The sequence below is a fragment of the Stenotrophomonas sp. 3(2025) genome (assembly GCF_052665395.1).
Genome location: NZ_JBQOIF010000028.1, coordinates 1 through 56,713, shown reverse-complemented (window position 1 = coordinate 56,713; position 56,713 = coordinate 1). Strand labels below are relative to the sequence as shown.

Sequence of the window (56,713 nt, the reverse complement as noted above, 5' to 3'; positions counted from 1 at the left end):
CTTGATGAACGCTGTTGGATGCGTCGTGCTTGCATCGCAGGCACGACGCTTTGACCATGCGGGTCTATGCAGGCTAGAGCAGGTGAGCTGATGTCGAGTGTTGGGCCGGTGCCGATGCCGGTGGTGTTGATCCTGATCTTCCTGTTGCTGGCGATGGCCATTGCGCGCGTCTGGTCGCGTGCTGAGCCTGGCCAGGCTCGACCACCTGCAGCCGGGATGGTGCTGGACATGCTGCTGGTTGGCCTGCTGTGTGGCCGGCTCTCCTTTGTTGCCGCGCATTTCAGCCTTTATCGTGAAGCTCCCTGGAGCGTGCTGCAGATTGCTGATGGTGGGTATCACCTGCCCGTTGTGATTGGCGCTGGATTTGCCTGGGCGCTGTGGCGACTGCGCAGGCATCGCGCGTTGAGGGCACCGGTGCTGGCAGGTGCGCTGGCCGGGCTGCTGCTGTGGGGCGGTGCAAGCCAGGGGCTCGCGTACTGGCAGGCAAAGCAGATGCCGCTGCCGACACTGCAGGTGGTCGACCTGCAGGGCAGGGCGGTTGACCTGCAGCAGTTTCACGGCCGGCCGCTGGTCCTGAATCTGTGGGCAAGCTGGTGCGGCCCGTGTCGCCGGGAGATGCCGGTGCTGGCGACGGCCCAGCAGAAGCATGCCGATATCCAGTTCGTCTTCCTCAACCAGGGCGAGACCCTTGCCGAGGTCCAGACCTTTCTGGCCGCTGAACACATCTTGCTGGGCAACGTCCTGCTGGATGAGTCATCGGCTGCCTCTACCTCGCTGGACGTCCGGGCTTTCCCCTCCACGCTCTTCTTCGACGCGCAGGGGCGGTTGCAGGAACTGCATCTGGGCGAACTGACCCAGGCCGGTCTTGAACACAAACTGCGCCGGCTGCGGTAGCCTGCGCTGGCATCCCACTACGGAGTTTCCATGTTGTCGATTTCCCCGCGCATCGCGCATACGCTGATGCTGCCGGCCATGCTGGCGCTGGCTGCCTGCAGCCAGGCACAGACCCCACCGGGCAAGGGTGCCGCTGCACCGGCAACGGCTTCGGCAACGGCAGCCGCCAGGAAGGGTGAGTTGCCAGCTGTCCTGAAGGGCATCGAGAAGCATGGCTTCGAGGTGGTCTCCGAATTCGACGCGCCGGGCGGCCTGCGCGGCTTTGCCGGCATGGTTGGCGGCCAGCAGCCGGCAGCAGCTTACGTGACCGCCGATGGCAAGCATGTGCTGGTGGGTAGCCTGTTCGACGCCGAGGGCAACGAAGTTGCAGCCGGGACGCTGGAGAAGCTGGTTGCCGCGCCGATGTCGGCCAAGATGTGGAGCAAGCTGGAGGCCAGTGCCTGGGTACGCGATGGCAAGGCCGACGCGCCGCGCGTGGTGTACACCTTCAGCGATGCCAATTGCCCCTACTGCCACAAGTTCTGGGAGGCGGCGCGGCCCTGGGTGGACGCAGGAAAGGTGCAGTTGCGCCACATCATGGTCGGCGTGATCCGTGAAGACAGTCCGGCCAAGGCGGCGGCGATCATGGCCGCGCGCGATCCCAGTGCGGCACTGCTGGAGAACGAGCATCAGTTCGATCGCGGTGGCATCAAGCCGCTGTCCGGCATCAGCCGGGAGATCGCAGCGAAACTGGATGCCAACCAGGTGCTGATGGTGGAGATGGGCTTCCAGGGTACGCCGGGCATCCTGTTCCAGGATGCGCAGGGCCAGGTGCAGCGACGTGCCGGCCTTCCGCAGGGCAACGATCTGCAGGCGGTACTTGGCCCGCGCTGAGGCGCCGGGCTGCTGAGCCGAGTGACAGGCCCACATGGCGACATGTGGGCCTGTTGCTTTCTGCGACAGTCCCGGCGATGTGGGCTGCGCACGGCGCGAACAGATGTCACGTCTGAATCGTGACTGACATCAAGCATTTCGCCTTGATCCCAATCAAGGCCAAAAACGACAGTCGAACTAGCCTTGGCGCATGGATTACAGCGTCACTGCGCGATGGATGCCGCACACGTCATGCCCTCGAGAGAGCATGCGCGCAATGCCATTCACGACGTTCTCACCCCGCCCTTGCTACCCAGTCCGCTGCGGTCGCTACCCCTTCGGCAGCACTGCTGCAGTGGAAGCGACTCCGGCGCAGTCTGGGCAGGGAGAATGGTGTCATTCCCATGTCGCCTGCAAGGTGCAGGCTGGTGACGGTCGTCGACGCAGTACCCGCATTTCCAGCAACGGCTCGTTGAGGTCGTCGCGGCGCACGCGCGCTGCACGGCGGCACAGCGGGAGTTCCAGCCCGGGGAGAATGCAATGCGCTTGGCGGTACTGAGTATGGGGTGTCTGGCGGCGATGGCAGCGATGCCGTTGCACGCGCAGGATGATGCGCAGGCATTGCGTCGGGAGATCGATGCGATGCGGCAGACGCTGCAGGGCATGCAGCAGCGTCTGGACCAGTTGGAACGACGCGAAGAGCGCGCGGCTGCGGCGCCCGTTGTACTGCCGACGCCGACGCCCACTGCATCGCAGGCGACCACGACGGTGTCAACCGCCAGCGGCATCCTGCACCCGACCCAGGTTCCCGGCGTGTCGCCGACCGTGCTGCCACAGCGTGAGTCGGTGGCCGACCCGTCAACGGCGGCCTCGCGCCCGGACAGCGCCGCCGGCCCGACCGATCCGGACCTGAAAGGCTTCTTCGCCATTCCCGGCACCGACACCGTGATCCGCATCGGTGGCTATGCCAAGCTCGATGCGATCGCGGATTCGCGCGGCGCAGGGGACGAGGATCAGTTCATTCCCTCGTCGATGCCGGTGGGCGGCAGCCATCGCGATGTTTCGAACTTCAACATCCACGCCAAGCAGACGCGTTTCAGTTTCGAGGCGCGGCGGCCGACCACCCATGGCAACCTGCGCTTCTATCTGGAGAATGACTTCTTCGGCAGCAGCGATGGCTATCAGTTCCGCCTGCGCCATGCCTATGGCCAGCTTGGCAACACGTATGCGGGTTACGGGTATTCCAGCTTCATGGACCCGGACAGCCTGCCCGACACGCTGGATTTTGCCGGACCCGGCGGCGCCGGTTACCTGCTGGTGGCCGGCATCCATCACAGCTTTGCACTGGGCAAGGGCAACACCCTGACCCTGGCCGCCGAAGACCCGGACACTGAGCTGGCCGGTGCCAGCGATGCGATGGCGGCGGTCAATCGATTGCCGGATGTGAGTGCCATCGCGCGCATGGAGCGTGACTGGGGCCACCTGCAACTGGGCGTCGTGGCGCGCAATCTGGCCTACGACGGCGATGCCCGCCGTGACCGCGTCTTTGCCGGTGGCGCGCAGCTCAGTGGCTCGGCCTCGGTGGGGGAACGCGATCTGTTGCTGTTCGGTGCGCTGGGCGGCCGCGGCCTGAGCCGCTACACCGCCGATCTCACCGGTTCCGGTCTTGACGCCGTGGTAGGTGCCGATGGACGCATCGATGCGCTGGACCTGCACGGTGGCTTCGTTGGCTACACGCATTACTGGTCTGATCTGTGGCGCTCGAACCTGATCTACGGTCAGCTGGCACTCGAGCGCAATGCGGCGCTGCCGAGTGATGCATTCCGGCAAAGCCGCTACGGCGTGTTCAACCTGATCTGGAGCCCGGCCCCGTCGTGGACGATGGGCATGGAACTGCTGTACGGCCGCCTGCAGCAGCAGAGCGGCGCGCGCGGCGACACGGTCCGGGTGCAGGGCAGCCTGCAATACAACTTCATCAAGTAAGCGCCAGCGGCAGTACGCCAGCGTCACCATTCCCCACGCCCGGGTTCACCGGGCCCATGCCAGGTACAGGAGATTGTCATGGCAGAAGCAAAGAAAATCGGGGTGGTCGGAGCCACCTTCCTCGTCGCCGGCAACATGATGGGCTCAGGGGTGTTCCTGCTGCCCTCCAGCCTGGCCAAGATCGGTACCGCCTCGATATGGGGGTGGCTGATCACCACGGCCGGTGCGCTGCTGCTGGCCTTCGTGTTCGCCAAGCTCGGCAAGCTGGCGCCCAAAGCGGGCGGCCCGTATGCGTATGCACGCGATTGGTTCGGCCCGTACATGGGCTTCCAGACCAACACCATCTACTGGTTCGCCAACTGGATCGGCAACGTTGCCATTCCCATCGCGGCGGTGGGCTACTTCAGCTACTTCTTCCCGATCCTGTCCGAGCCGCTGGTGCGCTGCATCGCGGTGCTGATCCTGGTATGGGCGCTGAGCTTTGCCAACATGATCGGACCGGCGTTCGTCAGCCGCGTGCAGACGGTCACCACCAGCTTCGCGCTGGTGCCGATCCTGGGCATCGCCATCTTCGGCTGGTTCTTCTTCGATGCCGACATCTTCAAGGGGGCCTACAACGTCTCCGGTGAGTCGAACTTCGGTGCGATCTCCAGTGCTGCGGCACTGACCCTGTGGGCCTTCATCGGCGTCGAGTCGGCCTCGGTCACGGCCGGTGTGGTCGAAAACCCGGAGAAGAACGTGGCCCGCGCCACCCTGGCCGGTGTGTTCCTGGCCGCCATCGCCTACATCGCCAGCTCGTCGGTGATCATGGGCATGGTGCCCAACGGCGAGCTGCAGGTGTCTGACGCGCCGTTCGCACTGGCGGCGGCCAAGGCCGTCGGTGGCTGGGGTGGTGCGCTGGTCAGCCTGTGCGCCTTCATCGGCGCCGCAGGTTCGCTGGGCGGCTGGATCCTGCTGACCGCGCAGAGCGCCAAGGCGGCCTCCGACGATGGCCTGTTCCCGAGCATCTTCAGCAAGACCAACAAGGACGACGTGCCGGTCAAGGGCGTGCTGATCGTGGCCGTGCTGATGACCCTGGCGGTGCTGGTGACCTCCACCTCGAAGACCGCCTCGGCCCAGTTCGACGTGATCACTTCGGCGGCGGTCGTGCTGACGCTGCTGCCGTACATCTATTCATGCGTGGCCTGCTACTTCGTGGTGGAGCGGTCGCACACGCTGGTCCACACCGGTGCGTTCTGGACCCTGACCAGCCTGACGGTCGTGTACTGCCTGTGGGCGATCTACGGCTCGTCGGGAACGATCGTGCAGTACGCCTTCCTGTTCGTGCTGTTCATCACCGTGTTCTATCCCTTCTTCAGCGAGGAGCGTCGCCAGCAGCGGCAGCGTTCCCGCGAGGCGGCGGCGATCTCTGCCGGCGCCCAGCGTTCCTGAGTTAGACAAGGAGAATCAACGTGTATTTCAAGTCCCTGGATTATCCGGTCATCGTCATTGACGGTGACTACGATTCGCCGCGCATCGGCGGCATCCTCATCCGTGCGCTGGTGGAAGAACTGCGCAGCAATGACCAGCGCGTGCTGTGCGGCCTGAACCTGGACGATGCCCGTGCCGGCGCCCGTACCTATGTGGCCGCTTCGGCGGTGCTGATCTCGATCGACGGCAGCGAGGAGGTCGATGGCGAATTCCAGCGCCTGACCGCTTTCCTGCGCGAGCAGAGTGCGCGCCGCGCCAACCTGCCGGTGTTCCTTTACGGCGAGCGCCGTACCATCGAGAAGGTGCCGAGCAAGCTGCTCAAGTACATCCACGGTTTCATCTTCCTGTTCGAAGACACCAAGAGCTTCATCTCGCGTCAGGTGATGCGTGCGGCCGAAGACTACATGCAGAACCTGCTGCCGCCGTTCTTCAAGGCGCTGATCCACCACGCGGCCGAGTCGAACTATTCCTGGCATACGCCTGGGCATGCCGGTGGCGTGGCCTTCACCAAGTCACCGGTCGGGCGCGCCTTCCACCAGTTCTATGGTGAGAATACGCTGCGCAGCGATCTATCGATTTCGGTGCCGGAGCTGGGCTCGCTGCTGGACCACACCGGCCCGATCAAGGAGGCCGAGGACGAGGCCGCGCGCAACTTCGGCGCCGACCACACCTTCTTCGTCACCAACGGTACGTCAACGGCCAACAAGATCGTGTGGCATGGCACCGTGGCCCGCGGCGACGTGGTGTTCGTCGACCGTAACTGCCACAAGTCGCTGCTGCATTCGCTGATCATGACCGGCGCGGTGCCGGTGTACTTCACGCCCAGCCGCAATGCGCACGGCATCATCGGCCCGATCAGCCTGGACCAGTTCACCCCCGAAGCCCTGCAGCAGAGCATCGCGGCCAATCCGCTTGCCAGCCAGGCCTACCAGGCCGGTTCCAAGCCGCGTATCGCGGTGGTGACCAACTCGACCTACGACGGCCTGTGCTACAACGCCGAGAAAATCGCCGAGGAGATCGGCAGCGCGGTCGACTTCCTGCATTTCGATGAGGCCTGGTACGCCTATGCCGCGTTCCATCCGTTCTACGAGAACCACTACGGCATGGCCAAGGGCAAGCCGCGCGAGCAGGACGCGATCATCTTCACCACCCATTCCACGCACAAGCTGTTGGCCGCGTTCTCGCAGGCCTCGATGATCCACGTGCGCAATTCGGCCAGTCGCGACCTGGACGCCGAACGCTTCAACGAATCATTCATGATGCATACCTCGACCAGCCCGCATTACGGCGTGATCGCGGCGTGTGATGTTGCCTCGAAGATGATGGAAGGGGATGCGGGGCGTTCGCTGGTGCAGGAAATGCATGACGAGGCGATCGCCTTCCGCAGGGCGATGCTGCATGTACGCGACGATCTGGGCCGCGATGACTGGTGGTTCAGCGTGTGGCAACCGACCAAGGTCGAGCGCAGCCTGGACAAGGGCGATACACCGGCGCCGCTGGTCGCCAAGCGCGAGGAGTGGTACCTGCAGCCCGATGCGCATTGGCACGGGTTCGAGAACCTGGTGGATGACTATGTGCTGATCGATCCGATCAAGGTGACCCTGTTGACACCGGGGCTGTCGATGGACGGCAGCATGGGCAAGCTGGGCATCCCGGCTGCGGTGCTGAGCAAGTTCCTGTGGGGCCGCGGCATCACCGTGGAGAAGACCAACCTGTACTCGGTGCTGTTCCTGTTCTCGATGGGCATCACCAAGGGCAAGTGGAGCACCTTGGTTACCGAGCTGATGGCGTTCAAGGAGCTGTACGACCGCAACGCGCCGCTGACCCAGGCGCTGCCGTCGCTGGCTGCCGACTATCCCCATGCCTATGCCGGCTGGGGCCTGCGTGACCTGTGCGACGCACTGCATGCGTTCAACCAGGAGTTCGCGGTGGCCAAGGTGATGCGTGAGATGTACGTGGACCTGCCGACGCCGGTGATGACCCCGGCCGATGCCTACAACCACCTGGTGAAGGGCGAGATCGAGCGGGTCGACATCGAGCAGATCAGCGGCCGCATCGCTGCGACGATGCTGGTGCCGTATCCGCCGGGCATCCCGACGATCATGCCGGGCGAGCGCTTCGGCGACCGCGACGAACCGATCATCCAGTCGCTGCGCATCGCCCGCGAGCAGAACGCGCGCTTCCCGGGCTTCGAGTCGGACGTCCATGGCCTTATCATCGAGCGCGATGGCGACGTGCCGTCCTACAAGGTGGAGGTGCTGAAGGCCTGAGCCGGTACGGTCGGCCCTTCGGCGGACGATGGATACCGCGCGCGAGCAACGCATCCTGAAGTTCTCGATCGGGGTCACCGTGGCGGTCAGCGCGGTTGGCTTCATCGGTGGCCTGCTGGTGGGATCGCAGGCCATCCTGTTCGACGGCATCTACAGCCTGGTCGACGTAGCCCTGACCCTGGTGTCGTTGTCGGTGCTGCGGTTGGTGGCGCGGGAGCACAGCCCGCGCTTCCAGTACGGCTATTGGCACCTGGAGCCGATGGTCGAGGCGCTGGGCGGGGTGATCCTGTCTCTGGCCTGCGTGTATGCGCTGGCCAACGCGGTGATCGGCTTGACCACCGGCGGGCACGAAGTGAAGTTCGGACCGGCGCTGTGGTGGGCGGCGCTGCTGAGTGCCAGCAACCTGGGCATGGCCGCGTTCGTGGCCCAGCGGGCCCGCAGGCTGCAGTCGGCATTGCTGCGGCTGGATGTGCGCGGCTGGTTGCTGGGGGGCTTGATGAGCCTGGCGGTGGTGCTGGCCTTCGTATTGGCGCTGGTGCTGCATGGTGGCCAGTGGCACCACTGGGTGCCCTATCTGGATTCGATCGTACTGGCGTTGATCAGCCTGGCGGTGTTGCCGGTGCCGGCGCGCAGTGCGTGGAAGGCCATGCGTGAAGTGCTGCAGGTGGCGCCCGATGACCTGGACGAGCGCGTGCAGCAGGTGATGCAGGCATTCGTGGCCGAGCATGGCTATGCCGGCTTCACCAGCCATGTAGCGAAGATGGGGCGGATGCGCTTCATCGAGATCCACATCCTGACGTCGCCGTCGACGCCGCTGGGCACGGTGGGTGAGGTGGATGCGATGCGCGATGAGATTGCAGTGCGGTTGGACGCGCGAAGCAGCACGTTCTGGCTGACGATCGATTTCACTGCGGACCCGGCGTGGACCTGATCCTGCAGATCGTTGCGTGCGTTGGACCGCTCTGTTGCAGGTAATCGGTTTGACCTCAACAGCAGTTGAGGTCGCAGACTGCGTCGCATTCCCCACGAGGCATGCGGTATGAACCTGCTGACCACCCCGGACTTCAGCCATGGCCTGCTGGATCTGTTCGATCCGCCCGGCCTGCACGATCCCAGTGCCAACGGATATTCGCATGTGGCGGTGGTGCGACTGCCAGCGCGTGTGATCCATATCGCCGGACAGGGAGGCGAGGACGACCAGGGAAGCCTGTCGCCGAGCTTCGAGGAGCAGGTGTCGCAGGCACTGGACAATCTGCAGACCGCGCTGCGGTCGGCGCATGCGGATCTGGCCGATGTTGCACGGCTGCGGATCCTGGTGGTCGACCACGACGAGGATCGCCTGGGCATCATCGCCCGCCAGGTGCGGCGACGTTGGGCCAATCGCGCAGCGCCGACCTGCACGTTGATTCCGGTGCCGCGGCTGGCGTTGGAAGGAATGCTGTTCGAGATCGAGGCAGAGGCCTACAGCGCTTAGCGCAGGTAGTACTCCACCGGCACCACCAGTTCCTGCGGAGCTGGCAGTTCTTCTGGAATCCGGGGCAGGGGCTGCGCGCGGCGGAATGTCGGCAGCGCGCTTTCATCCAGCATCGGCTGTCCACTGGACTGTTCCATACGCAATGCCCGCAGGCGACCGTCGCGGTCGATGCTGGCCCTGACCCATGCGGTGCCCTGCTGGCGCCGCGACCTCGCTACGGCGGGGTAATAGCGGTAACGCTCCAGCCGCGCCATCAGGCGGGCTTCCCACTGGTCGCTGGCGGCGCCGGCCTGGAAGTCCGCCGGTGGTGCGTCCGGAGCGGGCGGTGCGGCCGTGATCGATGCCGGTGCGGAACGGGCATCGGTCGCGGCCGCAGGTGGGGCCACGGGCAAGGACTGGTGGCCGTCGCTATTCTTCTCGCTGGCGGCGAGGTTGCCCTCGGGTGCCGCCGTGGCCCGCGGTGGTGGGGGTGTTTTCCGCGCCTCGGCTGCCCGCGATTGCTGGGCCTGGCTGAAGCGTTCGGACTGCAGTTCTTCCACCGGCTGCGGCGGCGTGGCTGGCGCCAGCAGGCGCAGGCTGATGCGTACGTCCTGTTCCGGCGGCGGCTGCAGCGGCGGGGTGGACACCCAGTGGACGAACAGCAGCAACGGCAGCAGGTGCAGCCCGATGCTGATCGTCACCGCTTGCCAGTGCTGCCGACGCTCACTCATCGCTGACTACCCCGGACGGGTCGGAGACGTCGGCAGCGTGCAGAGGGCCAGTGACCGCAGCAGCACCTGAGGCAAAGCTGTGTTGGATGAGTTTGCGACGGACGTGGGCGTGCAGCGGCCGGTAGCGGGCTGCGCACTGCTGCGCGACATCCGTCGATTCGACAGGCATGGGCACGGGGCAGGCGAGGGAAGGGAACAGCCCGCGGCGGCAAGGGCAGCGGCGTCACGTTACAGTAAAGAAGAAGCATTGGCATCCGAGCTTGTGCGCGCCCGTCCTGTGGTAGTGCCACGCGGGCGTGGCACGCGTAGAGCGGGCTATGGCGAGCGCGCGGCGCGTTCCATCTGCAGCAGCAGGCGATGCGCGGGGAACATACGCAGGCTGGGGTAGCGGGCGCGGTAGTAGGCATTCCAGTAACTGGCAGCGCGCTGTCGGCAGAGGTCGAAGAATGCGCGGTTCTCGCCAATGAGCGCGGCATAGCGCTGCAGGCCGGTCTGTTGCGCCGGGATCGCCACGGCCGACGCGACCTCGTCCACGTACTCCCCCAGCAAGGCCAGCTGGAAGGCATGCACCCAGGGCATCGGCGAGGGACCCAGCGTCTCGATCGCACGTTGCCGTACATGTCCGTCACAATGGCGCGAGAGCAGGCAGAGGCAGAGGGCGCGCGCATCGTCCTGCAGATGGGATGCGAGCCGGAACAGGTTCGTAGCGTCCGCATAGATGCGATAGGGGAAGCGCAGCAGTTCTCCCTCGAGGACGAGGCGGTGTTCACCATTGCCCGACAGGTTGTCGATCCGTCCCAGGCGTTGCTGGAGCTCGGTGCAGGTTGCCTGCAGTGCGCTTGGAACGTCGATCAACGCGACCGTTCCGCCAGTGTCGTGCCGCGATGGTCGCAGTGGATCTGCAGGCTCTCGGTGGCGTTGGGGTGCAGATCGAAGCCGCACCGCTGCAGTGCATGCTTGGCCGCTGCAACGGCGTCTGCATGACGGCTGACGCGCTGCTGCTGCCAGCGCAATGGAGTGAACACGCCCAGCGGAAGCAGGCGTACGCGCCGGCCGTGCAGGACCAGCGAGACATCCACATGGCGACCGTCCAGATCATGGCTGTTGGCGCCGAAAATGGCGTCGATCTCATCGTGGCGATGCCGATAGCAGCAGCGGAACACGGCGATGCCGAGCCGCCGTACCAGACGCCGGAAGCCTCCCAGCTTTCCCTGGCTGCATTCGAAGCCGCGGGTGACCAGCAGGCGCAGCGTGGATGGCAGCAGTTCCTGCGCATCAAGCAGGCACTGCAGGACCTCGGCCTCGAGGATGACCTGTGACGCGGGCCAGCGCGGGGCAATGCGCAGGCCGTCGATGGAGCCGCGTGACAGGGACAGTCTGGAGGTTGGCGGAAGGTGGTCTGGCATGAGCGCGTTCCTGCGGCATCGAGCGGGTACGACTCTACAGGACGTTGCGCAGCATGCGTTGGGTCAATGCCGCATCACCTGGGGATCAGAGATCGCGGTATTGGATCTGCGCGGCCAGCACGCGCAGGCCATCGGCAGTGCTGGAGAGGATGCGCTCCTCGCCGATGCCCTTCTGCCGTTGCAGGCTGAAGCCTTCGGCGGCGGGCAGGCGTGCGGCGATGGCATCGATGCGTTGCAGCGCATTGGGACCGTCACAGTCGAAATGGCCCCAGTGGATGCCGTTGTGCTGGATGGTCAGGCGGTAGTGCATGGGCGGGTCTCCGGCAGGTCGTGCAGCCACTGTTGGAACATCGCGGTCGCCGCAGCGGCGAGAGGCCCGCCGTAGCGGCGGGCCTGCGCGCGCAGGTCGATGGGATCGATGCCGGCCGCGGCCAGTTCCAGCGCGTGGCCGATCAGCCAGCGCTCGAACTGGCGCGCATCCAGTTCCGGATGGCATTGCAGGGCGAGTGCATGGTGGGCGATGGCGAAGGCCTGGTGGCGACAGGCGGGCGTACTGGCGAGGCGGCGTGCGCCCTCCGGCAGTTCGAAGGCTTCACCATGCCAGTGCAGCACCGGGATGCCCTGTAATGCCTGCAAAGGCGAGCGCTGGCCTTCATCGGTGAGCAGCAGCGGTGCGAAACCAATTTCCTTGCCGCCGGTGGGGGCAACGACCGCATGCAGTGCGCGCGCCATCAACTGGGCGCCCAAGCAGATGCCCAGCGTCGGCCGCTGTTGCTGCAGGCGACGCTGCAGCAACGCGGTGCTGTCGGCGAGGAACGGGTAGGCCGATCCATCGTTGACGCTGATCGGGCCACCCAGCACCACCAGCAGATCGGCATCTTCGGCAGCATCGAGTGCATCCACGCCGGCTTGCAGTGTATGTACCTGCCATCCCTGCGCGAGCAGCAGCGGATGCAGGGTGCCAAGATCTTCAAAGGCCACGTGCTGCAGGGCAACGGCGCGCTTCATGCCGGTGCTCCCGGGGTGGGCCAGTAGAAGCTGTCGGGCGTGGAGCGTGCACCGAAGATCGCTTGGCCAACGCGGACGACGGTGGCACCTTCCTCGATGGCGACTTCAAAATCACCGGACATGCCCATCGACAGCTGCGACAGGTCCAGGCCTGCCGGCGCCGTCTGCTGCAGCTGGTCGCGCAGCTCGCGCAGGCGCACGAAGCAGGCGCGTACGCGTTCCACCTCGGGGGTGAAGATGGCGAGGGTCATCAGGCCACGCACGCGCAGGCGGTCGAAGGCGGGCAGCTGCTGCACGAAGTCGGCCACCGCAGCCGGCTCCAGGCCGTATTTGCTGGGCTCGGCCGAGGTGTTGACCTGTACGAACACATCCAGCGTACGGTCCTCCAGCAGCAGCCGCTGCTGCAGCGCCTCGGCCACGCGCAGGCTGTCCAGCGCCTGGAACTCGCTGGCGAAGCGTGCGACGTACCGGGCCTTGTTGGTCTGCAGGTGGCCAATGACCGACCAGTGCACGCCAAGGTCAGCCATGGCCTCGGCCTTGCGCTGCGCCTCCTGCACCTTGTTTTCCCCCAGTTGGTGGCAACCGGCGGCTACGGCCATGCGGATGCGTGCTTCATCGACGGTCTTGCTGACCGGTAGCAGGCGCACGCTGGCCGGATCACGACCGGCGCGGGCACAGGCGCTGGCGATGCGCTGGTGCACGGTGGCGAGATTGGCGGCGATCTGTTCGACGGACTGGGCGACGGGCCAGTCGGCGGCGGCGAGGGACATGGGGCACCTCCGGTGCGGGGTGGCCAGGGTGGGATACACTGGCACAGGACAAGATATAGTTTGGCATAGGACAAAATGAAAATCACCGGGAACAGCGCCGAAGCGATCTTCGACAGCATCCGCGAGGGCATCGGTAGCGGCCATCTGGCAGCCGGCAGCGTGCTGCCGCCGGTACGCGATCTGGCCGATCAGCTGGGGGTCAACCGCAACACCGTGGCGGCGGCCTACAAGCGGCTGGATGCAGCGGGGCTGGCCAGTACGGCGGGACGTCGCGGCACCGTGGTGCGCGGCCTACCGGCGACGATGGCACGCGAGGGCAGTGCGCCGGGGTTGGCCCTGCATGATCTGGCCGGCGGCAATCCGGATCCGCGCTGCCTGCCCAGCCTCCGCGTGGCTGCGACGGCTCCGCGCCTGTATGGGGTGGAGACGGTTGATCCACGCATGCAACGCCTGGCACGGGCCTCGCTGGATGCCGATTGCCCGCCGGACTATGCGCTGGAACTGAGCCACGGCGCGGTCGATGGCATCGAGCGCCTGCTGTCGGCGTGGCTGCTGCCGGGGGACCGCATCGCGGTGGAGGATCCCTGTTTCCTGGGCAGCCTCAATGTCCTCGGTGCGGCCGGACACGTGCCGTTGCCGGTGGCGGTGGATACGCACGGCATGCAGGTGGAATCACTGCGGCAGGCGTTGGATGCGGGTGCACGTGCGGTGCTGCTGACCCCACGCGCGCACAATCCCACCGGTGCCAGCCTGGATGCGAAGCGTGCGCGTGCGCTGCGCCAGTTGCTGGCCGGCTATCCGCAGGTGGCGGTGCTGGTCGACGATCACTACGCCCTGCTCTCGCAACAGGCCTATCACTCGGTGCTGCCGATGGACGGTCGGCGTTGGGCGCTGCTGCGTTCGTTGTCCAAGGCATTGGGCCCGGACCTGCGCGTGGCCTGGTTGGCCTGCGATGGGCAGACCGCGGTGCGCCTGCGCCTGCGCTTGGCGGCGGGCACCGGCTGGGTCAGCCATCTGCTGCAGGATGCAGCCAGTTCGGTATTGGAGTCGGCGCAGCAACGGGCGAAGGTGGCTGCCGCCGGTGAGCGCTACCAGCAGCGGCTGCAGGGTCTGCAGGCCCTGCTGCAGGCGCGCGGGCTGCCGACACCGATACCGATGGAAGGCTTGAATCTGTGGCTGCCACTGCCGGCCGACAGCACGCCGCAGGTGCTGGCACTGGCGGCACGTGGCTGGCATGTGCGTGGGGGTGAAGTCTTTGCGGTGTCTGCACCGGCGCATGGGTTGCGCATCACCTGTGCGGCACTCGGCCCGCCGCAGCAACGTCGGTTGGCCGATGACCTGGCGGCGGTGGTGCGCTGAGCGTGCGCGCTCAGGGCGCAGCGCTGGCGCCGGGGCGCACGTAGTAGGACTGGCCGCTGTCGTCGAGGAACACCAGCTCCGGCTTGCCCTGCCAGGAACTCAGCATGGCGCCGGTGTTGTTCTGGTGCTTGACCATCAGGCTGGCGCCGCGGTCCGGGTTGGCGACCACCTTGAAGACTTCGGTGGTGCCGGTGGCATCGTCAAGGGTCAGCAGGGCTTCGCCACCCCGGTCGCTGGTGCCGTAGCCGCCGCGCTCGGAGCCATCGGGGCCGAGCAGGATCAGGCCGGACAGGGCGGTGGCACGCGGCCCCTGCGGGCGGCCCCGGCTGAGGGGGTCGGGAACCGGGGCGCCAAGGATCACCCGCGGCTGGCCGCTGGCATCGTGGATGATCAGGCCGCGCGCTTCGATCACGCGGTGTGGTGACTGGCTGCGATGCAGGTTCCAGGCTGTCCAGCCGGAAACGAGCAACGCGAGCAGGGCGACCACCAGGGTGGTCAGGGTCAGGGCACGAGCCATTGTGTATTCCTTCCTTGGACGTGGCCGACGATAGCGGAATCCGGTTGGCCGTGGCCAGTTCGTTGTGTGACGGTGTGTATCGTCAATGGAAGTCGCGGCTGTGGCTGCGCAGTCCCTGTAGCAGTTCGTCCAGGCAGTGCATGCGCTGCACGATCACATGCTGCACGCCATCCACGCGTTCCAGCCGGCCGTCGATCTGCATCAGTTGCGTGTCTACCAGGACGTGGTGCTGGCGGTCGGCCAGATGTCGCCAGACTACGGCGTTGACCATGCCGGTTTCATCTTCCAGGGTAAGGAAGGTGACACCGCTGGCGGTCTGCGGGCGCTGGCGCATGCGTACCAGGCCGGCGATGCGTACGCGCCGGCCATGACCATGGTTGGCCAGCTGCGCGGCATCCAGGCAGCCACGGGTTCGCAGCTGCGCACGCAGGAACGACATCGGATGGCGGCCGAGGGTGGTGCCGGTGCTGCGGTAATCGGCCTGCATGTCTTCCCAGGCGCTGGGCAGGGGCAGGGCCACGCGCGCTTCGGCGGTGGCCCGGGCCTGGTCGAACAACGGCAGGCGGTTCTCCACGCCGGAGATATCCCAGCGTGCGCGGTGGCGATGGCCGCTGAGGCCGCGCAGGGCGCCGGCATCGGCGAGCAGGCCCTGCTGGCGGCGATCCAGTGCGGTGCGCTGGCAGAGATCGCCGACATCGTCGAAGGGGCGCCGTGCGCGTTCACGCATGATGATCTGCGCGGCCGGTTCGCTGCAGCCATCGACCAGGCGCAGGCCGAGCCGGATTGCCGCCGCGCCCTTGCTGAAGTCCAGTGTGCAATCCCAGTCGCTGTGACGCACGTCCACCGGCAGTACCGTGATGCCATGCCGGCGCGCATCCTGCAGCAGCTGGTCGGGGCTGTAGAAGCCCAGTGGCTGGCTGTTGATCAGGCTGGCGGTGAATGCAGCCGGGTGGTGGCACTTCAGCCAGCAGCTGGCATAGGTGAGCAGGGCGAAGCTGGCCGCGTGGCTTTCCGGAAAACCGTAGTCGCCGAAGCCCTTGATCTGCTCGAACAGGTGCTCGCCATATTCCAGACTGAAGCCGTTTTTCAACATGCCCGTCAGCAGCTTTTCGCGGTGCGGTTCCAGGCCGCCACGACGCTTCCAGGCGGCCATCGAACGGCGCAGTGCATCGGCTTCGCCTGCGGTGTAGTTGGCCGCGTCCACCGCCAACTGCATCACCTGCTCCTGGAACAGTGGCACGCCCAGAGTGCGCGCGAATACGCGGTCGAGCTGGGGGGGATAGAGTGGGTTGTCCGGATCGTTCAACGCATCCGGGCCTTGTTCGCGCAGGATCCGCCGCCGCTCCAGGTAGGGATGGACCATGTCGCCCTGGATCGGGCCAGGGCGCACGATCGCCACCTCGATCACCAGGTCATAGAAATTACGCGGCTGCATGCGTGGCAGCATCGCCATCTGCGCGCGCGACTCGATCTGGAACACGCCGATGGTGTCGGCGGCGCAGATCATGTCGTAGGTCGGCTTGTCATCGTCCTTGATTGCATCCATGCGTCCTTCGTGCAGGCCGTGCTGCTGCAGCATCGCCAGGCATTTGCGGATGGCGGTGAGCATGCCCAGTGCCAGGCAGTCGACCTTCATCAGGCCGGTGGCGTCCAGGTCGTCCTTGTCCCACTGGATGACGGTGCGGTCGGCCATCGCCGCGTTCTCCACCGGCACCAGCGTCGACAGCGGATGCTCGGAAATCACGAAGCCGCCCGGATGCTGCGACAGATGGCGCGGAAAATCGATCAGCTCGGCGGTCAATGCCAGCAGCCGGCGCATCAACGGTGTTTCCGGATCGAAACCGCGCTCGCGCAGGGTTTCCGGCAACGGAATGTTGCCGCCCCAATGGTCCATCGCCGCGCCCAGCTCGTTGACCTGGTCCATCGGCAGGCCCAGCGCACGGGCGACATCGCGGATCGCGCTGCGGCCACGGTAGCTGATCGCCACCGCCGTCAACGCGGCACGCTCGCGGCCATAGCGGTTGAATACATACTGCAGCACTTCCTCGCGGCGCTCGTGCTCGAAGTCGATGTCGATGTCCGGTGGTTCATCACGCTCGGCCGAGATGAAACGCTCGAACAGCAGGTTGCTGCGCGCCGGGTCGATCTCGGTTACACCCAGCACGAAGCACACCGCTGAATTGGCGGCCGAGCCACGGCCCTGGCAGAGGATGTCCTGGCTGCGGGCGAAGCGCACGATGTCCTGCACGGTGAGGAAATAGGAGGCGTACTGCTTCTGCTTGATCAGTGCCAGTTCGTGCTCGATCTGCTTGCGCTGGGCTGGCTCGATGCCCTTTTTCCAACGCCAGGGAATGCCGCGCTCGACCAGCACGCGCAGCCAGCTGTCCGGGTCGTGGCCTTCGGGCACCAGTTCGCGCGGGTAGGTGTATTTCAGCTGGTCCAGGGAGAAGTGGCAGCGTTCGGCGATGCGCAGGGTTTCTGCCAGCAGGCCGGGCGGATACAGCTGGGCCAGTGCAGTGCGCGGGCGCAGATGGCGCTCGCCGTTGGCAAACAGGCGCCAGCCAGCCTCGGCCACGCTGCAGCGGTGGCGGATCGCGGTCAGCGTGTCCTGCAAGGCCCGACGCCGGCGCACGTGCATGTGCACGTCGCCACTGGCGACCAGCGGCAACTGGTGGCGCTCGCCGAAGGCCTGCAGCTGCTGCAGCCGGCGCGTGTCGTCGTGTTCGTGGTGCAGCTCCACGGCCAGCCACAGGCGCTGCGGAAAACAACGGCGCAGCAGTTCCAGTTCGGTGGCCGCCGGTTGCCGGTCCAGCCACAGGCAGAGCAGGCCCTCGGGCAGTCCGTGCAGATCCTCGCGCAGGCAGCGGTATCCGCCCTTGGCTGCCCGCCGGCGACAGGTGGTGATCAGCTGGCACAGTCCGGCGTAAGCGGCCTGGTTGGTGCACAGCAGGGCCAGCTTGGGCCCGTCTTCAACCTGGAATTCGGCACCGACGATCAGCGCCACGCCGTGCGTCTTCGCCGCCTGCCATGCGCGCACGATGCCGGCCAACGAGCATTCGTCGGTGATGGCCAACGCGCGGTAACCCTGGCCGGCGGCGCGTGCGAACAGTTCCTCGGCGGTGGATGCGCCACGCTGGAAGCTGAAGGCCGACAGGCAGTGCAGTTCGGCGTATCCGGGCAGATCGGTGTGCATGGGGCTCAACCGAACCAGCCGTGCAGCATCCACGGCGCATGCGGATCATTGCGCGTGCGGAAGGCCCAGCCCCGCTGGCCCTGCGCGGTTTCCACCACGTAATAGTCGCGGCGTGCATCGGCCTGGTCCCACCAGCCCGATTCAATCCGTTCCGGCCCGGCGACGATACGCAGGCGCGGATCGCGCAGCGGCTGTGGCGTCTCCAGCAGCCAGCCGGGGCGCAGCGGCCACCAAGCGGGTGGCTTGGCCGGTGGCTGGGTGCCACTGGCGCGTTCGGGGCGGTGGTCGGCCTGCACGGCCAGTGGCTGCACGGCGTCATCGCCGAGGCGGGCACGCAGGCGCTCGCGCAGCTGGGTCCATGGCATCGCCTGCGCCGGGCGGGTATCGAACAGGTCACGTGCGGCCGGTACGAACGGCGGCAGCTGCTCGGCCTGCAGGCGCAGCGCACGGCTGCCGGCGGGCAGGGCGAAGGCTTCCATGCGGTTGCGTGCGATCTCGAACAGCAGCGCCGCATCGCGTTCGGGGGCCAGCAGGCCGATGGTCAGCACGCTGGCCGGCAGCAGGTCATGCTCGAAATGCAGATCGAAACGCTGCACTCCGCCATCGCGCGAACACAGGAATGCGGCCAGGTCCAGCAGCAGGCGGCGCAGCGGGAACAGCAGGGCCTGGCTGGATTCGATCTCGTATTCGAATTCGATGCGGGCATCGAACCGGTCCGGCGGCTGGTAATAGCGCAACGGCGCGTTGCCCAAACCGCGCACGGCATCCAGCTGCTGCAGTACCTCGGGGGCGAAGCGGCGGGCCAGGCTTTCGCGCGGCAGGTCGAAGGCCGCCCCCAGCGTGCGCAGGCCGGAGCGTGCCAGCACGGTCACTGCATCAACGGGCAGGCCACTACGCGCCAGCGGCAGCTGTGCCAGTGCGGCGGGCAGCTGCTGCGCATCGATGCCAAGGCCATCGTGCACATTGGCCAGCACGCGCGCGGCATGCGGGTTGGGAGCAGCGACCAGGCGATGGCGGAAGCCCAGGTCGTGCAGGCCGTTGCGCAGGCGTTGTTCGATCGTCAGCCAATCGCCGAACAGGGCACGGCTGGCACCGATCTCCAGCACCAGCGCATGCGGAAAATCAAGGCTGACCAGCGAACTGGTGGCATACAGCCAGCTGGCCAGCAACTGCCGGGTGTGCTGTTCGGCGCTGGGATCGTAGTCATGCAGCTGCAGGTCCTGCACCAGCACCTGCGCGGCCGACAGCAGCATGCCCGGGCGCAGCCCCGCTGCCCGCGCGGCAGGGCTGACCGCACGCAGCACACGACGCTGCGCCGGCCCCTGCAGCAGTACCAGTGGCCGCTGTGGATCGGGCTGCAGGCGCAGCACGCTGTCCAGCGCCAGCTGCGGCAACAACAGGCAGGCCCAGTGCATGGCGCGGCCTCAGTGGGCGATGGCCAGCGGCAACGGCTGCGCTGGTGGCAGCCCGCCGCGGCACTTCAGCACCCGCACCTGGCCATGGTCGAGCTGCAGGCGCAGGCTGGCCGGGGAGGGGTTGCGGGCGGCGCGGGCCTCGCGGAACACGAAACCCAGGCACTGGCCGCTGTCAGCGGCGACCTGCAGGCGGCGCAGGGCACGATCGTCGGCCTGCTGCGGCCAGCACAGCACGGCGGCGCAGGCGGCAGAGCGCAGGCACTGCTCGGCCGCCCACAGCGCCTGCTTCGGTGCGGCGTGGATGATCTGCAGCTGGGCCAGGTCGAGCCCGGCGGCGGCCCATGCCGGGGCGTGCGGGCGATGGGGTGGGGCGACCAGCACGATCGGCCGTGGGTGCTGGCTCAGCTTTGCCAGTGCCGGCCAGACCAGGGCCAGTTCACCGACCCCGGGTGCGGCCTGCAGTACTTCGCACAGCCCGCTGGCTGGCCAGCCACCGCCGGGCAGGCGCGCGTCCAGCGCCGGATGGCCACTGGCCAGATGGTCGCTGGCCTGCCCCTGGCGTGCCGGCCCGCGCCAGACCTGGCGGCCGTCCAGCAGGCGGTCGAGTGCGACGACGGCGCCCATCAGCCGGTCCTCCGGGGGAGGCGCCGGGCTGGCGGGAAGCGGCAGAAGTGGGCGGAAACGGCAAGCATGGAGCGAGTATCGACAGGCCGATATCAGGGGCTGAGACCGGACATGCTACTCGGCTTGTGAGTAATATTACTAATGAAATCGGAGGGCAGGGTTTCAGCTTGCTGAAGGAGGCAAAGCATCCACGCATGGCGTGGATCTACTGGGGAACGGGGGCCTGGATGCGGGAAAAGCGGTGCCGGCCAAGGTCGGCACCGCCCACCCTGGCCCGGCTATCGGGTCACGGGCGGACCGGCAGGGCCACCGGGCGCAGCGGCGCGGCGTCGCCGCCGCGGATCTTCAGCGGCCCACCGATGAAGGCGAACTCGTAGACCTTGTCGCGCGCCAGTTCATTCAGCGCCACCAGCTCGATGATCGGCGCGCCCTGCTGCGCCAGCAGGTAGGTGTGCAGGGGCACGTAGTCGTCGGGTACTTCGGAAGGGAAGGTCTCGAAGCTGAGGTTGTCGGCGCCGACGATCATCGCGCCGCTGTCCTCGACCAGGAAACGCGCCGCATCCAGGCCCAGGCCCGGCGGGTTGGCCATGTAGGCCTTGGGCTGTTCGAACAGGCGCATGCGACCGGTGCGGATCAGTACGATGTCGCCCTGCTGCAGCTTCACCTGCTGGCGTGCCAATGCATCCTTCAGGTCCTGGCGGGTGACGCGGTAGCTGTCCGGCAGCATGTCCACGCCCTTGGCACCGGCCACGTCGATCAGCACGCCACGCGCGATCAGCGGCGGGAATTTCTCGATGCCGGTGACATTCCAGCCGCGATCGCCGAGGTGCTTGTCGGCCTCGAAGCCGTTCCAGATCTTTCCGTGGATGCCGAAGTGGTTCAGCGCATCGATATGGGTGCCGGTGTGGCTGTACATCGAGAACGCGGTGCCGGTGTAGCTGCGGGTGAGGTTCATGGTCTCGCCCACGCCCATCGGGTCGTCCATCACCGTGCCGCGCGGGGTGTGGGTCATCCAGAACTGGTAGTGCGGGTCGCCGGCGTCCTGCCAGCTGGGCATGCCAACGTAGTACTCGGTAGCCAGGTCATAGGCCTTGCCGCCGCTGACCCGCGACAGGATCGCCGCGCGCGAGGCCTCGGTGATCAGGTTGAGGCGGCCGATCTCGTCCTTCGGCCCCCAGGGGCTGGTGCCGACCTGCTGGCCGGAGGGAGCGCGTTCGTGCGCGGACACGGTGGTGGAAGCCGCGGCGCCGGCCAGCAGCAGGGCCAGTGCGGTGCCCAGGGTACGTGGGGTCATGGGAATCTCCTTGAGGGTGGGGGAAACGGTGCGGCTCAGGCCGCGACCAGCGGCGCCAGGGCCTGGCGCAGTTGCGGCAGCGGCAGGGTCTGCAGGCGCAGGCCGTTGCCGGTGATGACGGTGGGGATGGAGCGGATGCCGAGTGCGGCAGCTTCGGCGCGGTCGGCCTGCACGCGCTGGCGCACCTCATCGCTGCGCATCCGGTCGGCGAAGACGCCACGTCGATGCCCCAGCTGTTCGGCGATGTCCAGCAGCACCTCGACGTCACCGACGTTTCGGTGCTGGTGCAGGTGCGCCCACTGCACGGCATCGAACATCGCGCCGTGTGCGGCGTTGCCGCCGAGCATGCCGGCGGCCTGGCAGGCCAGTGCACCCAGCCAACCGGAAGGGTATTCGAAGTCCTGTGCCCGCATGCCGTCGATATCGATGCGCGCGCTGTCGTCATGCGCGGCGCAGTCGGCCCAGTGGCGCAGGATGATGGCCTTGGCACGCGGCATCGAGCCGAATACCTCGATCATCTGTTCGCGCGAGTCCTGCAGCACGAAGCTGCGGTGGCGGACCTGGATGCCAAGTTCGACCGAGACCTGCTGCAGACGCGGGGCCAGCACGAAGCACCAGCCGCAGACCACGTCATGAAAGAAATCGACCACCGGTGCAGTGGTGGTCAGCGAAGGAGAGGCGATCATCGGCCTGCCGTCCGTGAGAGGGGAGGCGGCAGAGTAGGCAGTGGCGCCGGGCCGAAACAGCACGCGGCGGGCAGCTCAGTTTTCGCTGGCGGTTACGAATCCAACCCGGCGCAGGCGGGCAGTTCGGCGTGCAGGAAATCGATGAAGGCGCGTACCTTCGCTTGCAGGTGGCGCGCGGTGGGGTAGACCGCGTAGACGAACCGCGGCGGATAGCGATGGTCGGGCAGCACCTGCTGCAGTTCGCCGCTGGCCAGTGCCGGTGCGGCCAGGAACGAGGGCAGCGCACCGATACCGAGGCCGGCGACCAGCAGGTCACGCAGCAGCAGACTGTTGTTGGCGGTGACCCGTGTCGGCAGGGTCACCGTGACCTGGCCATCGGGGCCGAGCAGCGGCCAGCTGCCGGGTGAATCGGACAGGCTGTAGCCAAGCACGCTGTGCGCCTGCAGTTCTTCCACCACCTGCGGTGCCGGATGGTGCTGCAGATAGGACGGTGCCGCGCACAGCACCTGTTGCAGCGAAGCCAGGCGGCGTGCGACCAGCCGCGAATCTTCCAGTTCGGCGCGGATGCGCAGGGATACATCGAACCCTTCGCCAACCGCATCAAGCAGACGGTCTTCCATCACCAGGTCCAGTGCAAGCTGCGGATGCTGCTGCAGGAAGCGTGGCAGCAATGGCGACAGCGTGCTCAGCGCGAATGACTGCGGTGCATTGACGCGCAGACGTCCGCTCACTTCACCGCGCTGTTCGGCGATGCCGCGCTCCAGCGCGTCCAGTTCATCGAGCAGGCGGCAGCATTCGCGGTAATAGGCGTGGCCGGTTTCGGTCAGGCTCATGCGGCGGGTGGTCCGCTGCAGCAGCACTACGCCCAGGTGCGTTTCCAGCGTGCGCAGCTGCTTGCTCAGCCCGGCTGGCGACAGGCCCAGGTCTTCGGCGGCGCGGGCCAGGCTGCCGCGTTCGACGATGCGGCGGAAGGCGCGCATCAAGGTGAAGGAGTCCATGCCGGTCCCGGCCGCGATGAGGTCGTCATTGTAGATCCACGCCATGCGTGGATGGACGACGCGGGGTGTTGCGCCGTTTGTTCAAGCCGACAGTCTGTAAGCCCCGCCAACATGCAGGCCTCTCACTTCCCGGGTTGCCCATGAAGCATTGGATGCTCCGCCTGTATGCCCCGTTGTTCCTGCTGGGTTTTGTCACTGCCGCCATCGTATGGGTCGGTCACCATCACGGTGACCCATTGTGGCTGCTTGCCTTGCTGGCTGTCGCCATCGCGGTGTCGTTCGCTGCCGAACGGCTGTGGCCATACGATCCGGCGTTCAACCACGACCAGGGTGACCGCCTACGCGATGTCCTGCATGCGCTGGTCAATGAAAGCCTGAACCTGCTGTCGATCGCCACGGTGCCGCTGCTGGCGGCAATCATGCCCTGGCACGTATGGCCGACGCAGTGGCCATTCGCGCTGCAGGTGCTGGTGGCGATCATCGCCGCTGACCTTGGCATCACCCTGGTGCATTACGCCAGCCATCGCATCGGCTGGTTGTGGCGGTTGCATGCGGTGCATCACAGCGTGACCCGCATGTATGGCTTCAATGGTTTGATGAAACACCCACTGCACCAGGCCGCCGAAGCGGTGGGCGGCGTACTGCCGCTGCTGCTGTTGGGCATGCCGATGCCGGTGGCCGCGGTGCTGGCGTTCGCCATCGCGATCCAGCTGCTGCTGCAGCATTCCAACGTGGACATGCGCCCGGGAGTGTTGGGCCGGGTGATGGCATGGGCACCGCTGCACCGCTTCCACCACATCCGCTATGGCACCGCAGGTGATGTCAATTTCGGTTTGTTTTTCACCGTGTGGGACCACCTGCTGGGGACCGCGTTTGATGCGCCGGGCTATCGGTTGCGGCAGCGTGACCTGGGCATCGGCAGCCAGCCGGACTATCCGCAGGCGTATTCCGCACAACTGCTGGCGCCCTTCCGCGCGCTGCCCCATGGCGAGGTGCCGAAGCTTCCGGAAGGACTGCGCAGGCGCGGGTGATCGATGCGTCAGGCCGCGCGCAGCTGCAGGCCCTGCAGTTGCGCGGCACCGATGCCGAACATGCGGCGCAGGCTGCGCGAGAGGTGGGGAAGATCGGCGAAACCGGCGGCATGCGCGCTGTCGGTCAGGCTGTGCCCGCGCAGATGATGCGCCAGCGCACTGCGCAGCCGTTGCCACAGCACCCAACCGCGCAGGGTCACTGCCAGCTCGGACTGGAAGCGCCGATGCAGCTGGCTGGTCGACAGATGCGCGGCCTCGGCGATATCGGCGGCTGGCACCGGGCCGGGCAGGTGCTGGGTGATGCGGGCCAGCGCCGCCTGCACACGGCGGTCCAGGGGCTGTGGGCGGCTCAGTCGCGGCAGCCACTCGTGCAACTGCGCAGCATTGCCGGGCAACGACTGCAGATGCTGCTGGATCTGTTCGAGGTCGGCATGTGCCGGTTCGAGGAACACCGTGCAGCCGTCAGCGGGCGCCGACAGGATCGCGTGCGATTGGAAGGAGCGCAGCCACAGCCGTTGGCCCTGCTGCTGCACGCCATCGATCTCGACCTGCCAAGGGTCGCCCTCGCTCAGCAGCAGCTGATGGGCGTAGTGCGCGTGCGTGTCACTGTCACCGGCGTGGCCCTGCAGCACAGCCACGTGTGCATCCAGCAGCAGGGTGCCATTCCAGGGTAGAGCGGGGGAGGACATGGAGGAATTGTAGATCTACGCCATGCGTGGATGACGTATGCCGCAAAAGTTCATGGGAAAAACATCCACGCATGGCGTGGATCTACTGCGCGCCGGGAATCTGTCGAAGGCGGGGTGGGTCCGGTTGCGGGGGCGTGAGCGCCATGGGCCCGAGGCATGCCTCGGGCGGGTTGGGCAGGATGCCCAACCCCGGTCTTGCCGTGTGCGCAGGACAGCGCACACGAGCAAGCGGCGACCGAGGCTACATGGACGTACTTGCGCCGTCCCCCGCAACCGGACCTGCCCCGCCTACCAACAGGAGCCCAGCTTTTGCTTCGGCTATTGCTGTTGCAGTTGCCGTTGCCTCTGCGGGTGCCGGGCGCAGCCCGGCCGCCACCTCACCGCCCCTGCGGGTCCGGCCGGTGGTGCACGTACTCGACCACGGTGCCATCGGGATGCACCGCATTGAACGCCGCACCGGTCGGTACCACCTGCAGCGGAAAGATGATCTCGGCGCCGGCGGCCACCAGCTTGTCGTGATAAGGCCGAACGTCGTCGACCAGCAACGTGCCCGTGGTCGACGTGAACGGCGCCAGCGCCTCGTCGCAGCCTTCGATCAGCAGGAACGCACCGACCATCGCCAGCCGCAGGCCCGCATCGGGAAACGGAAAGCCGGCATCGGCGACCACGCCCTGCAGCTGCTCGTAGAAGGCCACGCTGCGTTCCAGTTCGCCGGGGGCGACGAACACCCGGATCAGCACGCGCGGGCTGCGCTGGCTGGAGGTGTCACAGCGGTCGCGCCAGAGATGGTCGAAGTCGCGATGTACGGTCATGGGCTCGAATCGTCGCCGGGGAGAACCATTATCGGCAGCGCCGTGCAGCCCGTTGATGACCGCCGGTGATGGGCTGATAACCAGTCCGCACATCGCGCCTGTGACTTAGGTCCTGTTGACAGCGATGAACGCCCTCGCACACTCTTCACATGATGGGTCGCCCTGCGCGGCCCGGACAGGCAGGTTGTCACGCACGGGAGGAGGGTCCCGCGCGCAGACCGGCCCGTCCTCTGGCCTGCAAGGCGTTGCCCGGCAACGCATGCGCGGCATGACGCTGCACCCTTCGGCGGCACTTTCCCTGGACCGATTGCCTTGGCAACGGAATTACGCCCGCCGATGAAAACGTTTACAAAGCCGCTCGCCCTGTCCCTGGCCCTGTCTGCCGCACTGGCCGCCCCGGCCTGGGCCGACTCCGCCGCCTTCACCGTGCTGACACTGGAACAGGCGCCGACCGCGGACGCGATGCCGGCCCTGGCTGCCCAGTTGAAGACCCTGCAGGTGGATGCGGTCAGCGTTCGCCAGGTACAGCGCGGCATCGGCCAGGTCGATCCGCTGCAGCTGCTGGCCGATGGCCTGGGCTACCAGTACCGCTTCATCGCCGCCAGCAAGGATGACGGCCAGACCCAGCACGGCCAGGCCGTGTTGACCCGGCTGCCGATCGCCGCCGAATCCGGCCCCGACCAGCCGGGCCTGAACTACCTGCGCCTGGATGACGGCCGCCATGCAGTGGCGGTGTACACCGACGCTGGCGCCGGTGCTTCGCAGTTGCCGGCACTGGTGTCGCGTTCGCGACTGGGCGCGCCGGCGGTGCTGCTCGGTGCGGTGGCCGGTGAGTCGGCCAAAGCGGCCGGCTTCGATCCGGCACGCGTGGCCCTGGAGGCCGATGCCAGCTATTTCAGCGATGGCTTCCAGGCCGCCAGCAGTGCGCCGTTCAAGGTTGAAGGCAGCGCGCTGCGTGCAACCCTGCTGACCCTGGCCTATGCGGCGGACAAGGGCGGCGAGCAGCCGTGGATGGATACCACGCTCACCGCCGATGCGCGCGCTGCGCTGCTGCTGAAGGCGATGACCGAGGACGAGAAGTTCCAGATGCTGCACAGCTACTTCGGGCTGGGCAAGGACGGTGGCAAGCTGCCGGAAGGTGCAGTGGGTTCGGCCGGTTTCGTGCCGGGCGTAGCGCGCTTGGGCATTCCGTCGCAGCAGTCGGCCGACGCCGGCGTGGGCGTGACCAATCCCGGTGGCATCCGCCCGGGTGATTTCGCCACCGCCATGCCGTCGGGCCCGTCCACGGCGTCCACCTGGAACCGCGGTGTTGCCTTTGCCGGTGGCGCGACGATGGGTCGCGAAGCCTGGCAGCAGCGCTTCAACATCCTGCTGTCCGGCAGCGTCAACCTGCAGCGTGACCCGCGTAACGGCCGCAACTTCGAATACGCCGGTGAAGACCCGCTGCTGGCCGGTTCGATGGTCGGCGCAGTGATCCAGGGCGTGCAGAGCCAGCACGTGATCTCCTCGATGAAGCACTTCGCGCTGAACGACATGGAGACCCGCCGCAACTTCCACGACGTGCGCATTGGCGAGCAGGCCATGCACGAGTCGGATCTGCTGGCGTTCGAGATCGCGCTGGAAGCTGGCCGCCCGGGCGTGGCGATGTGCTCGTACAACAAGATCAACGGTACCTACGGGTGCGAAAACGGCTACCTGATGAACCAGGTGCTGAAGCAGGAGTGGAAATTCCCCGGTTTCGTGATGTCCGACTGGGGCGGCGTGCACAGCGGTTCGAAGGCGGCGCTGGCCGGCCTGGACCAGCAGTCCGCCGGTGAAGTGTTCGATGCGGCGGTGTTCTTCGATGAGCCGCTGCGCCTGGCCGTGCACGGCGGCGTGGTACCGCAGGCGCGCCTGAACGACATGGTCGCGCGCATCCTGCGCACGATGTTCCTGCACGGCAACTTCGACAACCCGCCGCAGCACCAGAAGGTCGACGCCGAAGCCGGTTTCGCCGTGGCCCAGCGCACGGTGGAAGAAGGCAGCGTGCTGCTGCGCAATGAAGGCAGCCTGCTGCCGCTGGCCGACAGCGCCAAGCGCATCGTCATCATCGGTGGCCATGCCGACAAGGGCGTGATCGGTGGCGGTGGTTCGTCGATGGTGGGCGTCACGGCCAAGGGCACCAACGCGGTGCCGGGCGTGCTGCCGACCACCTGGCCGGGCCCGGTGATCTTCCATCCGTCCTCGCCGTTGGAATCGCTGCGTGCCGCGCGTCCGGACGCCACCATCACCTATGTGGACGGCACCAATGCCGCCGCTGCGGCCAAGGCTGCTGCACAGGCGGATGTGGCCATCGTGTTCGCCACCCAGTGGGCGGCCGAATCGGTGGACCTGCCGGACATGCAGCTGCCGGACAACCAGGATGCGTTGATTTCGGCGGTGGCCAAGGCCAACCCGAAGACCGTGCTGGTGCTGGAAACCAACGGCCCGGTGCGTACGCCGTGGCTGGCGCAGGTGCCGGCGGTGCTGCAGGCCTGGTACCCGGGTATCCGTGGCGGTGAAGGCATTGCCGCACTGCTGACCGGTCAGGCCAATCCGTCCGGCCGCCTGCCGGTGACCTGGGTGGTGGACGAATCGCAGTTGCCGCGCCCGCACATCGATGGCCTTGGCTTCAAGCCGGCCAAGCCGTTCGGCGATGTGTTCGATTTCGATATCGAAGGCGCCAACGTCGGCTACAAGTGGATGGCGGCCAAGGGCCTGACCCCGACCTTCGCCTTCGGCCACGGCCTGTCCTACACCTCGTTCGCCTATGAAAACCTGAAGGTGAGCGTGGAGGGTTCGCGCCTGGTTGCCAGCGTCGACATCCGCAACACCGGCAAGCGCGTCGGTGCCGACGTCGCCCAGCTGTACCTGAAGCTGCCGGCCGGCAGCACCACGCCGATCCGCCTGATCGGCTACGACAAGGTCGAGTTGCAGCCGGGCGAGCAGCGCCGCATCCGCATCGAAGCCGAGCCGAAGACCCTGGCCCATTACGATGCACAGGCCCGCCAGTGGAAGATCGATGGCGGCACCTACCAGGTGCAGCTGTCGCGCAACGCCGCCGAGCCGCTGCAGACGGTGGACGTGCAGCTGGTGGAGCAGGTGCTGCGCTGATCCGCTGCGGTACTGATGGTTGAAGACACGGCCCCGCAAGGGGCCGTGTCTGTTTACGGGGTGCCGCTGCGCTGGCCGGGCATGGCCCGGCGCTACCCGATTACGGGCATCCCGGTAGCGCCGGGCCGTGCCCGGCGGGCGAAGGATTCAGCTGGCGTCGTCACCAAACCACCCGCGCAGGAAATCGATCAGCTGCCGCACCTTCGGCGAGGGCTGGCTGCTGTGCGGGTACACCGCGTACACGCTCTGCTGCGGGAATCGATGCTGGCGCAGCACCGGCCGCAGGCGGTCGTGGGCGAGATCGTCCTCGATCAGCCAGCGTGGCAGCACGGTCACTCCTGCACCGGCCACGGCGAACGCGCGCAGGCTGCTGGCCCCATCCACGCGGATCACCGCGTTGCCCGGATTGGTGGCAAACAATGCATCGCTGCCATCCGGCGCGACCACTGGCACATCGGCCAGGCGCGGATAGCCGAGGCGGGGCAGGGTGCCCAGCAGCACCGGATCATCCACCGCCCTGCCGGACCCCAGGCGCGCCAGCAATGCCGGAGCGGCGACTGCGCACAGCGGGTGACGTTCCAGCTCGGTGGCATGCAGTTGCGAATCGGGCAGGCGGCCGAGGCGGATCGCCAGGTCGAAGCGCTCGGGAATCAGGTCGGCCGGGGCTGGCGAGGTCGATAGATGCAGCACCAGCGCTGGATGCTGCGCGCGGAAGGCTTCCAGAGCTGGAATCAGCCGCAGCTGCGCGTACTCCGGGGTGGTGGTCAGGCGCAGTACGCCCTGCAGTTGATGCTGGTCGCGGCGCGCGGCATCGATGGCGGCCTGCGCGGCATCCAGTGCCTGCACGCAGTGCTGCAGGAACTGTTCGCCGGCCTCGGTCAGCGCCAGGTGGCGGGTACTGCGCAGAAGCAGGGTTACCCCCAGCTCCTGCTCCAGCCGCTTCAGGTTGAAGCTGACCACGGCCCGGCTCAGGCCCAGGCGCTCGGCGGCGGCGGTCAGGCTGCCGGCCTCGACCACGGCACGGAAGATATCGAAGCGATCGAGGCTGACCATGGTGGCTGATTGTCAAAACAGGTTTGACAGTGTTGCAGCTGCCGTCGTGTTTTTCCAACAACGCTGGTCCGCGATGCTGTCGCCTTCGCTGCCGGAGCCTGCTGATGCCTTCCCCACGCCTGCGCCATGAGGCGATCTTCCTGCTGGTGTTCGCCCTGGACCTGGTCAACATGTTCATCGCCACCGTGGCCTACCCGGCGCTGGCGGCCGAGCTGCATGCGGACATCGGCACCCTGGCCTGGGTGGGCACGGCTTACATGCTGGGCCTGAGCGTGGTAATCCCGCTGGCCCCGTGGCTGGCCGCGCGCTGCGGCGAGCGTCGCCTGCTGCTGGCTGCCTTGGTGCTGTTCGCAGTGGCTGCGGGCCTGGCCGGCGCCGCGCCGTCCATCGGCTGGCTGCTGGGCTGGCGGCTGCTGCAGGGGTTGGCTGGCGGGCTGCTGATTCCGGTGGCGCAGGCGGCGGCGTACCGGCAGTGCACGCCTGAGCAACGCGGTGCGCTGACCCGGCGCATCCTGCTGGTGGCGTTGCTGGTGCCGGCACTGGCACCGGCTCTTGGCGGCCTGCTGGTGCAGTGGCTGTCCTGGCGCGGCGTGCTGTGGGCCAGCCTGCCGCTGGCGGTGCTGGCGATCGCCCTGGTGCTGGCGTGGATGCCGGCCGATGGCCTGCGCAGTGCGCCACGCCTGCAGGGCTATGCACTGGCCACCGCGATGTCTGCGCTGGGCGCGTTGCTGCTGGCATTGACCTGGCTGGGTGAGCCCGACCATCGCTTCGCCGGCGCAGGGTTGCTGCTGCTGGCAGCAGTGCTGGCCGCCGCCCACCTGCGTAATGCACGCCGGCAGCCGCAGCCGCTGCTGCGCTGGTCGCTGCTGTCCCATCGAGGCCTGCGCATGGCGATGCTGGTCTATCTGGCGGTGCCGGGTGTGTTCATCGGCAGCCAGCTGGCCAGTACCCTGCAGTTGAACCACGCCGGTTACAGCGCCGCGCAGATCGGCGCCTTGATGTTGCCGTGGGCGCTGGCCTCGGCACTGGCAATCACCGGCAGCCGGCGATTGCTGGCGCACTTCGGGCCGGGCGCGGTGCTGCGGCTGGGCATGGTCCTGCAGGCCAGCGGTCTGCTGCTGATGGCGCTGCAATCGCAGCCCCCCTTCGCGCTGGCCGCCATGCTGTTCGCCCTGATGGGCGCTGGCGGCAGCCTGTGCAGCAGCACCGCGCAGACGCTGGCGTTCCAGGGTGTGGACGCCGAGGCGCTGGGCGATGCCAGTGCACTGTGGAACCTCAACCGCCAGCTCAGCTTCTGCCTGGGTACCGCCGCCATTGCTCTGCTGCTGGCCTTGGCCATGCAGTGGTGGCCGGCGCATGCCACCGGCGTGGCGCTGGGCCTGGCGGCCGTACTCACCCTGTTGCCGCTGGCGCTGCTGCGCCGGTCGCAGCTACATTCCCTTTCCGCTCCGGAGACTGCTTGATGGACATGACCGCCGAACACGAAATCCACCTGCTGCACGACACGCTGCAGGCCTGGTTCCGCGCAGAGGTCGCGGCCGATGCACTGGCTGATCTGATGGAACATTTCTGCGCGGACTTCAGCATGGTCGGCATCTCCGGTCGCAGGTTGGACCGCGCCGCCGTGCAGGCGCTGTTCGTGGGCGGACACGGCGGCCGGCCGGGACTGCGGATCGCCATCGAGGCCGTGCAGGCGGTGGAAGCGCCGTCGCCCTTGGCGGTGCTGCGTTATCGCGAGGGACATGCCGTGGGTGGGGGAGAAACCGAATGGCGGGAATCGCTGGCAGTGCTGCGGCAGGAACGAGGGCGCTGGCGCTGGCTTGCCCTGCATGAAGTACCGGTGGCGTGATGGATCCGCCGGGCATGGCCCGGCGCTACCGTGGTTGGCCGTGAACGGGTAGCACCGGGCCATGCCCGGTGAGCGCAGCGGCAGCAGACCGCACATGTGCCATCAGTCCTGCCTGTAAACGCCGCAGAATGCAAAGCAGGCACACGCTTTGCCGGGGGCTACGGGAGTAGGCTGGGGCCTTTCCTGCCCGAGGGGTCGTCCATGCGTGTGCGTGCCGTTGCTGTTGCCGTAGCCCTGAGCCTGTCCAGCGCCGTGCTGGCCGCCGACACGCCGCCGATGACCCCGGACATCAGCGGAAAACCCTTCGTCGCCCCCGATGTGGGCCGCGACTACGACAAGCGCGTGGTGATGGTGCCGATGCGTGATGGCACCAAGCTGTACACGGTGATCGTGGTGCCCAAGGGTGCCCGCAATGCACCGATCCTGCTGACCCGCACACCGTACGACGCCGCCGGCCGCGCCAGCCGCAGCGATTCGCCGCGCATGCGCGATCTGCTGCCGCAGGGCGATGAAGTGTTCGTCGATGGCGGCTACATCCGCGTGTTCCAGGACATCCGTGGCAAGTACGGCTCCGAAGGCGATTACGTGATGACCCGGCCGCTGCGTGGGCCACTGAACGGTACCAAGGTCGATCATTCCACCGACGCGTGGGACACCATCGATTGGCTGGTCAAGCATGTGCCGGAGACCAACGGCAAGGTCGGCATGCTCGGCTCGTCGTACGAAGGCTTCACCGTGGTGATGGCGCTGACCGATCCGCACCCTGCACTGAAGGTGGCCGCGCCGCAGAGCCCGATGGTCGATGGCTGGATGGGTGACGACTGGCTCAACTACGGTGCCTTCCGCCAGGTCAATTTCAACTACTTCGCGATGCAGACCGAGAAGCGGGGCAAGGGCACGCCGCTGCCGTCGCTGGGCTACGACGATTACAGCACTTTCCTGCGCATCGGCTCGGCCGGTGACTACGCCCGCTTTACCGGCGTGGACCAGCTGACCTGGTGGAAAAAGCTGGTACAGCACCCCGCATACGATGCGTTCTGGCAGGGCCAGGCGCTGGATGCGGTGATGGCGAAGACGCCGCTGAAGGTGCCGACGATGTGGCTGCAGGGCCTGTGGGACCAGGAAGACATGTGGGGTGCCAACCACGCCTACCAGGCGATGGAAGGGCGCGACACCGGCAACACCCACAACTACCTGGTGATGGGCCCGTGGCGGCACAGCCAGGTGAACTATGACGGCAGCCAGCTTGGGGCGCTGAAATTCGATGGCGATACCGCGCTGCAGTTCCGCCGCGACGTGCTCAAGCCGTTCTTCGACCAGTACCTGGTGGATGGCGCGCCGAAGGCCGATACGCCACCAGTGCTGGTCTACAACACCGGTGAAAACCACTGGGACCGCCTGCAGGGCTGGCCGCGCAGCTGCGAGAAGGCGTGCGCGGCAAACAGCAAGCCGCTGTACCTGCGTGCCGGTGGCAAGCTGGCGTTCCAGGCGCCGGCGGCGGGCGAGGGCGACTTCGAGGAATACGTGTCCGATCCGTCCAAGCCGGTGCCGTTCGTACCGCGCCCGGTGCGCTTCGGCGACCGCGACATGTGGACCACCTGGCTGGTCAAGGATCAGCGCTTCGTCGATGGACGTCCCGACGTGCTGACCTTCATCACCGAGCCGTTGACCGCACCGCTGCGCATCGGAGGTACGCCGGTGGTGAACCTGCAGGCGTCCACCAGTGGCACCGACAGCGACTGGGTGGTGAAGCTGATCGACGTGTATCCCGACCAGCAAGCATCGACACCGGAGATGGGCGGCTATGAGCTGCCGGTGTCGCTGGCGATCTTCCGTGGCCGCTACCGCGAGAGCTTCAGCGACCCCAAGGCGCTGGCGGCGAACCAGGTGCTGCCGTACCGTTTCGACCTGCCCAATGCCAACCACACCTTCCAGAAGGGCCACCGGGTGATGGTGCAGGTGCAGTCCAGCCTGTTCCCGCTGTACGACCGCAACCCACAGACCTACGTGCCGAACATCTACCTGGCCAAGCCAGGTGACTACCAGAAGGCGACGCAGCGGGTATGGCACAGCGCCGCGCAGGCCAGTTACATCGAACTGCCGGTGTACTGAGACAGAGGGGATGACGCCGGGCACGGCCCGGCGCTACTCCGGTCGCGCGATGTCGGTAGTGCCGGGTGAGGTAGTGCCGGCCGCTGGCCGGCAACGCGATGGTGCGAAAGCGTGTCGACCAAGGTCGACACCTGCCCGGGCAGATGCGCTTCAACCAACCTTCGAAGGGCCGGTGCGCCAGCGGCTGGGCACCAGCCCGAAGCGCTTGCGGAATGCGGCAGCGAAGTTGCTGGGGTGCCGATAGCCGGTTTCCGCAGCCGCCTGTTCCACGCTCCAGCCGGATTCGCGAAGGCCCTGCTCGGCATGTCGCATGCGTTGTTCGTGCAGGTAGTCGAACACCGAGCAGCCATACGCCTGGACGAAGTGCCGGCGCAGTGCGCTGGGGCTCATGCAGGCCAGTTGGGCAAGTTCCAGCAGGCTGTGCGCATGGCCAGGATCGTCGTGCAGGAACGTCCGTACGCGTTCCAGCCGCGCCCGCTGGCCACTGCGCAGCGCACGCGCACCTTCGGCGTGCAGATCATCGGCCTGCAGGCCGGTGGACAGCAACTGCAGGGCAATGCCCTCGCGCCACAGCGCGTCCAGCCCGTCCTGCCAGGGGCTGTCGAACAGCTGCGCGAGAGGCGGCAGCATCGCGTGCGGAATCGCCCAGTGCCTGCATTCCATGTGTGAACCCAATGCCCGCTGCAATTGCGGTTGCCGCAGCAGGTCCGGGTCCAGATCGGCTGGCACCATCAGGCTGATGCCACGCAAGCGCATATTGCCGGGATGGACGCCGACCATTGCCACATGGTCGCGGTGGCTGGTGGTCACTGCGGTGCCTGCGCGCAGGCTGAAGTCACTGCGGTTGGGAACCTGCACGTCGACCTGGCCCTGCAGCATCACACGGATGACCAGGCCGGGCCGTTCGTGCGCTGTGGCGGTGTAGGCGATGCGGTTGTGCACATCCGAGGCGAGCAGGCTCATGCCGCCACGCAGGGTCTGTTCGTGCAGGTCGCCGTGACCGGCCCACTGTTCTTCGCGCAGGTGGCCTGGATCGGCACGGTAGTCATAGCCGTGTCGCTGGCCAAAACGGCGGTAATCGGCAAACGTGAAATATCGGGACATCGCTCGGCGCTCAACCATGGATGATGGGTGCCGGCGACGATGTGCCCGCACGTTCCATCGTGCACCTGCAGCGCGGATCGGTCCTGCGCTTTCAGAGTTGGAAATAGATTCCTGTCATTTTCTCCAATGCGAGCCCGAATGCGATATCCAACGGGTCAATCGATTGGCATTTACGGCCAAGTTGAAGATCGCGTAGCAATGCGCGTGCGTACTGTAACTGCTCGGGACGGGTGATCGATTCGTCTTCGTAGTGGTCAAAGAGCAGGCCGAACCGGGTATTGAGGGCAGTGAGGAAGCCGCTGTCGAACAGCAGATCGACCGTGGCATCGCTGAGCATCACTTCGTACAGGTCGCCAGGCAGGCAGGAATCGGTATCCAGCCGCCGTTCGGCATCGGCAGAAAGTGGAACGCAGGCTGTACGCATGGGAGCTCAGGTGGCGGGCATGCGCGCAAGTATCCCGCATGCAGCGCTTTCGTCACGAAGAAGGGCGTAGTGTCGGTGAGGTCGGACGGTTCTGTCCGCATCGATTTCCCAACAGATGGAGACCACAGATGATTGATTACCGACTCAACGGAAAAACCGCGATCGTCACCGGCGGTGTATCCGGTATCGGCCTGGCGGTAGCGGAAACGCTCGCTGCATCGGGTGCGCGCATTTCGGTGTGGGACCTGAAGCAGGATGCGGTGGATGCCACGGTGGCCACGCTGCGCAACCAGGGTGCCGAGGCCATCGGTGTCGCGTTGGATGTCACCGACGAGGCGGCGGTGGAAGCGGCGGTGCAGCGCACGGTGAAGGAACTGGGCGGCGTGCATGTTGCAGTGAATAACGCTGGCATCGGCGGGCCAGCGGCAAGCAGCGGCGACTATCCCATCGATGGCTGGAAGCGCGTGGTCGATGTGAACCTGACCAGCGTGTTCCTGTGCCAGCGGGCGCAGATCCAGGCGATGCGCACGGCGGGCAGCGGCGGCAGCATCATCAACATGGCCTCCATCCTGGGGCAGGTGGGCTATGCCGGTTCGACCGCCTACGCGGCCGCCAAGCACGGCGTGGTCGGCCTGACCCAGACGGCTGCATGGGAGCACGCTGCCGATGGCATCCGCATCAATGCGGTGGGCCCGGGCTTCATCAACACGCCGTTGCTGGAAAAGATGGACGCCAAAGTGCGTGCCACCCTGGAAGGCCGGCATGCACTCAAGCGGTTGGGAACGCCGCAGGAAGTGGCCGCGCTGGTCGCCTGGCTGGCCAGCGACGATGCCTCGTTCGCGACGGGTGCCTACTACGCCATCGACGGTGGTTATCTGGCGCAGTAGTGCCGGCCGCTGGCCGGCAACTCCCGTTGCATGGAACAAGGTGGCATCGCCCGGTGAAGAGGGCGTGCCATCTCCTTCACTCCCGTCCCACGGCCGCCGGGCAACGCTCCGGGAAACTTCCGGAGCCTCCCCATGGAACTTACCCAGGACATGTCCATTCTGCTGCGCGTGGCCGCCGCCATGGTCTTTGGCGGCGTGCTGGGCGTTGAACGTGAGATGGGCAAGCACGCTGCCGGCCTGCGCACGCACATGCTGATTGCCGGTGCCGCTGCGCTGATCGTCGGCCTCGGTGATTCGGTGGCCGAACACTTCCAGCAGGAACGCTACCGCGATCTGCTGCAGGTCGACCCGGTGCGATTGATCGAAGCGGTGGTGGCCTGCGTGGGCTTCGTTGCCGCCGGCACCATCCTGCGCGGCAATCGCGAAGACCAGGTCAGCGGGCTCACCACGGCCAGTTCGCTGGTGATGGCTGCGGCCATCGGTATTGCCGTGGGCATCGGCAAGTACGTGATCGCGCTCGGTGTCAGCGTACTGTGCGTGCTGGTGCTGGCGTTGATACGGCGGGTGGAAAAGAAGTTGTAACCGCTAAATGGTACTACCAATAATTCCGTATAGCCCTATGGTCTAATAGGCTGTCGGCAGGATTGGAGGTTCAATTCGCGCCTGCGGCCCGATTATTGGTCAATGTGGTACGACCAATATATGGCGGGCCCGACGCCCCCACCCGGTGGGGAACCTCCTGTTCCTGTCGAGAGCCCTATGCAGCCCTGGCAACACGTGTACGACCCCGCCGGCAACCTGTGGTTGTCGAGCCTGATCGCGCTGCTGCCGATCGCCTTCTTCTTCATCGCCCTGGCCGTGCTGCGCATGAAGGGCTGGATCGCCGGCACCCTCACGGTGGCCATCGCCCTTGCCGTGGCGCTGCTGTTCTATCGCATGCCGGTGGCGCAGGCGCTGGGCGCGGCCGGCTTCGGCTTCGTCTATGGCCTGTGGCCGATCGCCTGGATCATCATCGGCGCGGTGTTCCTGTACAAGGTTTCGGTCAAGACCGGCCAGTTCGACGTCATCCGTGCCTCGATCCTGTCGGTCACCGAGGACCAGCGATTGCAGATGCTGATGGTCGGCTTTGCCTTCGGTGCCTTCCTGGAAGGTGCAGCCGGGTTCGGTGCGCCGGTGGCGATCACCGCCGCGCTGCTGGTCGGGCTGGGCTTCAAGCCGCTGTATGCGGCCGGCCTGTGCCTGATCGTCAACACCGCGCCGGTGGCGTTCGGCGCGATGGGCATCCCGATCATCGTGGCGGGGCAGGTGACCGGCCTGGATGCCTTCGAGATCGGCCAGATGGCCGGCCGCCAGCTGCCGTTCCTGACTGTCATCGTGCTGTTCTGGATCATGGCGATCATGGACGGCTGGCGCGGCATCAAGGAAACCTGGCCGGCGGTGCTGGTGGCCGGCGGTTCGTTCGCCATCGCCCAGTACCTGACCTCCAACTTCATCGGCCCGGAACTGCCGGACATCACCGCCTCGCTGGCGTCGCTGGTCTGCCTGACCCTGTTCCTGCGCCGCTGGAAGCCGGCACGGATCTTCCGCTTCGATACCGAAACCAGCGCCGAGGCGGCCGCACAGGCAATGGAGGCGCCGCGCCACAGCGTCGGCCAGATCGCCAAGGCGTGGTCGCCGTTCCTGATCCTCACTGCGATGGTCACCGTGTGGAGCATCAAGCCGTTCAAGTCGCTGTTCGCAGCCGGTGGCCCGCTTGAAGGCTGGGTGCTGAAGATTCCGGTACCGGGCCTGGACCAGATGGTGCAGAAGATGCCGCCGATCGTCGATGCGCCGCTGAGCTATGAGGCGGGGTACAAGTTCGACTGGTTCTCGGCCACGGGTACCTCGATCATCCTTGCTGCAATCATTGCGATCATCGCCCTGCGCATGCCGGCGCGCTCGGCGCTGCAGACCTTCGCTGAAACCGTGCGCGAACTGCGCATGCCGATCTTTTCGATCGGCATGGTGCTGGCGTTCGCCTTCATCGCCAACTATTCGGGCCTGTCGGCAACGCTGGCCCTGGCACTGGCGCACACCGGCAAGGCGTTCCCGTTCTTCTCGCCGTTCCTGGGCTGGCTGGGCGTGTTCCTGACCGGTTCGGATACCTCGTCCAATGCACTGTTCTCGGCGCTGCAGGCGACCACCGCGCAGCAGATCGGCGTGTCCGACGTGCTGCTGGTAGCGGCCAACACCACCGGCGGTGTCACCGGCAAGATGATCTCGCCGCAGTCCATAGCCATTGCCTGCGCGGCGGTGGGCCTGGCCGGCAAGGAGTCGGACCTGTTCCGCTTCACCGTCAAGCACAGCCTGATCTTCACCACGATGGTCGGCCTGATCACCTTGGCCCAGGCCTACTGGTTGACCTGGATGATTCCCTGAGCCATGCAGTACAGGCCGACCAACAGCGGCGTGCTTCGGGCCACAATGGCGCCATGAGCACACAACGGGTTTCGGACAAGGTGGCCGCGCAGCTGCGTGCGCTGGTGCAGGAACAGCAGTTGCAGCCGGGCGACAGGCTGCCGGCCGAGCGCACGCTGGCCGTTCAGCTGGGGGTCTCGCGCACTGCGCTGCGCGAGGCCATCGCGCAGTTGTCCAGCCATGGTCTGCTGACCGCGCGGGTAGGCGGTGGCACTTACGTGAGCGAGCCCGCCGCACGTGCGCGGCAGGCGCTGGATGAACCGCTGGTGCCGTACCTGCCGCTGTTCCAGGGGGACCCGGAATACCGCTTCGATGTGCTGGAAATCCGCCACGCGCTGGAAGGCGCCACGGCCTGGCACGCCGCGCTGCGCGCCACCGACGAGGACCGCGCACGCATCGCCCAGGCGTTCCAGACCATGATGGATGCGCATGGCAAGGACGACCCCGCCGGTGAGGCGCAGGCCGATGCGGCCTTCCACCTGTCCATCGCCGAGGCCTCGCACAACCTGGTATTGCTGCAGGTGATGCGCGGCCTGTTCGAACTGCTGCAGACCAATATCTCGCAGAGCCGCGAAAAGCTCTACACCTCGGCCAGGACCTTCTCGCCGCTGTCCGACCAGCATCGCGAAATGATGGATGCGGTGCTGGCCGGCGACCCCGAACGTGCGCGCGCCGCCGCGCATGCCCACCTCGAGTTCGTGCACACCACGCTGCGCACCCTCGATGACAACGAAGCCCGGCGTGCGCGGGCTTCACGTCTACCTTCCCCACACGGTTGACCCCATGATCATCTCCGCCTCCACCGATTACCGTGCCGCAGCCGAACGCCGGCTGCCGCCGTTCCTGTTCCACTACATCGATGGTGGCGCGTATGCCGAGCACACGCTGAAGCGCAACGTGTCCGATCTGTCCGACATCGCGCTGCGCCAGCGCGTCCTGCGCAACATGTCCGACCTGAGCCTGGAAACAGAGCTGTTCGGCGAGAAACTGGCGATGCCGGTGGCACTGGCACCGGTCGGCCTGACCGGCATGTATGCCCGTCGCGGCGAAGTGCAGGCCGCGCGTGCAGCCGACAGCCGCGGCATTCCGTTCACGCTTTCCACGGTGTCGGTGTGCCCGATCGAAGAAGTCGCCCCGGCGATCCAGCGCCCGATGTGGTTCCAGCTGTACGTGCTGCGCGATCGCGGTTTCATGCGCAATGCGCTGGAGCGCGCGCAGGCGGCCGGTGTAACCACTCTGGTATTCACTGTCGACATGCCGGTGCCGGGCGCGCGCTATCGCGACGCACACTCGGGCATGAGTGGTCCGAACGCTGCAATGCGCCGCATCGGCCAGGCCATCACCCATCCGCGCTGGGCGTGGGACGTGGGCCTGCGCGGACGCCCGCATGACCTCGGCAACATCTCCACCTACCGTGGCAACCCAACGGGCCTGGAGGACTACATCGGCTGGCTGGGCAGCAACTTCGATCCGTCCATTTCGTGGAAGGACCTGGAGTGGATCCGTGAGTTCTGGAAAGGCCCGATGGTGATCAAGGGCATCCTCGACCCGGACGATGCGCGTGATGCGGTGGCGTTCGGCGCCGATGGCATCGTGGTCTCCAACCATGGCGGCCGCCAGCTCGATGGCGTGCTGTCCACCGCACGGGCGTTGCCGGCCATCGCCGACGCCGTACAGGGTGACCTGAAGATCCTCGCCGATTCGGGCATCCGCACCGGCCTGGACGTGGTGCGCATGCTGGCGCTGGGCGCCGACACCGTGCTGCTGGGCCGCGCGTTCGTCTACGCTCTTGCCGCGCAGGGCGAGGCCGGCGTGGCCAACCTGCTGGACCTGATCGCCAAGGAAATGCGCGTGGCGATGACCCTGACCGGCGCGCATCGCATTGCCGACATCGGCCGTGATTCGCTGGTGCGCCTGCCATGAGTGATCGCAATACGGTGCTGGAACAGTTGCGTGCCGCGGTGGGGGACCGCCACGTACTGACCGGCGACAAGGCCACCCGTCGCTTTCGTCGCGGCTATCGCTTCGGTGATGGCCCGGTACTGGCGGTGGTACGCCCGGGCACGCTGCTGCAATTGTGGAACGTGCTGCAGGCCACGGTGCAGGGCGGGGCCGCGATCATCCTGCAGGCGGCCAATACCGGCCTGACCGGCGGTTCCACCCCGGACGGCGACGACTACGGCCGGCCGATCGTGCTGGTCAGCACCCTGCGCCTGACCGGCATCCAGCTGTTGAATGAAGGCCGCCAGGTGCTGTGCCTGCCCGGCGCGACGCTGGACCGGCTGGAGCAGACGCTGGCGCCACTGGGCCGCGAGCCGCACTCGGTGATCGGCTCGTCGTGCATCGGCGCCTCGGTGCTGGGCGGCATCTGCAACAACTCCGGTGGCGCGCTGGTGCGCCGCGGCCCGGCCTATACCGAACTGGCGCTGTATGCGCAGGTCGACGCGCGGGGTGAACTGCAACTGGTCAACCATCTGGGCATCGCGCTGGGCGATACGCCCGAGCAGATCCTGCAACGCCTGCAGAGCGGTGACTACAGCGCTGCCGATGTCAGCGACGGTGATGGCCGTGCCGCCTCCGATCCGCGTTATGCCGAGGAAGTGCGCAAGGTCGATGCCGATACCCCGGCACGCTTCAACGCCGACCCCAGTCGCCATTTCGAGGCGGCCGGATCTGCCGGCAAGCTGGCGGTGTTCGCCGTGCGCCTGGATACCTTCGAGAAGGAGGCTGCCGAGGTCTTCTATATCGGCAGCAACCGCACCGACAGCCTGACCGCGATCCGCCGCCAGCTGCTGACCGGCTTCGAGCGCCTGCCCATCGCCGGCGAGTACATCCACCGGGATGCCTATGACATCGGCGAGCGCTACGGCAAGGACAGTTTCCTGCTGATCGACACGCTCGGTACCGCGCGCGTTCCGGCCGCATTCGCACTGAAGAGCCGGGTTGATGGCTGGTTTGAGCGGCTGGGCCTGCGCGGTGTCACCGACCGCATGATGCAGGCGCTGACCGGCCTGTTGCCCTCGCACCTGCCCAAGCGCATGGGCGAGTTCCGCCAGCGTTACGAGCATCACCTGCTCCTGAAGGTGTCCGCACAGGATGCGGCTGCCACCGAGGCCTGGCTGCGCGGCTTCTTCAACGACCATGAAGGCGGCTACTTCCATTGCACGGCGGACGAAGGGCGCAAGGCCTTCCTGCATCGTTTCGCGGTGGCCGGTGCGGCGGTACGCTACCGCGAAGTGCATCGCGACCAGGTGCAGGACATCGTCGCGCTGGACATTGCGCTGCGCCGCGATGACGCCGACTGGTTCGAGCAGCTGCCGGCCGATATTGATGGGCGCCTGCTGCACAAGCTGTACTACGGCCATTTCCTGTGCCATGTGTTCCACCAGGACTACATCGCGCGCAAGGGGGAAGATCCGATGGCCATCGAGCATGCGATGTGGGCGTTGCTGGACCAGCGCGGCGCGGAGTACCCGGCCGAGCACAACGTCGGCCACCTGTATCCGGCCAAGCCGGCGCTGGCCGGCTTCTACCGCACGCTGGACCCGAGCAATACCTTCAACCCCGGCATCGGCCAGACGTCGAAGGCGAGAGGGTGGGGCAGCTGCGACTGCGACGGGCATTGAGCCGCAACGTGGCGCCTGCGCTACCATCGGCCCCTCGCAAGGACGTGCCGGTGCGCACAGGATGATCATGGTTTCCACGCGCATGGCTTACGCGGTGCTGTCCGTACTGCTGCTGGCATCGTCGTTGCCTGCAGCGGCGGACGTTGCGCCCGTTCAACGGGACGCGGCAGGCAACCGGCTGGAGACGCTGCTGCTGCAGGGCGGGCAGGGACCGGACGGCCCGGAGCGCTACTGCACTGCTGATGGCCAGTGGTGCGTGCAGGCGCTGCCTTCAGCGGGCGAAGACCAGCCGGCCTCGCTGGAAGTTGCCGAGCGCGCGGATGCTGAAGGCGAGCCGCAGATGCGCTACGTGCCCATCGACGTGGTTGACGATGGCGACCTGCGGGTCTGGCCCTTCATCGTGCGCCTGGCTCCCGGCGCCGGGGCAGCCCAGGCCGTGGCCGATCCACAACAGGCCGCATTGCAGAACGTGCTTGTCGGCGGTCTGGTGGAGGCCCGTGCGATGTATTCCGGCGGCGGTGCCAGCGCATCGACCCTGCACCTGGCGCGCATCCGTCATCTCGACGATGGCATCCAGGTGGACGCCGACGTGCTGTCCGTTGCGTGGTCGGCCAACAAGATGATCCGGGCCTGTTTCAGCGAGCGCGATTTTGATCAGCGTGCCGGCGCCTGCCATGACGAGTACAGCTTCGATGCGGAACTTGCGCTGGCAGCCGAAGCGCAGGACATGCCCGTACTGCGCTACCAGGCCGGGGCCACCAACTATCCAGCCGGGGTATCACCGCAGCGGGACTCGCTGGCCAAGGGGCGGTTGACGAAGAAGGACCTGCGCACCGAACAGGATGCGCAATGCAGCTACACGCGCACCTTTCGCTTCACGTCAGGGGCGTACCAGCCGGACCAGCCGCTGCCGGAGTGCTCGGCCTACACCGAGCCCTGAACCATGGAGCCGGGCGCAAGCCCGGCTCTGCGCAACGGCCGTGACGCGCTTACTCGCAGCGGGTGGCGGTGATGATGTTGTCCTTGTCCACGAACACGCGCAGGCGGTCCTGGCGGATGTCCTTGGTGGTGATGGTGGCCGGGCCGATGGGGTTGACCATGCCGGCGCCGCTTTCGCTGGACAGGCGGCGGATGTTCGGCTCGTTGGCCGGCTGGCCGATGGCCCAGCCCAGCTGGCTGGCATCGCAGCGGCCACTGCCCTTGACCTCCGGGCCGGGAGTGCTGACACAGGCCGACAGCAACAAGGCCGAGGCGGACAGCAACAGAGTCAGGCGGATGGTCATGCGGGCGCTCCTGCGCAGGGGATTGGCGGCACGATAGCACTGACCGCGCGAAACCCGGCAGCGTTCGGGTCATTGCCCGCGCGGCCGCCGCACTGCATAGTGGCCGGCGTTGCCGGTAACGTGCCGGCGGGCAGGCCGGGCCCCTCCGGTGCAGGTGTTGGGTCCGGTATGAGGTCAGGCAGTTTCCGTGGCAGGCAGAACGCAGTGAAGGCGACGGCAGTGCTGTCGTTGCTCTGCATGGCAGTGGCAGCCATGGCTGCCGAACCGGCGCCAGCGCCGGCGGCCGAAGCGCCGGTATTTGGTGGCTGGCGCAACCTGCAGACCGAAGCCGGTTACCAGCCGGCGCAGCGCAACCTGGCGTTCGCGATGCTGCCGCAGGCCGCAACCCGTGGTGATCGCTTCGCGATCCTCGACCGTGAAGGCAAGCGCACGGTGTGCTGCCTGCAGGTGGCCAGTGAGTCGCTGGGTGTTGCCGCGCTGCGCGAGCAGTACCACCTGCCGCAGGCCGGGGTGACCGATCTGAGCAACGGCCGCAGCCCCGCGCGCCCGTATCTGCCGCATGTCTATGCGATGCAGCGGGTGGATGAACTGGCCGATTATGGTTTCGCCGATGTTGCCGGTGCCTACAGCGACCTGGGCGGGCTGCTGCTGCCCGACGCTGCCGCGCTGGCTGCCGACGGCACCGAGGTGCGCGTGGGCGAGGGCCATTATCGCCTGCAGTTCCACCGTCAGCCGCTGGCCGATGATGACGGCGCACTGGACCGGTACACCCTGCAGGTGCTGCCTGCCGGCGCCCCGGTCGTGGTTGAAGTGCCGTTCGGCACCTACTGATTGCCACATCCCACTGGCTAGAATGGCGCGCGGCGCTGCCTGCGCGCCTGATCCTGCGAGTTGTTGCCGTGCGATTTCTGTTGCTGCCCCTGCTGTTGCTGGCCGGTTGTGCCAGCGTGCCCCCTGTGCCGCCACCGGCCCATTCGGATGCGCTGTGGCGCCTGATCGAACGTGATTGCCAGGGCGGACCGTCGCCACGCGGCGATTGCCTGCAGGTGCGCCCGGCCGTTGATCACCGCGACGTGCTGGTCAAGGACGCGCACGGCCGCTATCAGTTCCTGCTGATGCCGCTGGACAAGGTCAGTGGCATCGAAAGTCCCGCGTTGTACCGGCGCGGGGCACCCAATTACTTTGCTGCCGCCTGGCAGGCCCGCGCTCGTACCGAGCAGGCACTTGGCCAGCGGTTGCCGCGCAGCGTCGCCAGCCTGGCATTGAACTCGCCGCATGGACGTTCGCAGCACCAGCTGCACATCCACGTCGACTGCCTGCGCGCCGACGTGCTGCGGGCGCTGGAAGACAATCGCGCGGCCCTCGGCACGCAGTGGGCACCGCTGCCGGTACGGCTGCGCGGCCATCAATACCAGGCGCGGTTGCTGCCGGGCGAGGCGTTGACTGCCAATCCCCTCAACCTGCTGGCCTATGGCCTGAGCGGTGTGGACAGGGTTGGCCAATGGAGCCTGCTGGTGGCGGGGCACGAGGACGTGCATGGCGCGCCGGGTTTCATCCTGCTGGCCACGCAGCTGGATCCCGGCAGCGACAACGATGCCAGCGCCGAGGAGCTGCAGGACCATGCCTGCAGCGTGTTGACCGGCGCGGATGCTTCGCTGGAGCGGGTGCGCTAGTTCTCTGCTGACTGCCGTTGCCGCCAGGCAGGGGCTGTCAGGGCGTAGAGCTGGCGGTCCTGCCAGCCTTCGACATCCAGGTGGTGGTCGCGCAGCAGGCCTTCGCGCTCGAAGCCGATCGCCTGCAGGGTAGCGACCAGCGCGCTGCCTGCATCGGGCGGCAGCAGCACGAACAGGCGACGGATTCCCACCTGTTCGAACAGGAACGTGCACAGCGCCTGCAACGAAGCGTGCAGCTGCCGCCGCTGGGGACAGCCTGCGGCATGCAGCCAACGCAGTTCAACGCTGCGCGCATGCGCGCAATGCAGGCGCAGGTTCAACTGGTCCAGCAGCTCACCCGCTGCGTCGAAGCTGCCCAGCAGCAACTGATCGTTGTCGTGTTGCAGCTGCGAACGCTGAACACCGCAGAGGAAATGGGCTTCGGCATCGAAATGGTCAGGCGGGTTGCCGCTGCGTTCGACCTGACGATAGTGGTGACGCCAGGCGGAAAGGTCTGAACGCTGCAACGGCCGCAGCACCACAGGCCCGTGCTGGAGCAGCAGGAGGTGGCGGCGCAGCACCGGCCGCAGCGGTGGCAGGGAAGTAGGGAAATACCGGTTCATGGGGTGGGACGATGCCGCAGGCCGGCGAGGGGGAACAATGAAAGAAGTTGTAAATGCGGCGCGGTCGCTGGCTGCGGTCTGATTCGGTTCAGGCATAACGCCATCAAGCCTGGTCATTTCCGTTGCAACCATCCGTTCAGGACACTTTCGTTACGGGATCGTTATGCGCGCACCGTCGCCAGCGCCCCGGACCACCCGCCCAACTCCCCCAGGAAGCCCATGTCCGCCTCTTCCCTGGCGCTGCGCCCGCGTCCGCTGGTGCTTGCCTTGTCGTCCCTGATGCTGGCCTCGTTGCCGGCCTTCGCGCAGGAAAGCGCACCCACCTCATTGCAGGAAGTGAAGGTCACCGGCTCGCGCATCCCGCGTGCCAGTGTCGAGGGGCCGTCGCCGGTCACGGTGATCAGCCGCGAGCAGATCGATGCGCAGGGCTATCGCAATGCATTCGATGCGTTGAGCGCGCTCACCGAGAACACCGGCAACGTGCAGGGCGAGGACTTCGGCAATACCTTCACACCGGCGGCGAACACCATCAACCTGCGTGGCCTGGGCCCGAACCGCACGCTGGTGCTGGTCAACGGCCGCCGTCAGGCCGACTATCCGCTGGCCTACGAAGGCTCGGTGAACGTGGTCAACCTGGCCAACATCCCCAGTGCGCTGATCGAGCGCATCGAGGTGCTGGCCGCAGGGGCATCTGCGGTGTATGGCTCCGATGCCATCGCCGGTGTGGTCAACATCATCCTCAAGGACCGCTTCGACGGCGTGGACGTCAACGTGCGTGCCGGCGGCACCCAGCAGGGCGGTGGTGACAACCAGCGCGTGCAGGTTGTGGGAGGCAGCTCGGGCGACCGCTGGGAAGGCCTGTTCGGCTTCGAACTGGACGTGCGCAAGGCGATCCATGCGCGCCAGCGCGATTTCATGGATTCGCTGGACGATGACCCCACCGGCAAGGCGCCGCAGCCGACGGCCGTCGCCTATCGTCGCAATGCAGCCACCGGTCGCAACATCGATCCGGGCACCGCCGGCTGCGATGCGGCTTCGTCCATCTACGGTGGCAGCGTGCTGCGCGCCAACAACCCGCGCCAGGGCTGGTACTGCGGCAGCAACGAAGCCGCTGCCAGTTACTGGACCGTGCAGACCGAGAAGCGCAACCTCAACGGTTACGGCCTGCTGACCTTCCACGTCAACGACACCACCGACCTGTTTGCGGATGTCGCGCTGGGCAGCGCACGGATCAACAACAATACCCGCGCGCCCACCTGGACCTCGTCACGCAACTACTTCTACAACCAGAACACGGGCAACCTGGAGAGCTGGTACCGCCGCTTCGCGCCGGAGGAAATCGGCGGCCTGCCGCGCAATGCCAATCGCTTCCTGGAAAGCTCGTGGTCGTTCAACGTCGGTGCGCGTGGCCAGATCGGCGACAGCGGCTGGGACTACGAGGCCGTCTACAGCCGCTCGCGCTACGAGAACCGTACGCGCCGCCCGGTGCTGCTGGCCGGCATCAACGAGTACCTGCTGGGCCCGCAGCTGGGTGTGCGCAACGGTGTGGAGGTCTACGCACCAGACCCTGCGCGCCTGTTCCAGCCATTGACGCCCGACGAGTACGGCCGCCTGTCCGACTACCAGGAAAGCCGCAATGCCGCGTGGCTGCAGACCTTCAGCGCGACGGTCAACGGCCGCCTGTTCGCGTTGCCCGGTGGCGATGCCGCATTGGCCGCGGTGGTCGAAGCGGGCAGCCAGGGCTACCGCAACCGCCCGGACCCGCGCTTGGGCACCGGCGAATTCTGGAACACCAGCGCCGGCATCGGTGCTGGTGGCGAACGTGACCGCTATGCGGCCGGTGTTGAACTGCAGCTGCCGTTGCTGCAGTCGCTGACCACCACCCTGGCAGGTCGCTACGACCAGTACCGCGCCGGCGGCGAGCATATCGGCAAGGCGACCTGGAGCTTCGGTGTCGAATTCCGTCCGATCGAAAGCCTGCTGATTCGCGGCACCGCGGCCACCAGCTTCCGTGCGCCGGACATGAACTATGTGTTCGCCACCGAGACCCGAGGCTACAACCCCGGCATGACCGACTACTGGCGCTGCCGCACCGCCGGCCAGTCGTATGACAACTGCGACTACAACGGCCTGTCGATCGACTACAGCAACCGCGCCAACCCGCAGCTGCAGCCGGAGTCGGCCAAATCGTACGGCTTCGGCGTGGTCTGGTCGCCACTGTCCGGGCTGGATTTCAGCGCCGACTACTACGACATCCACATCGACAACGAAGTGACCAGCCTCGACACCAGCCGCATCCTGCGTGATGAGGCCGATTGCCGGCTGGGCCGCACCCTCGGCGGTGAAGCGCGCGACATCAGCTCGTCGCTGTGCCAGGACGCGCTGTCGCGGGTGATCCGCAACCCCTCCACTGCCAGCGTGCAGCCGGACCAGGTAACCCGCGTACTGATCAACCCGATCAATGCGGCATCGGAGTCGGTGCGCGGCATCGACCTGAAGGGCAACTGGCGCTTCGATGCGGGCCGCTATGGCCGCTTCACCACGCGCCTGGCCTACACCCTGGTGCTGGAGCATGAGTACAAGCAGTTCGCCGATGACGAAGTGCGCGACATCCGCAATTCGCTGGATGACTACCAGTGGCGCAGCAAGGCCAATGGCAGCGTCACCTGGAACCAGGGCGATTGGACCACGACGCTGTATGGCAACCGTTTCGGCTCGCTGCCCAAGACCGATGGCAGTGGCCGCATCGCACCGTACATGACCTACAACGCCAGCGTGTTCCGCCAGTTCGGCGAAAACCTGTCGGTGGGCGTGATCGTCAACAACCTGCGCGACAGCCGCCCGCCGGCGGACAAGAACGGTGGCGGTTGGCCGTTCTATCCGGTCGGCAACTACGACCCGTATGGCCGTCAGTTCTGGGTGCAGCTGGATTACCGGTTCCGTTAAGCGATGCAAAACGAAAGGCCCGGCATTGCCGGGCCTTTCTCTATCTGCGGGTGGATCAGGGCAGTGCCTGCGTGAGGTACGACTCGATGACGTAGCTGAAAGGCTGCTGCTGGCGGTCGCGCAGCAGCGCGCGCACTTCCAGGATCACACCATGGTCGCCTTCGCCGCGCGGCGGCCAGAACGTCTGGTCGGTCACGGTCTGGCGCTGGAAGCCCAGCGGACCGACCACGCGCCCGAACGGCTCGTCGGTCGTGTCCAGGACCTGGTTCATGGCCGGGCTGAGATGGTCGGGCAGGTACCAGTTGTCGGCCTCGGACAGCACGCGGCTGCCGCAGGCCAGCTGCACGCGCCGGTAACGCAGGGGCGTGGAGGCAGTGGCGCCCAGGGCCTGCAGCACGTCGGCCGGCGCGGTCTTGTCCTGGCCGTGCACACGCACGGCACGGACCCGGGCCTGCTCGGCCAGGCCGTGCTCGGCGCACCAGCTTTCCAGGGTGGCGGTGGCGCTCTGGCCGGCCAGCACGCGCTGGTGCAGTACCTCCACCAGCGCGGCGGAGGCAATCCGCTGCTGGCCCGGCGGCGCCTGCAGGGGCGCGCTGGCGCTGGCATCGGTGGCGGACAGGCTGGCGATCGGGGCAGCGGCCAGCAGGGACGCGGCCTGCCAGCGGCGCAGACGATCGTGGCGGTCGGACGGGCCCATGCGGCATCACAGCGGAAACAGGCGCCCATGTTACCCGTTCAGGCGTGTATCCGGCGTCCCTGCGGCGCACGGTCGCGGACGGGATTCATCGTGCCGGTGAATGCATGGCATGCAGATATTTCGTTGGCCGATGGACGCGGCGGCGGGCAGGATGGCGCCAGTGTTGGTTTTCCGGGAGAACCTGATGACCCTGCAGTTCGTCCATGGTGGCGTCGATCGCGACGGTGCCCCGCTGCATTTCCACATCCGTGATGGGCGGTTTGCCGGCATCAATGGCGACGATGCAGCCGTACAGGGAGCCGAAAGCGTCGATCTGACCGGCTTTACCCTGCTGCCTGGACTGGTCGACGGCCATATCCACCTGGACAAGAGTTTCGTCGGCGACCGCTGGCATCCGCATCAGCCGGTGAACAGCCTGCGCGAGCGTCTGGCGGTGGAAAAGGCCGCGATTGCCACCGCCGCACCCATGGCCGATCGTGCCGAGGACCTGATCCGCCAGTGCAGCGGATTCGGTACGGTGGCGATGCGGTGCCACGTCGACATCGATGGCAGCACCGGCCTGCGTCACCTGGAGGCGGTGCGTGAAGCGGCGCTGCGTTGTGCCGACATCATGCGCATCCAGTGGGTGGCATTCCCACAGGCCGGCGTGATGTCGTGCCCGGGTACGGCGGCCATTCTGGAACAGGCGATTGCTGCCGGGGTGGAGGTGCTTGGAGGCATCGACCCGAGCACGCTGGACGGGGATGCCGAAGGCCAGCTTGCGCTGTTGTTCGGGCTGGCCGAGCGCTATGGCGTGCGTCTGGACATCCATCTGCACGAGCCGGGCGAGACCGGGCTGGCGCAGCTGCTGAGGATCGCCGCGCGCACACGCGCGGCGGGCCTGCAGGGCAGGGTGGCGGTCAGTCACGCCTATGCGCTGGGCGAGGTGCCGTTGGCGCGGGCGCTGCAGGTGGGTGAGGCCTTGGCTGCCGCAGGCGTAGCGATCATGAGCAATGCGCCGGGCGACCATCCGTTCCCGCCGCTGCGTGCTCTGCACGACGCCGGTGTGCGCGTGTTTGCCGGCAACGACAACATCCGCGACTGCTGGTGGCCCTATGGCAATGGCGACCTGCTGCAGCGGGCGATGCTGCTGGGCTATCGGTCGGGTTTCTACACCGATGCGGACCTGATGCTGGCGCTGGACATGGTCACCACCCATGCGGCGGAGGTGATCGGGTTGCCGCAATACGGCATTGCAGAAGGTCGTCCGGCTACCTTCGTGGCGGTGCGTGCCGACCATGGCCCGGCGGCGGTGGCCGCAGTGCCGGCCGAGCGACGCGTGGTGGTCGACGGCCGTTGGCTGTAGCGCCCGGGCGGTGCCCGGTAGCACCTGGTAGTGCCGGCCGCTGGCCGGCAACCTCAACAGCAACAGCCGAAGCAACAGCGGCATGCCGTGGGAGGGCGGTGCGGTGTCGGATTGCGGGGACGCCGCAAGTACGTCCCTGTAGGCTCGGCAGCCGCATCCATGCGGCTGACACCCCGCAATCCGACACCGCACCGCCTCCGACAGTTTTCCCGGTAACCAGTAGATCCACGCCATGCGTGGATGAATCTCCATTGGAAATCGAATATCTCGAAAAGCATCCACGCGTGGCGTGGATCTACTGGTCGACCAAGGTCGACACCCACCCCGCCATCCCACAGGAAACCAGCTGTTGCTGTTGCTGTTGCCGTTGCCGTTGAGGTTGCCGGCCAGCGGCCGGCACTACCCATGCGGTACAGGGCGCAGCCCTGGCGACTATTCCGGCTCGCGCTGCACCTGGCGCCACAACTCGCTGGCCAGCGCACGCACTGCATCATCGGCATCGGCACGATGCAGCAGGCCGATCTCGTAGTTGTCGACAAGGGGCAGGTCGCGCTGCCCATCGATGATGCGGTGTTCGCGGTTGACCGCGCGCCGTGGCAGCAGACTGATGCCGATGCCGTCGGCCACCGCGCCCTGGATGCCGCTCAGCGAGGAACTGGTGAACGCGATGCGCCAGCGCAGGCCCAAGGCCTCGACGGCCTGGATCATCTCGTCGCGGTACAGCCCGCGCGGCGGGAAGGTGACCAGTGGCAGCGGGTCCTGCTGCAGGCTGCTGCTGCGCAGGCTGTCGATCCAGTGCATCGGTTCGCGCCGGCAGTGCACGGCCTGGCGGGTGTTGCGACGCTGCTTGACGAGCACCAGGTCCAGCTCGCCATGGTCGAAGCCATGGGCCAGATCACGGCTGAGGCCGCTGCTGATTTCCAGCTTGACCTGCGGGTGGCGGCGACTGAAGGCGGCCAGCATGCGCGTGGTCTGCGGGTTCACGAAATCCTCCGGCACGCCGATGCGCACCGCGGTCTCCACGGTGGCGCCGGCCAAGGCCTGGGCCAGTTCCTCGTTCAGATCCAGCATGCGCCGGGCATAGCCCAGCAGGGTGTGCCCGGCGTCGGTGGGATGCACGTCGCGGTGGCTGCGTTCAAGCAGGCGGTGGCCGGCAAGCTCCTCCAGGCGGCGGATCTTCTGGCTGACCGTGGACTGGGTTGAATGCAGACGGGTGGCCGCGGTGGTGAAGCTGCCACAGTCGGCGACCATCACCAGGGCCCGCAGCAGGTCCAGTTCGAACACTGTTCTATTCGATTTGGCACTGTCTTGCATTTGAACATTTCACTTCTGGATACCCGTGCCGACTTCTACCATGCAGGGCAGGGGCCGGCAATGGTCGGCGCCATTGCGCATGAGGAGAGTCACGATGCACCACCCTCGCTCCCGGCAGCGCCGTTCGGCATTGGCCCGCATGCTGCTGCTGTGCCTGCTGGCCATGGTCATCCCGGCGTGTACGGCGACGTCCCGAAGCGACGCCGATGCGCAGCTGCGCGATGCCGCCAGCCGCGGTGATGCCCGCGCCGTGCGCGAGGCACTGGATGCGGGTGCCGATCTGGAGGCGCGTGACGGCCAAGGCCGCACGGCCCTGCTGCTGGCCACCCACGGCAACAGCGTGGACGCGGCGCGGGAACTGATCGAGGCCGGTGCCGATGTCAATGCCAAGGACGCGATGCAGGACAGCGCGTACCTGTATGCCGGCGCGCGCGGCCTGGATGAGATCCTGGCGCTGACGCTCGCCCACGGTGCAGACCTGCGCAGCACCAACCGCTATGGCGGTACCGCGCTGATTCCTGCGGCCGAACGCGGCCACGTCGCCACCGTGCGTACGCTGCTGCGCGCCGGCGTGGCCGTGGATCATGTCAACCGCCTGCACTGGACTGCACTGCTGGAGGCGATCCTGCTTGGCGATGGCGGCCCGCGCCACGTGCAGATCGTACAGCTACTGCTGGACGCTGGTGCCAACCCCGAGCTTGCCGATGGCGACGGCGTAACACCGCTGGCGCATGCCAAGCAACGCGGCTACACCAACATCGAAACCCTGCTGCGCCAGCATGGCGCGACGCGCTGACACCCGCCCCTTCCACCCGCACGCTGCCGTGCCCACCAGGATGCCGTCCATGTTCCGTTCCCATCCGTTGTCCCTTGCCGTCCTTCTTGCCGTTGCACCGCTGTCGGCCTCTGCCGCCGAACGCGCCGATCTGCTGATCCGCAACGCCACGGTGGTCGATGTCGAGCACGCACGCAGCGTGCCCGGGCAGAGCGTGGTCATCCGTGGCGAGGACATCGTCGCGGTCGGTCCCGATGCGCAGCTACGCAGCCAGTGGAGCGCCAGCCGGCAGATCGACGCCAAGGGCAAGTACCTGATTCCAGGCCTGTGGGACATGCACGTGCATTTCGGTGGTGGTCCGGCGCTGGTGGAAGAGAACAAGGCGCTGCTGCCGCTGTACATCGCCCATGGCATCACCACGATCCGCGATTGCTCCGGTGATCTTCCGCAGCAGGTACTGCAGTGGCGCGGCGACATCGCCAACGGCACGCTGTTCGGTCCGCGCCTGCTGACCTCCGGTGCGAAAATCGAAGGCATCAAGCCGGTCTGGAAGGGCACCATCGAAGTGGGCAGCAAGGCCGACGCGGACAAGGCGATCGAGCGCCTGCAGCACGACAAGGTCGACTTCGTGAAGATCACCGACAGCACGCTGACGCCGGAGCTGTTCCTGTACTCGGCCAGCGCGGCGCGCAAGGCGGGTCTCAAGGCCTCGGGCCACATTCCGATGGCGTTGACGGTGGAGCAGGCCGTGGATGCGGGCCTGGCCTCGATCGAGCATCTGGACTATGCCTTCAAGGCTGGCAGCAAGGACGAGGCGCAGATCGCGGCCGATTTCGGCGCCGGGCGCATCGATCGCGCCGAAGCCAACCGCCGGCTCGACGCCAGCTTTGATCGCGAAACCGCGCTGCATGCCTACCGTGATTTCGCCAAGCGTGGCGTATTCGTGACGCCGACCCTCAACGGTGGCCGCATCCTCGACTTCCTCGACCAGGACGACCACGCCAACGACCCGTATCTGGCCTATATCGGCCCGGGCCTGCGCGCGACCTACACCTGGCGCATCAAACGGGCGGCCAAGGCCACCCCGGCGCAGATCGAGGCGCGCCATGCGCAGTACCACCAGGTGGCTGCGGTGCTGCCGCTGCTGCAGGAAGCGGGAGTGACGATCATTGCCGGTACCGATGCCGGCTTCCTCAATTCGTTCAACTACCCCGGCATCGGCCTGCACCAGGAACTGCAGCTGTTCGTGAAGGAAGGCCTGAGCGCACCGCAGGCGCTGTCGGCCGCGACCCGTTCGGGCCCGGCCTGGTTCGGCCAGATGCAGCGCTATGGCGGCGTCGCCACGGGCAAGGCGGCCGATCTGGTGCTGCTGACCGCCAACCCGTTGCAGGACATCGCTGCCACCGAAAAGATCGACAGCGTGATCCTGCGCGGTGATGTGTACGATCGCGCGGCGCTGGACAAGATGCTGGCCGACACCAAGGCAAAGGTCGCTGCATGGAATGCCGTGGCGAAGCAGGACCACGCTTCGCAGTGATGCGGCCGGTAGCGCCTAGCGCGGTGCCGGCCGCATGCCATGCAGCTGCGGCAGCGTGGTTTTCATCGCATCGATGAAGGCGCGCAGGCGCAGCGGTTGCTGTCGCGCAGCGGGGAACACCAGATGCACCGGCAGTGGTGGTGCCTGCCAGTCCGCTAAAAGCTGCACCAACCGGCCTTCGGCCAGATCCTCGGCCACCAGCCAGGCCGACACCACTGCGGCCCCCAATCCTGCACGTGCGGCCTGCTGCACCACGAACAGGTTGTCACTCAGCAGGCGCGGCGTGATCGACAGCGTGTGCGCACGGCCCTGCGCATCGTGCAGCAGCAGACGTTCGCGGTAGTAGGTGACCAGCGAGATCCACGGCAATGCCTGCGCCTGTTCGGGGGTGGTGATCGACTCCGCATCGGCCAGCGACGGTGCGGCCACGACAATGCGAGGTACTTCGGCCAGGGGCAGGGCAACCACGCGCGGCTCATCGACCGCGCCGACCCGCACCGCGCAGTCGATGCCTTCGGCGATGAAGTCCGGGCGGCGGTCCTCGAGGATCCATTCCAGGCTCAGTTGTGGATGCTGGGCCAGGAAGTCGAGCATGGTGGGCAGCAGCTGCGCCTGGCCGAACGCATGCGGCACCATCACCCGCAGGCGGCCGCTGAGCCTCTGTGTCTGCCCGTGCAGCTCGGCCTGCAGCGCTTCCCATTCGTCCACCACCCGCTGCGCATGGCGTTGGCAGCGCTGGCCGTCCTCGGTCAGCAGCAGGCCGTGGGTAGAGCGCTGCAGCAGGCGCAGGCCCAGCTGCCGTTCCAGGGCTTGAAGCCGACGGCTGACGGTGGGCTGGGTGGTGCCCAGCTGCACGGCGGCGGCCGAAAGGCTGCCGCTGTCGACGATGCGCAGGAAGGTACGCAGCAGGTCCAGGCGGTCGCCGCCTGATGCAAGGTCATTCATGCGCGTCGCGTATGTAAAGTATGTGATTTAGCCTACTACAGGCGATACACGAATGTGGGCACGCTAGGCTCCAATTCTCTCCCTGGTGTCCTCCATGCCCACTCCTTCGCTCTCCATCGTCTCTGCGCCCAGCGCTGCGCCCGCGCCATCACTGGTGGTGGCAATGGCCGCCGGCGCCGGCTTTTCGGTGGCCTCGCTCTATTACAGCCAGCCGATGCTGGGCCTGATCGCGCAGGATCTGGCTGCGGGCGAGCGTGCCGTGGGCCTGGTGCCGACCCTGACCCAGCTGGGTTATGCGCTGGGCATACTGCTGCTGGCTCCGTTGGGCGACCGCTTCGACCGGCGCAACCTGATCCTGCTGAAGTCGGTGCTGCTGGCGTTGGCTTTGGGGGCGGCCGCCCTGGCCGGCCAGTTGCCGGGGCTTCTTGTTGCCAGCCTGCTGGTGGGGCTGATGGCCACGCTGGCACAGGACATCGTGCCGGCCGCCGCAGTGCTGGCACCGGATGCGCAGCGCGGGCAGGTGGTGGGCAGGGTGATGACCGGCCTGCTGCTGGGCATCCTGCTGTCGCGCGTGGTCAGCGGCGTGGTGGCCGAAGCCTGGGGCTGGCGCGTGCAGTTCGGCCTCGCTGCGCTTTCGGTGCTGGCGATGGGGGCGGTGATGGCACGCGCACTGCCGCACTTCGCTGCGACCAGTACGCTGCGGTATCCGGCGCTGCTGGGTTCGTTGCTGGCGCTCTGGCGTGAGCAGCCGCAGCTGCGCCGCGCCGTGGCCAGCCAGTCGCTGCTGGCGGTGGGCTTCAGTGCGTTCTGGTCGACGCTGGCGCTGATGCTGCACGCACGGCTGGGCCTGGGCAGTGCCGCCGCGGGTGCGTTCGGCATTGCCGGTGCTGCCGGTGCATTGGCGGCACCGGTTGCCGGTCGTTTTGCAGATCGGTTGGGCAGCCCTGCGGTCGCGCGGTTGGCGATTGCCATCGCCCTGGTTGGCTTTGCGCTGTTGCTGGTTGATTCGTGGCTGCCGGCCGTGGCGCTGCTGCCGCTGCTGGTGGTCAGCGCGCTGCTGTTCGACTTCGGTTTCCAGTCGGCGCTGGTCGCGCACCAGACCCTGGTCTACGGCCTGGTGCCGCCGGCGCGCAGTCGCCTCAATGCACTGCTGTTCACCGGCATGTTCATCGGCATGGCTGGCGGCGGTGCGTTGGGCAGCCTGGCGCTGGCGCAGTGGGGTTGGCACGGCGTGGCGTGGCTGGCGACGATCTGCGCCGGTGGCAGCCTGCTGATCCGTCTGCGTTGAGGGTGGTTCGGCAGGGCTGCGCCCTGCACCTGCTGTGGTGCCGGCCGCTGGCCGGCAACCTCAACCGCAACAGCAACAGCAACAGCAACAGCAACAGCGGGTATTCCGTGGGGGGCGGGGCGGTGTCGGATGGCGGGGACGCCGCAAGTACGTCCTTGTAGGCTTGGCAGCCGCATCCATGCGGCTGACACCCCGCAATCCGACACCGC

51 protein-coding genes (1 of these 51 cut by a window edge) are annotated in these 56,713 nt (G+C 66.9%); 28 read left to right on the top strand and 23 right to left on the bottom strand.

Features of this window, described 5'->3' with window-relative positions; all coding sequences use genetic code 11:
- The 8 genes from ACUXVE_RS17780 to ACUXVE_RS17745 form a co-directional block, all read left to right on the top strand.
- On the top strand, positions 1-5 hold the end of the coding sequence (locus ACUXVE_RS17780; protein ID WP_445514894.1) for a GlxA family transcriptional regulator. 1,063 nt of this gene lie to the left of the window's left edge; only the last 5 of its 1,068 coding nucleotides appear in the window; its start codon lies beyond the left edge, outside the window; its stop codon occupies positions 3-5.
- 85 nt (positions 6-90) lie between these two features.
- On the top strand, positions 91-894 hold the full coding sequence (locus ACUXVE_RS17775; protein ID WP_445514893.1) for a TlpA family protein disulfide reductase: 804 nt from the start codon (positions 91-93) through the stop codon (positions 892-894).
- A 30-nt stretch (positions 895-924) separates the two neighbouring features.
- On the top strand, positions 925-1,767 hold the full coding sequence (gene dsbG / locus ACUXVE_RS17770) for a thiol:disulfide interchange protein DsbG (RefSeq protein WP_222389084.1): 843 nt from the start codon (positions 925-927) through the stop codon (positions 1,765-1,767).
- Positions 1,768-2,286: 519 nt separating this feature from the next.
- Positions 2,287-3,729, top strand: coding sequence for a DcaP family trimeric outer membrane transporter (locus ACUXVE_RS17765; RefSeq protein WP_445514892.1), 1,443 nt, complete (start codon positions 2,287-2,289; stop codon positions 3,727-3,729).
- 78 nt (positions 3,730-3,807) lie between these two features.
- Entirely contained in the window at positions 3,808-5,160 is a 1,353-nt protein-coding gene (adiC, locus tag ACUXVE_RS17760; RefSeq protein WP_223495435.1) for an arginine/agmatine antiporter, read from the top strand.
- A gap of 20 nt (positions 5,161-5,180) precedes the next feature.
- A complete protein-coding gene (locus ACUXVE_RS17755) occupies positions 5,181-7,469 on the top strand; it encodes an Orn/Lys/Arg family decarboxylase (RefSeq protein WP_025879234.1) in 2,289 nt (762 codons plus the stop codon).
- Positions 7,470-7,497: 28 nt separating this feature from the next.
- Positions 7,498-8,400 (top strand): cation diffusion facilitator family transporter, encoded by a 903-nt coding sequence (locus ACUXVE_RS17750; RefSeq protein ID WP_445514891.1) that lies wholly within the window; start codon positions 7,498-7,500, stop codon positions 8,398-8,400.
- A gap of 108 nt (positions 8,401-8,508) precedes the next feature.
- Positions 8,509-8,943 (top strand): RidA family protein, encoded by a 435-nt coding sequence (locus ACUXVE_RS17745; protein ID WP_222389091.1) that lies wholly within the window; start codon positions 8,509-8,511, stop codon positions 8,941-8,943.
- On the opposite strand, the gene ACUXVE_RS17740 is transcribed toward ACUXVE_RS17745, so the two are convergent.
- The 6 genes from ACUXVE_RS17740 to ACUXVE_RS17715 form a co-directional block, all read right to left on the bottom strand.
- Positions 8,940-9,653, bottom strand: coding sequence for an energy transducer TonB family protein (locus tag ACUXVE_RS17740; RefSeq protein WP_222389094.1), 714 nt, complete (start codon positions 9,651-9,653; stop codon positions 8,940-8,942). The genes ACUXVE_RS17745 and ACUXVE_RS17740 overlap by 4 nt on opposite strands.
- 315 nt (positions 9,654-9,968) lie before the next feature.
- A complete protein-coding gene (locus ACUXVE_RS17735) occupies positions 9,969-10,508 on the bottom strand; it encodes a hypothetical protein (protein ID WP_222389096.1) in 540 nt (179 codons plus the stop codon).
- Positions 10,505-11,059 (bottom strand): hypothetical protein, encoded by a 555-nt coding sequence (locus ACUXVE_RS17730; RefSeq protein WP_222389098.1) that lies wholly within the window; start codon positions 11,057-11,059, stop codon positions 10,505-10,507. Before ACUXVE_RS17730 ends, ACUXVE_RS17735 begins: the two co-directional genes overlap by 4 nt.
- Positions 11,060-11,144: 85 nt before the next feature.
- On the bottom strand, positions 11,145-11,369 hold the full coding sequence (locus ACUXVE_RS17725) for a hypothetical protein (RefSeq protein WP_025879228.1): 225 nt from the start codon (positions 11,367-11,369) through the stop codon (positions 11,145-11,147).
- The gene (locus ACUXVE_RS17720; RefSeq protein ID WP_222389101.1) at positions 11,354-12,067 is read right to left on the bottom strand and encodes a glutamine amidotransferase; all 714 of its coding nucleotides are present in this window, start codon (positions 12,065-12,067) and stop codon (positions 11,354-11,356) included. Before ACUXVE_RS17720 ends, ACUXVE_RS17725 begins: the two co-directional genes overlap by 16 nt.
- Positions 12,064-12,837: a YggS family pyridoxal phosphate-dependent enzyme gene (locus ACUXVE_RS17715; protein ID WP_033831385.1), complete on the bottom strand. Its 774-nt coding sequence runs from the start codon at positions 12,835-12,837 to the stop codon at positions 12,064-12,066. The genes ACUXVE_RS17720 and ACUXVE_RS17715 overlap by 4 nt, the downstream gene beginning before the upstream one ends.
- A 75-nt stretch (positions 12,838-12,912) precedes the next feature.
- Here ACUXVE_RS17715 and ptsJ point away from each other — a divergent pair, with 75 nt between their 5' ends.
- Positions 12,913-14,196, top strand: coding sequence for a MocR-like B6 salvage transcription factor PtsJ (ptsJ, locus tag ACUXVE_RS17710; RefSeq protein WP_222389102.1), 1,284 nt, complete (start codon positions 12,913-12,915; stop codon positions 14,194-14,196).
- A 10-nt stretch (positions 14,197-14,206) separates the two neighbouring features.
- On the opposite strand, the gene ACUXVE_RS17705 is transcribed toward ptsJ, so the two are convergent.
- The 7 genes from ACUXVE_RS17705 to ACUXVE_RS17675 form a co-directional block, all read right to left on the bottom strand.
- Entirely contained in the window at positions 14,207-14,713 is a 507-nt protein-coding gene (locus ACUXVE_RS17705) for a hypothetical protein (protein ID WP_222389105.1), read from the bottom strand.
- 82 nt (positions 14,714-14,795) lie between these two features.
- On the bottom strand, positions 14,796-17,906 hold the full coding sequence (locus ACUXVE_RS17700; RefSeq protein ID WP_445514890.1) for an error-prone DNA polymerase: 3,111 nt from the start codon (positions 17,904-17,906) through the stop codon (positions 14,796-14,798).
- A 5-nt stretch (positions 17,907-17,911) separates the two neighbouring features.
- A complete protein-coding gene (locus tag ACUXVE_RS17695; RefSeq protein ID WP_033831382.1) occupies positions 17,912-19,321 on the bottom strand; it encodes a Y-family DNA polymerase in 1,410 nt (469 codons plus the stop codon).
- A 9-nt stretch (positions 19,322-19,330) separates the two neighbouring features.
- Positions 19,331-19,945: a translesion DNA synthesis-associated protein ImuA gene (imuA, locus tag ACUXVE_RS17690; RefSeq protein WP_033831381.1), complete on the bottom strand. Its 615-nt coding sequence runs from the start codon at positions 19,943-19,945 to the stop codon at positions 19,331-19,333.
- 286 nt (positions 19,946-20,231) lie between these two features.
- On the bottom strand, positions 20,232-21,239 hold the full coding sequence (locus ACUXVE_RS17685) for a cyclase family protein (RefSeq protein ID WP_445514889.1): 1,008 nt from the start codon (positions 21,237-21,239) through the stop codon (positions 20,232-20,234).
- A 35-nt stretch (positions 21,240-21,274) separates the two neighbouring features.
- Positions 21,275-21,925 carry a DsbA family oxidoreductase gene (locus ACUXVE_RS17680; RefSeq protein ID WP_025879219.1) on the bottom strand — a complete coding sequence of 217 codons (651 nt, stop codon included), beginning with the start codon at positions 21,923-21,925 and terminating at the stop codon, positions 21,275-21,277.
- A 92-nt stretch (positions 21,926-22,017) separates the two neighbouring features.
- Positions 22,018-22,968: a LysR family transcriptional regulator gene (locus ACUXVE_RS17675; protein ID WP_445514888.1), complete on the bottom strand. Its 951-nt coding sequence runs from the start codon at positions 22,966-22,968 to the stop codon at positions 22,018-22,020.
- 107 nt (positions 22,969-23,075) lie between these two features.
- Between ACUXVE_RS17675 and ACUXVE_RS17670 the strand changes: the two genes are divergently transcribed.
- Positions 23,076-23,954 carry a sterol desaturase family protein gene (locus tag ACUXVE_RS17670; protein WP_261311888.1) on the top strand — a complete coding sequence of 293 codons (879 nt, stop codon included), beginning with the start codon at positions 23,076-23,078 and terminating at the stop codon, positions 23,952-23,954.
- Positions 23,955-23,962: 8 nt separating this feature from the next.
- Here ACUXVE_RS17670 and ACUXVE_RS17665 read toward each other — a convergent pair whose 3' ends face one another.
- The gene (locus ACUXVE_RS17665; protein WP_261311889.1) at positions 23,963-24,643 is read right to left on the bottom strand and encodes a helix-turn-helix domain-containing protein; all 681 of its coding nucleotides are present in this window, start codon (positions 24,641-24,643) and stop codon (positions 23,963-23,965) included.
- A 377-nt stretch (positions 24,644-25,020) separates the two neighbouring features.
- Positions 25,021-25,455, bottom strand: coding sequence for a VOC family protein (locus tag ACUXVE_RS17660; RefSeq protein WP_025878496.1), 435 nt, complete (start codon positions 25,453-25,455; stop codon positions 25,021-25,023).
- A gap of 336 nt (positions 25,456-25,791) precedes the next feature.
- Here ACUXVE_RS17660 and ACUXVE_RS17655 point away from each other — a divergent pair, with 336 nt between their 5' ends.
- A complete protein-coding gene (locus ACUXVE_RS17655; protein ID WP_445514887.1) occupies positions 25,792-28,587 on the top strand; it encodes a beta-glucosidase in 2,796 nt (931 codons plus the stop codon).
- Positions 28,588-28,734: 147 nt separating this feature from the next.
- Here the strand turns inward: ACUXVE_RS17655 and ACUXVE_RS17650 are convergent, their stop codons facing one another.
- Positions 28,735-29,640 (bottom strand): LysR family transcriptional regulator, encoded by a 906-nt coding sequence (locus ACUXVE_RS17650; RefSeq protein ID WP_222389128.1) that lies wholly within the window; start codon positions 29,638-29,640, stop codon positions 28,735-28,737.
- Between the two features lie 104 nt (positions 29,641-29,744).
- On the opposite strand from ACUXVE_RS17650, the gene ACUXVE_RS17645 reads away from it, so the two are divergent.
- The 3 genes from ACUXVE_RS17645 to ACUXVE_RS17635 all read left to right on the top strand — a co-directional run bounded on the left by ACUXVE_RS17645 (position 29,745) and on the right by ACUXVE_RS17635 (position 33,601).
- Positions 29,745-31,103 carry an MFS transporter gene (locus ACUXVE_RS17645; RefSeq protein ID WP_222389132.1) on the top strand — a complete coding sequence of 453 codons (1,359 nt, stop codon included), beginning with the start codon at positions 29,745-29,747 and terminating at the stop codon, positions 31,101-31,103.
- Positions 31,103-31,489: a DUF4440 domain-containing protein gene (locus ACUXVE_RS17640; protein WP_222389134.1), complete on the top strand. Its 387-nt coding sequence runs from the start codon at positions 31,103-31,105 to the stop codon at positions 31,487-31,489. The genes ACUXVE_RS17645 and ACUXVE_RS17640 overlap by 1 nt, the downstream gene beginning before the upstream one ends.
- Positions 31,490-31,690: 201 nt before the next feature.
- A complete protein-coding gene (locus ACUXVE_RS17635) occupies positions 31,691-33,601 on the top strand; it encodes a CocE/NonD family hydrolase (RefSeq protein WP_445514886.1) in 1,911 nt (636 codons plus the stop codon).
- Positions 33,602-33,751: 150 nt separating this feature from the next.
- Here the strand turns inward: ACUXVE_RS17635 and ACUXVE_RS17630 are convergent, their stop codons facing one another.
- Together ACUXVE_RS17630 and ACUXVE_RS17625 are read right to left on the bottom strand one after the other, a co-directional pair.
- Entirely contained in the window at positions 33,752-34,705 is a 954-nt protein-coding gene (locus ACUXVE_RS17630) for a helix-turn-helix transcriptional regulator (RefSeq protein ID WP_208082500.1), read from the bottom strand.
- Positions 34,706-34,796: 91 nt separating this feature from the next.
- A complete protein-coding gene (locus ACUXVE_RS17625) occupies positions 34,797-35,129 on the bottom strand; it encodes a hypothetical protein (RefSeq protein ID WP_222389138.1) in 333 nt (110 codons plus the stop codon).
- 128 nt (positions 35,130-35,257) lie between these two features.
- Here ACUXVE_RS17625 and ACUXVE_RS17620 point away from each other — a divergent pair, with 128 nt between their 5' ends.
- From ACUXVE_RS17620 to ACUXVE_RS17590, 7 genes are all read left to right on the top strand, one after another.
- On the top strand, positions 35,258-36,016 hold the full coding sequence (locus tag ACUXVE_RS17620) for an SDR family NAD(P)-dependent oxidoreductase (RefSeq protein WP_025878504.1): 759 nt from the start codon (positions 35,258-35,260) through the stop codon (positions 36,014-36,016).
- Between the two features lie 132 nt (positions 36,017-36,148).
- Positions 36,149-36,598 (top strand): MgtC/SapB family protein, encoded by a 450-nt coding sequence (locus tag ACUXVE_RS17615; protein WP_032975262.1) that lies wholly within the window; start codon positions 36,149-36,151, stop codon positions 36,596-36,598.
- A gap of 177 nt (positions 36,599-36,775) precedes the next feature.
- Positions 36,776-38,434, top strand: coding sequence for an L-lactate permease (gene lldP / locus ACUXVE_RS17610; RefSeq protein WP_445514885.1), 1,659 nt, complete (start codon positions 36,776-36,778; stop codon positions 38,432-38,434).
- Positions 38,435-38,487: 53 nt separating this feature from the next.
- Complete coding sequence (lldR, locus tag ACUXVE_RS17605; RefSeq protein WP_032975263.1) at positions 38,488-39,252, top strand: transcriptional regulator LldR; 765 nt, start codon at positions 38,488-38,490, stop codon at positions 39,250-39,252.
- Between the two features lie 4 nt (positions 39,253-39,256).
- Complete coding sequence (lldD, locus tag ACUXVE_RS17600) at positions 39,257-40,396, top strand: FMN-dependent L-lactate dehydrogenase LldD (protein ID WP_033831370.1); 1,140 nt, start codon at positions 39,257-39,259, stop codon at positions 40,394-40,396.
- Positions 40,393-42,099 (top strand): D-lactate dehydrogenase, encoded by a 1,707-nt coding sequence (gene dld, locus ACUXVE_RS17595; RefSeq protein WP_445514884.1) that lies wholly within the window; start codon positions 40,393-40,395, stop codon positions 42,097-42,099. The genes lldD and dld overlap by 4 nt, the downstream gene beginning before the upstream one ends.
- Positions 42,100-42,166: 67 nt before the next feature.
- Positions 42,167-43,039 (top strand): hypothetical protein, encoded by an 873-nt coding sequence (locus tag ACUXVE_RS17590; protein ID WP_445514883.1) that lies wholly within the window; start codon positions 42,167-42,169, stop codon positions 43,037-43,039.
- 49 nt (positions 43,040-43,088) lie between these two features.
- On the opposite strand, the gene ACUXVE_RS17585 is transcribed toward ACUXVE_RS17590, so the two are convergent.
- Positions 43,089-43,382 (bottom strand): hypothetical protein, encoded by a 294-nt coding sequence (locus ACUXVE_RS17585; RefSeq protein ID WP_093819190.1) that lies wholly within the window; start codon positions 43,380-43,382, stop codon positions 43,089-43,091.
- A 168-nt stretch (positions 43,383-43,550) separates the two neighbouring features.
- On the opposite strand from ACUXVE_RS17585, the gene ACUXVE_RS17580 reads away from it, so the two are divergent.
- Entirely contained in the window at positions 43,551-44,213 is a 663-nt protein-coding gene (locus ACUXVE_RS17580) for a decarboxylase (RefSeq protein WP_445514882.1), read from the top strand.
- Between the two features lie 68 nt (positions 44,214-44,281).
- Positions 44,282-45,055 (top strand): CDP-diacylglycerol diphosphatase, encoded by a 774-nt coding sequence (locus ACUXVE_RS17575; protein ID WP_445514881.1) that lies wholly within the window; start codon positions 44,282-44,284, stop codon positions 45,053-45,055.
- On the opposite strand, the gene ACUXVE_RS17570 is transcribed toward ACUXVE_RS17575, so the two are convergent.
- Positions 45,052-45,657 carry a GNAT family N-acetyltransferase gene (locus tag ACUXVE_RS17570; RefSeq protein ID WP_093819196.1) on the bottom strand — a complete coding sequence of 202 codons (606 nt, stop codon included), beginning with the start codon at positions 45,655-45,657 and terminating at the stop codon, positions 45,052-45,054. The genes ACUXVE_RS17575 and ACUXVE_RS17570 overlap by 4 nt on opposite strands.
- Before the next feature lie 219 nt (positions 45,658-45,876).
- Between ACUXVE_RS17570 and ACUXVE_RS17565 the strand changes: the two genes are divergently transcribed.
- Complete coding sequence (locus ACUXVE_RS17565) at positions 45,877-48,603, top strand: TonB-dependent receptor domain-containing protein (RefSeq protein WP_445514880.1); 2,727 nt, start codon at positions 45,877-45,879, stop codon at positions 48,601-48,603.
- A 55-nt stretch (positions 48,604-48,658) separates the two neighbouring features.
- On the opposite strand, the gene ACUXVE_RS17560 is transcribed toward ACUXVE_RS17565, so the two are convergent.
- A complete protein-coding gene (locus ACUXVE_RS17560; protein WP_223495368.1) occupies positions 48,659-49,300 on the bottom strand; it encodes a hypothetical protein in 642 nt (213 codons plus the stop codon).
- A gap of 184 nt (positions 49,301-49,484) precedes the next feature.
- Between ACUXVE_RS17560 and ACUXVE_RS17555 the strand changes: the two genes are divergently transcribed.
- The gene (locus tag ACUXVE_RS17555; RefSeq protein ID WP_222389157.1) at positions 49,485-50,645 is read left to right on the top strand and encodes an amidohydrolase family protein; all 1,161 of its coding nucleotides are present in this window, start codon (positions 49,485-49,487) and stop codon (positions 50,643-50,645) included.
- Between the two features lie 432 nt (positions 50,646-51,077).
- On the opposite strand, the gene ACUXVE_RS17550 is transcribed toward ACUXVE_RS17555, so the two are convergent.
- The gene (locus ACUXVE_RS17550) at positions 51,078-51,959 is read right to left on the bottom strand and encodes a LysR substrate-binding domain-containing protein (protein ID WP_445514879.1); all 882 of its coding nucleotides are present in this window, start codon (positions 51,957-51,959) and stop codon (positions 51,078-51,080) included.
- A 94-nt stretch (positions 51,960-52,053) separates the two neighbouring features.
- Between ACUXVE_RS17550 and ACUXVE_RS17545 the strand changes: the two genes are divergently transcribed.
- The gene (locus tag ACUXVE_RS17545; protein WP_032975275.1) at positions 52,054-52,755 is read left to right on the top strand and encodes an ankyrin repeat domain-containing protein; all 702 of its coding nucleotides are present in this window, start codon (positions 52,054-52,056) and stop codon (positions 52,753-52,755) included.
- Positions 52,756-52,804: 49 nt separating this feature from the next.
- The gene (locus ACUXVE_RS17540) at positions 52,805-54,271 is read left to right on the top strand and encodes an amidohydrolase family protein (protein ID WP_445514878.1); all 1,467 of its coding nucleotides are present in this window, start codon (positions 52,805-52,807) and stop codon (positions 54,269-54,271) included.
- Between the two features lie 15 nt (positions 54,272-54,286).
- Here ACUXVE_RS17540 and ACUXVE_RS17535 read toward each other — a convergent pair whose 3' ends face one another.
- Entirely contained in the window at positions 54,287-55,216 is a 930-nt protein-coding gene (locus ACUXVE_RS17535; RefSeq protein WP_025878522.1) for a LysR family transcriptional regulator, read from the bottom strand.
- 94 nt (positions 55,217-55,310) lie between these two features.
- Between ACUXVE_RS17535 and ACUXVE_RS17530 the strand changes: the two genes are divergently transcribed.
- Entirely contained in the window at positions 55,311-56,504 is a 1,194-nt protein-coding gene (locus tag ACUXVE_RS17530) for an MFS transporter (protein WP_445514877.1), read from the top strand.
- Positions 56,505-56,713 lie beyond the last annotated feature (209 nt).

Coding starts and splice junctions, on each gene's coding strand:
- ACUXVE_RS17775 (WP_445514893.1), top strand. CDS start 91: ATGTCGAGTGTTGGGCCGGTGCCGATGCCGGTGGTGTTGATCCTGATC.
- dsbG (WP_222389084.1), top strand. CDS start 925: ATGTTGTCGATTTCCCCGCGCATCGCGCATACGCTGATGCTGCCGGCC.
- ACUXVE_RS17765 (WP_445514892.1), top strand. CDS start 2,287: ATGCGCTTGGCGGTACTGAGTATGGGGTGTCTGGCGGCGATGGCAGCG.
- adiC (WP_223495435.1), top strand. CDS start 3,808: ATGGCAGAAGCAAAGAAAATCGGGGTGGTCGGAGCCACCTTCCTCGTC.
- ACUXVE_RS17750 (WP_445514891.1), top strand. CDS start 7,498: ATGGATACCGCGCGCGAGCAACGCATCCTGAAGTTCTCGATCGGGGTC.
- ACUXVE_RS17745 (WP_222389091.1), top strand. CDS start 8,509: ATGAACCTGCTGACCACCCCGGACTTCAGCCATGGCCTGCTGGATCTG.
- ACUXVE_RS17740 (WP_222389094.1), bottom strand. CDS start 9,653: ATGAGTGAGCGTCGGCAGCACTGGCAAGCGGTGACGATCAGCATCGGG.
- ACUXVE_RS17730 (WP_222389098.1), bottom strand. CDS start 11,059: ATGCCAGACCACCTTCCGCCAACCTCCAGACTGTCCCTGTCACGCGGC.
- ACUXVE_RS17725 (WP_025879228.1), bottom strand. CDS start 11,369: ATGCACTACCGCCTGACCATCCAGCACAACGGCATCCACTGGGGCCAT.
- ACUXVE_RS17720 (WP_222389101.1), bottom strand. CDS start 12,067: ATGAAGCGCGCCGTTGCCCTGCAGCACGTGGCCTTTGAAGATCTTGGC.
- ACUXVE_RS17715 (WP_033831385.1), bottom strand. CDS start 12,837: ATGTCCCTCGCCGCCGCCGACTGGCCCGTCGCCCAGTCCGTCGAACAG.
- ptsJ (WP_222389102.1), top strand. CDS start 12,913: ATGAAAATCACCGGGAACAGCGCCGAAGCGATCTTCGACAGCATCCGC.
- ACUXVE_RS17705 (WP_222389105.1), bottom strand. CDS start 14,713: ATGGCTCGTGCCCTGACCCTGACCACCCTGGTGGTCGCCCTGCTCGCG.
- ACUXVE_RS17700 (WP_445514890.1), bottom strand. CDS start 17,906: ATGCACACCGATCTGCCCGGATACGCCGAACTGCACTGCCTGTCGGCC.
- ACUXVE_RS17695 (WP_033831382.1), bottom strand. CDS start 19,321: ATGCACTGGGCCTGCCTGTTGTTGCCGCAGCTGGCGCTGGACAGCGTG.
- imuA (WP_033831381.1), bottom strand. CDS start 19,945: ATGGGCGCCGTCGTCGCACTCGACCGCCTGCTGGACGGCCGCCAGGTC.
- ACUXVE_RS17685 (WP_445514889.1), bottom strand. CDS start 21,239: ATGACCCCACGTACCCTGGGCACCGCACTGGCCCTGCTGCTGGCCGGC.
- ACUXVE_RS17680 (WP_025879219.1), bottom strand. CDS start 21,925: ATGATCGCCTCTCCTTCGCTGACCACCACTGCACCGGTGGTCGATTTC.
- ACUXVE_RS17675 (WP_445514888.1), bottom strand. CDS start 22,968: ATGGCGTGGATCTACAATGACGACCTCATCGCGGCCGGGACCGGCATG.
- ACUXVE_RS17670 (WP_261311888.1), top strand. CDS start 23,076: ATGCTCCGCCTGTATGCCCCGTTGTTCCTGCTGGGTTTTGTCACTGCC.
- ACUXVE_RS17665 (WP_261311889.1), bottom strand. CDS start 24,643: ATGTCCTCCCCCGCTCTACCCTGGAATGGCACCCTGCTGCTGGATGCA.
- ACUXVE_RS17660 (WP_025878496.1), bottom strand. CDS start 25,455: ATGACCGTACATCGCGACTTCGACCATCTCTGGCGCGACCGCTGTGAC.
- ACUXVE_RS17655 (WP_445514887.1), top strand. CDS start 25,792: ATGAAAACGTTTACAAAGCCGCTCGCCCTGTCCCTGGCCCTGTCTGCC.
- ACUXVE_RS17650 (WP_222389128.1), bottom strand. CDS start 29,640: ATGGTCAGCCTCGATCGCTTCGATATCTTCCGTGCCGTGGTCGAGGCC.
- ACUXVE_RS17645 (WP_222389132.1), top strand. CDS start 29,745: ATGCCTTCCCCACGCCTGCGCCATGAGGCGATCTTCCTGCTGGTGTTC.
- ACUXVE_RS17640 (WP_222389134.1), top strand. CDS start 31,103: ATGGACATGACCGCCGAACACGAAATCCACCTGCTGCACGACACGCTG.
- ACUXVE_RS17635 (WP_445514886.1), top strand. CDS start 31,691: ATGCGTGTGCGTGCCGTTGCTGTTGCCGTAGCCCTGAGCCTGTCCAGC.
- ACUXVE_RS17630 (WP_208082500.1), bottom strand. CDS start 34,705: ATGTCCCGATATTTCACGTTTGCCGATTACCGCCGTTTTGGCCAGCGA.
- ACUXVE_RS17625 (WP_222389138.1), bottom strand. CDS start 35,129: ATGCGTACAGCCTGCGTTCCACTTTCTGCCGATGCCGAACGGCGGCTG.
- ACUXVE_RS17620 (WP_025878504.1), top strand. CDS start 35,258: ATGATTGATTACCGACTCAACGGAAAAACCGCGATCGTCACCGGCGGT.
- ACUXVE_RS17615 (WP_032975262.1), top strand. CDS start 36,149: ATGGAACTTACCCAGGACATGTCCATTCTGCTGCGCGTGGCCGCCGCC.
- lldP (WP_445514885.1), top strand. CDS start 36,776: ATGCAGCCCTGGCAACACGTGTACGACCCCGCCGGCAACCTGTGGTTG.
- lldR (WP_032975263.1), top strand. CDS start 38,488: ATGAGCACACAACGGGTTTCGGACAAGGTGGCCGCGCAGCTGCGTGCG.
- lldD (WP_033831370.1), top strand. CDS start 39,257: ATGATCATCTCCGCCTCCACCGATTACCGTGCCGCAGCCGAACGCCGG.
- dld (WP_445514884.1), top strand. CDS start 40,393: ATGAGTGATCGCAATACGGTGCTGGAACAGTTGCGTGCCGCGGTGGGG.
- ACUXVE_RS17590 (WP_445514883.1), top strand. CDS start 42,167: ATGGTTTCCACGCGCATGGCTTACGCGGTGCTGTCCGTACTGCTGCTG.
- ACUXVE_RS17585 (WP_093819190.1), bottom strand. CDS start 43,382: ATGACCATCCGCCTGACTCTGTTGCTGTCCGCCTCGGCCTTGTTGCTG.
- ACUXVE_RS17580 (WP_445514882.1), top strand. CDS start 43,551: ATGAGGTCAGGCAGTTTCCGTGGCAGGCAGAACGCAGTGAAGGCGACG.
- ACUXVE_RS17570 (WP_093819196.1), bottom strand. CDS start 45,657: ATGAACCGGTATTTCCCTACTTCCCTGCCACCGCTGCGGCCGGTGCTG.
- ACUXVE_RS17565 (WP_445514880.1), top strand. CDS start 45,877: ATGTCCGCCTCTTCCCTGGCGCTGCGCCCGCGTCCGCTGGTGCTTGCC.
- ACUXVE_RS17560 (WP_223495368.1), bottom strand. CDS start 49,300: ATGGGCCCGTCCGACCGCCACGATCGTCTGCGCCGCTGGCAGGCCGCG.
- ACUXVE_RS17555 (WP_222389157.1), top strand. CDS start 49,485: ATGACCCTGCAGTTCGTCCATGGTGGCGTCGATCGCGACGGTGCCCCG.
- ACUXVE_RS17550 (WP_445514879.1), bottom strand. CDS start 51,959: ATGCAAGACAGTGCCAAATCGAATAGAACAGTGTTCGAACTGGACCTG.
- ACUXVE_RS17545 (WP_032975275.1), top strand. CDS start 52,054: ATGCACCACCCTCGCTCCCGGCAGCGCCGTTCGGCATTGGCCCGCATG.
- ACUXVE_RS17540 (WP_445514878.1), top strand. CDS start 52,805: ATGTTCCGTTCCCATCCGTTGTCCCTTGCCGTCCTTCTTGCCGTTGCA.
- ACUXVE_RS17535 (WP_025878522.1), bottom strand. CDS start 55,216: ATGAATGACCTTGCATCAGGCGGCGACCGCCTGGACCTGCTGCGTACC.
- ACUXVE_RS17530 (WP_445514877.1), top strand. CDS start 55,311: ATGCCCACTCCTTCGCTCTCCATCGTCTCTGCGCCCAGCGCTGCGCCC.